Annotated in this window: 50 protein-coding genes; 13 read left to right on the forward strand and 37 right to left on the reverse strand. The window is 70.8% G+C overall.

The annotated features are described in order from the left end of the window. Positions 1 to 625: 625 nt before the first annotated feature. The 9 genes from KGQ19_RS18345 to arc form a co-directional block, all read right to left on the reverse strand. Positions 626 to 1,255 (reverse strand): LysE family transporter, encoded by a 630-nt coding sequence (locus tag KGQ19_RS18345; protein WP_212010408.1) that lies wholly within the window; start codon positions 1,253 to 1,255, stop codon positions 626 to 628. Between the two features lie 184 nt (positions 1,256 to 1,439). After that, the gene (locus KGQ19_RS18350) at positions 1,440 to 1,814 is read right to left on the reverse strand and encodes an FKBP-type peptidyl-prolyl cis-trans isomerase (RefSeq protein ID WP_212010409.1); all 375 of its coding nucleotides are present in this window, start codon (positions 1,812 to 1,814) and stop codon (positions 1,440 to 1,442) included. Positions 1,815 to 1,890: 76 nt separating this feature from the next. Next, positions 1,891 to 2,913: an FKBP-type peptidyl-prolyl cis-trans isomerase gene (locus KGQ19_RS18355; RefSeq protein WP_212010410.1), complete on the reverse strand. Its 1,023-nt coding sequence runs from the start codon at positions 2,911 to 2,913 to the stop codon at positions 1,891 to 1,893. A gap of 186 nt (positions 2,914 to 3,099) precedes the next feature. After that, positions 3,100 to 4,461, reverse strand: a complete 1,362-nt coding sequence (gene pafA, locus KGQ19_RS18360) for a Pup--protein ligase (RefSeq protein ID WP_212010411.1) — start codon at positions 4,459 to 4,461, stop codon at positions 3,100 to 3,102. Between the two features lie 73 nt (positions 4,462 to 4,534). Then, on the reverse strand, positions 4,535 to 5,392 hold the full coding sequence (prcA, locus tag KGQ19_RS18365; protein ID WP_212010412.1) for a proteasome subunit alpha: 858 nt from the start codon (positions 5,390 to 5,392) through the stop codon (positions 4,535 to 4,537). Positions 5,393 to 5,455: 63 nt separating this feature from the next. Further along, positions 5,456 to 6,313 (reverse strand): proteasome subunit beta, encoded by an 858-nt coding sequence (gene prcB, locus KGQ19_RS18370; protein ID WP_212010413.1) that lies wholly within the window; start codon positions 6,311 to 6,313, stop codon positions 5,456 to 5,458. A 76-nt stretch (positions 6,314 to 6,389) separates the two neighbouring features. Continuing rightward, positions 6,390 to 6,599: a ubiquitin-like protein Pup gene (locus KGQ19_RS18375; RefSeq protein ID WP_212010453.1), complete on the reverse strand. Its 210-nt coding sequence runs from the start codon at positions 6,597 to 6,599 to the stop codon at positions 6,390 to 6,392. 172 nt (positions 6,600 to 6,771) lie between these two features. Continuing rightward, positions 6,772 to 8,283, reverse strand: coding sequence for a depupylase/deamidase Dop (dop, locus tag KGQ19_RS18380; RefSeq protein ID WP_230418873.1), 1,512 nt, complete (start codon positions 8,281 to 8,283; stop codon positions 6,772 to 6,774). Between the two features lie 208 nt (positions 8,284 to 8,491). Further along, on the reverse strand, positions 8,492 to 10,276 hold the full coding sequence (gene arc / locus KGQ19_RS18385; RefSeq protein WP_212010414.1) for a proteasome ATPase: 1,785 nt from the start codon (positions 10,274 to 10,276) through the stop codon (positions 8,492 to 8,494). A 329-nt stretch (positions 10,277 to 10,605) separates the two neighbouring features. Here arc and KGQ19_RS18390 point away from each other — a divergent pair, with 329 nt between their 5' ends. Continuing rightward, complete coding sequence (locus tag KGQ19_RS18390) at positions 10,606 to 10,908, forward strand: ferredoxin (protein ID WP_212010415.1); 303 nt, start codon at positions 10,606 to 10,608, stop codon at positions 10,906 to 10,908. A gap of 283 nt (positions 10,909 to 11,191) precedes the next feature. On the opposite strand, the gene KGQ19_RS18395 is transcribed toward KGQ19_RS18390, so the two are convergent. From KGQ19_RS18395 to KGQ19_RS18425, 7 genes are all read right to left on the reverse strand, one after another. After that, on the reverse strand, positions 11,192 to 12,484 hold the full coding sequence (locus tag KGQ19_RS18395) for an MBL fold metallo-hydrolase (RefSeq protein ID WP_212010416.1): 1,293 nt from the start codon (positions 12,482 to 12,484) through the stop codon (positions 11,192 to 11,194). Positions 12,485 to 12,503: 19 nt separating this feature from the next. Then, on the reverse strand, positions 12,504 to 13,241 hold the full coding sequence (locus KGQ19_RS18400; protein ID WP_212010417.1) for an HAD family hydrolase: 738 nt from the start codon (positions 13,239 to 13,241) through the stop codon (positions 12,504 to 12,506). Beyond that, positions 13,234 to 14,106, reverse strand: coding sequence for a carbohydrate ABC transporter permease (locus tag KGQ19_RS18405; RefSeq protein WP_212010418.1), 873 nt, complete (start codon positions 14,104 to 14,106; stop codon positions 13,234 to 13,236). The genes KGQ19_RS18400 and KGQ19_RS18405 overlap by 8 nt, the downstream gene beginning before the upstream one ends. Continuing rightward, a complete protein-coding gene (locus tag KGQ19_RS18410; protein WP_212010419.1) occupies positions 14,103 to 15,443 on the reverse strand; it encodes an extracellular solute-binding protein in 1,341 nt (446 codons plus the stop codon). Before KGQ19_RS18410 ends, KGQ19_RS18405 begins: the two co-directional genes overlap by 4 nt. A gap of 59 nt (positions 15,444 to 15,502) precedes the next feature. Further along, positions 15,503 to 16,459, reverse strand: coding sequence for a carbohydrate ABC transporter permease (locus KGQ19_RS18415; RefSeq protein ID WP_212010420.1), 957 nt, complete (start codon positions 16,457 to 16,459; stop codon positions 15,503 to 15,505). Positions 16,460 to 16,660: 201 nt separating this feature from the next. Next, the gene (locus KGQ19_RS18420; protein ID WP_212010421.1) at positions 16,661 to 17,674 is read right to left on the reverse strand and encodes a tRNA (adenine-N1)-methyltransferase; all 1,014 of its coding nucleotides are present in this window, start codon (positions 17,672 to 17,674) and stop codon (positions 16,661 to 16,663) included. A 30-nt stretch (positions 17,675 to 17,704) separates the two neighbouring features. Next, positions 17,705 to 18,970: a site-2 protease family protein gene (locus tag KGQ19_RS18425; protein WP_212010422.1), complete on the reverse strand. Its 1,266-nt coding sequence runs from the start codon at positions 18,968 to 18,970 to the stop codon at positions 17,705 to 17,707. A 140-nt stretch (positions 18,971 to 19,110) separates the two neighbouring features. On the opposite strand from KGQ19_RS18425, the gene KGQ19_RS18430 reads away from it, so the two are divergent. After that, positions 19,111 to 20,040 (forward strand): RecB family exonuclease, encoded by a 930-nt coding sequence (locus KGQ19_RS18430; protein ID WP_230418878.1) that lies wholly within the window; start codon positions 19,111 to 19,113, stop codon positions 20,038 to 20,040. Between the two features lie 518 nt (positions 20,041 to 20,558). On the opposite strand, the gene KGQ19_RS18435 is transcribed toward KGQ19_RS18430, so the two are convergent. Continuing rightward, the gene (locus KGQ19_RS18435; RefSeq protein ID WP_212010423.1) at positions 20,559 to 21,239 is read right to left on the reverse strand and encodes an HAD family hydrolase; all 681 of its coding nucleotides are present in this window, start codon (positions 21,237 to 21,239) and stop codon (positions 20,559 to 20,561) included. A 259-nt stretch (positions 21,240 to 21,498) separates the two neighbouring features. On the opposite strand from KGQ19_RS18435, the gene KGQ19_RS18440 reads away from it, so the two are divergent. After that, the gene (locus tag KGQ19_RS18440; RefSeq protein WP_212010424.1) at positions 21,499 to 22,002 is read left to right on the forward strand and encodes a cytidine/deoxycytidylate deaminase family protein; all 504 of its coding nucleotides are present in this window, start codon (positions 21,499 to 21,501) and stop codon (positions 22,000 to 22,002) included. 103 nt (positions 22,003 to 22,105) lie between these two features. Here the strand turns inward: KGQ19_RS18440 and KGQ19_RS18445 are convergent, their stop codons facing one another. Next, entirely contained in the window at positions 22,106 to 22,750 is a 645-nt protein-coding gene (locus KGQ19_RS18445; RefSeq protein ID WP_212010425.1) for a TetR/AcrR family transcriptional regulator, read from the reverse strand. Between the two features lie 88 nt (positions 22,751 to 22,838). Between KGQ19_RS18445 and KGQ19_RS18450 the strand changes: the two genes are divergently transcribed. After that, positions 22,839 to 23,204, forward strand: coding sequence for an MmcQ/YjbR family DNA-binding protein (locus tag KGQ19_RS18450; protein WP_212010426.1), 366 nt, complete (start codon positions 22,839 to 22,841; stop codon positions 23,202 to 23,204). Further along, positions 23,197 to 23,628 carry an SRPBCC family protein gene (locus KGQ19_RS18455; RefSeq protein ID WP_212010427.1) on the forward strand — a complete coding sequence of 144 codons (432 nt, stop codon included), beginning with the start codon at positions 23,197 to 23,199 and terminating at the stop codon, positions 23,626 to 23,628. The genes KGQ19_RS18450 and KGQ19_RS18455 overlap by 8 nt, the downstream gene beginning before the upstream one ends. Before the next feature lie 69 nt (positions 23,629 to 23,697). Here KGQ19_RS18455 and KGQ19_RS18460 read toward each other — a convergent pair whose 3' ends face one another. Both KGQ19_RS18460 and KGQ19_RS18465 read right to left on the reverse strand, forming a co-directional pair. Then, on the reverse strand, positions 23,698 to 24,393 hold the full coding sequence (locus KGQ19_RS18460; protein WP_212010428.1) for a response regulator: 696 nt from the start codon (positions 24,391 to 24,393) through the stop codon (positions 23,698 to 23,700). Further along, positions 24,390 to 25,538 (reverse strand): sensor histidine kinase, encoded by a 1,149-nt coding sequence (locus KGQ19_RS18465; protein WP_230418890.1) that lies wholly within the window; start codon positions 25,536 to 25,538, stop codon positions 24,390 to 24,392. Before KGQ19_RS18465 ends, KGQ19_RS18460 begins: the two co-directional genes overlap by 4 nt. A 151-nt stretch (positions 25,539 to 25,689) precedes the next feature. On the opposite strand from KGQ19_RS18465, the gene KGQ19_RS18470 reads away from it, so the two are divergent. Next, on the forward strand, positions 25,690 to 26,904 hold the full coding sequence (locus tag KGQ19_RS18470) for a serine hydrolase domain-containing protein (RefSeq protein WP_212010430.1): 1,215 nt from the start codon (positions 25,690 to 25,692) through the stop codon (positions 26,902 to 26,904). An 88-nt stretch (positions 26,905 to 26,992) separates the two neighbouring features. Here KGQ19_RS18470 and pyrF read toward each other — a convergent pair whose 3' ends face one another. From pyrF to pyrR, 8 genes are all read right to left on the reverse strand, one after another. Beyond that, positions 26,993 to 27,826 (reverse strand): orotidine-5'-phosphate decarboxylase, encoded by an 834-nt coding sequence (pyrF, locus tag KGQ19_RS18475; RefSeq protein WP_212010431.1) that lies wholly within the window; start codon positions 27,824 to 27,826, stop codon positions 26,993 to 26,995. A gap of 37 nt (positions 27,827 to 27,863) precedes the next feature. After that, entirely contained in the window at positions 27,864 to 28,994 is a 1,131-nt protein-coding gene (locus KGQ19_RS18480) for a quinone-dependent dihydroorotate dehydrogenase (RefSeq protein ID WP_212010432.1), read from the reverse strand. Between the two features lie 50 nt (positions 28,995 to 29,044). Beyond that, positions 29,045 to 32,383: a carbamoyl-phosphate synthase large subunit gene (carB, locus tag KGQ19_RS18485; protein ID WP_212010433.1), complete on the reverse strand. Its 3,339-nt coding sequence runs from the start codon at positions 32,381 to 32,383 to the stop codon at positions 29,045 to 29,047. 1 nt (position 32,384) lies between these two features. Continuing rightward, the gene (gene carA, locus KGQ19_RS18490; protein ID WP_212010434.1) at positions 32,385 to 33,533 is read right to left on the reverse strand and encodes a glutamine-hydrolyzing carbamoyl-phosphate synthase small subunit; all 1,149 of its coding nucleotides are present in this window, start codon (positions 33,531 to 33,533) and stop codon (positions 32,385 to 32,387) included. Then, the gene (locus KGQ19_RS18495; protein ID WP_212010435.1) at positions 33,530 to 34,042 is read right to left on the reverse strand and encodes a PH-like domain-containing protein; all 513 of its coding nucleotides are present in this window, start codon (positions 34,040 to 34,042) and stop codon (positions 33,530 to 33,532) included. Before KGQ19_RS18495 ends, carA begins: the two co-directional genes overlap by 4 nt. A gap of 68 nt (positions 34,043 to 34,110) precedes the next feature. Continuing rightward, entirely contained in the window at positions 34,111 to 35,403 is a 1,293-nt protein-coding gene (locus tag KGQ19_RS18500; RefSeq protein ID WP_212010436.1) for a dihydroorotase, read from the reverse strand. Further along, positions 35,400 to 36,392, reverse strand: a complete 993-nt coding sequence (locus tag KGQ19_RS18505) for an aspartate carbamoyltransferase catalytic subunit (RefSeq protein WP_212010437.1) — start codon at positions 36,390 to 36,392, stop codon at positions 35,400 to 35,402. The genes KGQ19_RS18500 and KGQ19_RS18505 overlap by 4 nt, the downstream gene beginning before the upstream one ends. Further along, complete coding sequence (gene pyrR / locus KGQ19_RS18510; protein ID WP_212010438.1) at positions 36,389 to 36,958, reverse strand: bifunctional pyr operon transcriptional regulator/uracil phosphoribosyltransferase PyrR; 570 nt, start codon at positions 36,956 to 36,958, stop codon at positions 36,389 to 36,391. The genes KGQ19_RS18505 and pyrR overlap by 4 nt, the downstream gene beginning before the upstream one ends. Positions 36,959 to 37,290: 332 nt before the next feature. On the opposite strand from pyrR, the gene bldD reads away from it, so the two are divergent. Then, positions 37,291 to 37,848, forward strand: a complete 558-nt coding sequence (bldD, locus tag KGQ19_RS18515; RefSeq protein WP_212010439.1) for a transcriptional regulator BldD — start codon at positions 37,291 to 37,293, stop codon at positions 37,846 to 37,848. Positions 37,849 to 37,935: 87 nt separating this feature from the next. Here bldD and KGQ19_RS18520 read toward each other — a convergent pair whose 3' ends face one another. Further along, the gene (locus KGQ19_RS18520; RefSeq protein WP_212010440.1) at positions 37,936 to 38,811 is read right to left on the reverse strand and encodes an alpha/beta fold hydrolase; all 876 of its coding nucleotides are present in this window, start codon (positions 38,809 to 38,811) and stop codon (positions 37,936 to 37,938) included. A 125-nt stretch (positions 38,812 to 38,936) separates the two neighbouring features. Further along, positions 38,937 to 39,518, reverse strand: coding sequence for a CGNR zinc finger domain-containing protein (locus KGQ19_RS18525; RefSeq protein WP_212010441.1), 582 nt, complete (start codon positions 39,516 to 39,518; stop codon positions 38,937 to 38,939). An 85-nt stretch (positions 39,519 to 39,603) separates the two neighbouring features. Here KGQ19_RS18525 and KGQ19_RS18530 point away from each other — a divergent pair, with 85 nt between their 5' ends. After that, the gene (locus tag KGQ19_RS18530; protein ID WP_212010442.1) at positions 39,604 to 39,993 is read left to right on the forward strand and encodes a carboxymuconolactone decarboxylase family protein; all 390 of its coding nucleotides are present in this window, start codon (positions 39,604 to 39,606) and stop codon (positions 39,991 to 39,993) included. Then, positions 39,990 to 40,913, forward strand: coding sequence for a phosphotriesterase family protein (locus tag KGQ19_RS18535; RefSeq protein WP_212010443.1), 924 nt, complete (start codon positions 39,990 to 39,992; stop codon positions 40,911 to 40,913). The genes KGQ19_RS18530 and KGQ19_RS18535 overlap by 4 nt, the downstream gene beginning before the upstream one ends. Before the next feature lie 115 nt (positions 40,914 to 41,028). Here the strand turns inward: KGQ19_RS18535 and nusB are convergent, their stop codons facing one another. The 7 genes from nusB to aroC are packed head-to-tail and all read right to left on the reverse strand — an operon-like array spanning position 41,029 to position 46,572. Next, complete coding sequence (gene nusB / locus KGQ19_RS18540) at positions 41,029 to 41,466, reverse strand: transcription antitermination factor NusB (RefSeq protein WP_194897162.1); 438 nt, start codon at positions 41,464 to 41,466, stop codon at positions 41,029 to 41,031. Beyond that, complete coding sequence (efp, locus tag KGQ19_RS18545; protein ID WP_212010444.1) at positions 41,466 to 42,029, reverse strand: elongation factor P; 564 nt, start codon at positions 42,027 to 42,029, stop codon at positions 41,466 to 41,468. Before efp ends, nusB begins: the two co-directional genes overlap by 1 nt. Before the next feature lie 57 nt (positions 42,030 to 42,086). After that, positions 42,087 to 43,226, reverse strand: a complete 1,140-nt coding sequence (locus tag KGQ19_RS18550) for an aminopeptidase P family protein (RefSeq protein WP_212010445.1) — start codon at positions 43,224 to 43,226, stop codon at positions 42,087 to 42,089. Positions 43,227 to 43,250: 24 nt separating this feature from the next. Beyond that, positions 43,251 to 43,730 carry a type II 3-dehydroquinate dehydratase gene (gene aroQ / locus KGQ19_RS18555; protein ID WP_212010446.1) on the reverse strand — a complete coding sequence of 160 codons (480 nt, stop codon included), beginning with the start codon at positions 43,728 to 43,730 and terminating at the stop codon, positions 43,251 to 43,253. Further along, positions 43,727 to 44,842, reverse strand: coding sequence for a 3-dehydroquinate synthase (aroB, locus tag KGQ19_RS18560; RefSeq protein WP_212010447.1), 1,116 nt, complete (start codon positions 44,840 to 44,842; stop codon positions 43,727 to 43,729). Before aroB ends, aroQ begins: the two co-directional genes overlap by 4 nt. A 3-nt stretch (positions 44,843 to 44,845) precedes the next feature. Then, on the reverse strand, positions 44,846 to 45,346 hold the full coding sequence (locus KGQ19_RS18565) for a shikimate kinase (protein WP_212010448.1): 501 nt from the start codon (positions 45,344 to 45,346) through the stop codon (positions 44,846 to 44,848). Continuing rightward, positions 45,343 to 46,572, reverse strand: a complete 1,230-nt coding sequence (gene aroC / locus KGQ19_RS18570) for a chorismate synthase (protein WP_212010449.1) — start codon at positions 46,570 to 46,572, stop codon at positions 45,343 to 45,345. Before aroC ends, KGQ19_RS18565 begins: the two co-directional genes overlap by 4 nt. A 176-nt stretch (positions 46,573 to 46,748) precedes the next feature. Here aroC and KGQ19_RS18575 point away from each other — a divergent pair, with 176 nt between their 5' ends. The 4 genes from KGQ19_RS18575 to KGQ19_RS18590 form a co-directional block, all read left to right on the forward strand. Continuing rightward, positions 46,749 to 47,543, forward strand: a complete 795-nt coding sequence (locus tag KGQ19_RS18575) for an ABC transporter permease (RefSeq protein WP_212010450.1) — start codon at positions 46,749 to 46,751, stop codon at positions 47,541 to 47,543. Continuing rightward, complete coding sequence (locus KGQ19_RS18580) at positions 47,536 to 48,390, forward strand: ABC transporter permease (protein WP_212010451.1); 855 nt, start codon at positions 47,536 to 47,538, stop codon at positions 48,388 to 48,390. The genes KGQ19_RS18575 and KGQ19_RS18580 overlap by 8 nt, the downstream gene beginning before the upstream one ends. 8 nt (positions 48,391 to 48,398) lie before the next feature. After that, positions 48,399 to 49,376, forward strand: coding sequence for an ABC transporter ATP-binding protein (locus tag KGQ19_RS18585; RefSeq protein ID WP_212010455.1), 978 nt, complete (start codon positions 48,399 to 48,401; stop codon positions 49,374 to 49,376). 62 nt (positions 49,377 to 49,438) lie between these two features. Further along, positions 49,439 to 51,230, forward strand: a 1,792-nt coding sequence (locus tag KGQ19_RS18590; RefSeq protein ID WP_212010452.1) for a serine/threonine-protein kinase, incomplete at its 3' end; no start/stop codon positions are given.

The following is a 51,230-nucleotide window of genomic DNA, read 5'->3' on the forward strand; positions in this document are numbered from 1 at the left end:
CCGGTGGCCGGGGGTCAAGTTCGCGCCATACGAAACCGCCGCCTACCTGCATGTCCGCCGCGCGCGGACTTTACCCCCGGACACCGGTGCTGTACCCCCCGGGCTGACGACGCGACCGAGGGGAACGAACCGCACCACCCCACAAACCGCCACCGCTGAGACTAGATCAGCCACCCGAGGGAACCGCGCAAGTTTCCCTGAGGTTGCCGAGGCCCGCCGGAGGCCCGGCCCTTCACCACAGCTCTTGACCTTGACCTTGCTTGTGCTGTTGATCTTGATCTTGCTTGTGCCCTTGTCCTGACTTGCTGGAGTTGAAGAGGCCTGAGGTGCGGCGGGGTTGTGAACGCGCGAACCGGCAGCCGACAAACACACCCACCACCCCGAACCCCGAACCGGCACAACTATGACCGAAGGCCGTAAAATGCATTTAATCCCGCAGACCAACAGCGACCCTCCCTGCGACACCAGCCGGCAACGGATCCTCCCCGGCGATCGGCACGTCGCGAACCACGTCGCGAACCACGTCGCAAACTACCGGGCAAAGGTTGCCTGACACGGCACCAGCAACACATAGCGCCAGCAGCACAGCACGAAGCTGTCCCCCAGCTAAGCGCTCCGCCCGCCGCTACTCGGCGAACACCAGGTCCCCGGCCAGCACCGCGAACAGCGTCCCGGTCACGGCGTCGACGACGCGGCGGGCCCGCGCGTAGGCCGCCGCGACGCGCTTGGCGGAGAACAGGCACGCCACGAGCACGTACCAGGCGATGCCGATGGCCGGGATCGCGATGCCGATTGTGGTGCGGTACTCCCAGTCCACGTGCGGGGGTAGGAGCGCGGCGAAGACGCTGGAGAAGAAGACGGCGGCTTTCGGGTTGCCGATGTTGCACAGGAAGCCGGCCCGGAAGGCTGCGATTGCGCCGCGCGGCCGGATTCGTGGTCCGGCGGTCGCCGGGCCGCTGGTGGTGCGGCGCGCTGCTGAGCGCAGGAGCTGGAACGCCAGCCAGAGCAGGTAGGCGGCGCCGGCCAGCCGGACCGCCTCGAACAGCGGCTGGCACTTGACCAGCAGCACGGTCAGGCCGACCAGGCTGGTGGTGGCCCAGACCGCCATCGCGGCGGCCACGCCCAGGCCGACGAAGACCGCGTCGCGGCGGGAGCGCGCGACCGAGGCGTGGGAGACGGCGAGGAAGTCCGGGCCCGGGATCAGCAGCGCCAGGGTCCAGACGGTCAGCAATGCGGCGAGGGACGCGACAGGCATGCCTTTGATGCTGCCACGGGAGCCGGGGCGGTAGGCAGGTCGTCGCGGCGGTTCCGGGCCACTGGTCGCGGATTGGACCGCACGGACTCGGGGCCCGGGGTCCCGCTGGCGCGTCAGGCGCCGGACGCGCCGATGGCCGCCCCCGTTTCCCGGGGCGGCCATCGAAGGCGGAGCGCTCGGTGCGTCAGCGCACGCCGAGCAGGTCGACCACGAAGATCAGCGTCTCGCCCGGCTTGATCAGCGGGCTCGGGCTGCGGTCCCCGTAGGCCAGGTGCGGCGGGATGACCAGCTTGCGCCGGCCGCCGACCTTCATGCCGGCCACGCCGCGGTCCCAGCCGGCGATGACCCGGCCGCCGCCCAGCGGGAAGGCGAAGGGCTGGCCGCGGTTCCAGGAGGCGTCGAACTCCTCGCCGGTGGAGAAGGACACGCCGGCGTAGTGCACGGTGACCTCTTGGCCGGCCTTGGCCTCTTCGCCGGTGCCGACGGTGATGTCCTCGATCACGAGGTCGGCCGGGACCGGGAAGTCGGGGAAGTCGATCTCAGGCTTTTCAAGACTCATGAGCTTGCTGTTCCCAATCCTGTCGGGGATGGACTGCTCGTTACGCTATCAGGGCGTCTGCGACGCCCCCGGTCGCCTACCGGGCGTCCAGGATGTCCACGACGAACACCATGGTGTCGGTGCCCTGGATCCCGGCGCTGGGCTGGCCCGACGGCCCGTAGCCCTGGGCCGGCGGCACCACCAGCAGCACCCGGGAGCCGACGGTCTGCCCGATCAGCCCGTCGTCCCAGCCCTGCACGACCGAGCCGACCCCGATCTGGGTGGCGAACAGCGACTTGCCCTTGCTGAACGAGGAGTCGAAGATCTGGCCGGTGCGCCAGACCATGCCCTCGTACTGCACGACCACCGTCTGCCCCTTCTTGACCTGCGGGCCCTTGCCGACGATCACCGGCTTGTAGACGGCACCGGCCGGCGGCTGCTTGCCGGCCGGGATGGTGATCTTCGGGTCGGCGGCGCCCACCGCGGTGCCCACCGTCGGCAGCGACGGGTCGTTCAGGACGCTGGGACCGGTCGCGATGTCGGCCTGCGGCGAGGGGTAGACCCCGACGATGTCCAGGTCGAAGACGAGGGTGTCGGTGCCGGTGATGGTGATCTTGCCGTCGGTGCTGCCCTTGGCGCCGAAGCCGAGCGCGGGCGGCACGGTCACCTCCACCCGGCTGCCCGCGGCCTGGCCCTTCAGGCCCTGCTCCCAGCCCGGCAGGATCTGGCCCTGGCCCTCGACCGCGGTCACCGGGTGCTGGCCCTGGTCGTAGCTGCTGCCCAGGTCCGAACCGTCGCGCCAGAGCTTGGCGGTGAAGTTCAGGACCACCACGCTGCCGTCGGTGACCTTGGCGCCGTCGCCGGGGATCTTCACCTTCACCCCGAGCTTGCCGTCCGGCTGCCCGGCGGGAATCTGGATGTTCGGCTTGACCCCGAAGGCGTCGGCGACCGGTGCCCCGGAGGACGAGGCCCCCGAGGAGGCCGTGGAGCCGGTCGAGGAGGTTGAGGACCCGCTCGGTGTGGACTTGCTCGACGAGCAGCCGGCGGCCACCAGCAGCAGGCCGGCGGCGAGCCCGGCGAGGGCGGTCTGGGTCCGGCGGGTGGCCACTGGACGGCGCACGGAATACCTCGAATCGGCGCGGAGCCGGACGCCGACGGCCCCCGGCTGGAAGTCGAGACGTGATGGTGGGACAACCACATGTCTCAGGGACCGCACCACACTAGCGTGGCCCGCGCTCGGCCGGAGCCGAGAGCGGGCCACGAAAGGGCAAAGGCCTCACATGAGCCGGTACACCGGCACAGGGGGCTACATCGAGGAGATCAGCTTCTCGACCCGCTCGTCCACCGAGCGGAACGGGTCCTTGCACAGCACCGTGCGCTGCGCCTGGTCGTTGAGCTTCAGGTGCACCCAGTCGACGGTGAAGTCCCGCCGCTGCTCCTGCGCCCGCTTGATGAACTCCCCGCGCAGCCGGGCCCGGGTGGTCTGCGGCGGCACCGACTTGGCCTGGAAGATCTCCAGGTCGGTGGCGGTGCGCTCGACCATGCCGCGCTTCTCCAGCAGGTAGTACAGGCCGCGGTTGCGGGAGATGTCGTGGTAGGCCAGGTCCAGCTGGGCCACCCGCGGGGCGGACATCGCCAGGTTGTTCTTGGCCCGGTAGCGCTCGATCAGCTGGTACTTGATCACCCAGTCGATCTCCCGGGAGATCAGGTCCAGGTCGCCGGTGGACACCGCGGTCAGCGTGCGCTCCCACAGGTCCAGGATCTTGTCCACGGCGCCGGTGCGCAGACCGCGCTTCTCGGCGAAGTCGCGCGCCTTGGTGAAGTACTCCTCCTGTATCTCCAGGGCGCTCATCTCCCGGCCGTTGGCCAGCCGCACCTTCTTCTGGCCGGTTATGTCGTGGCTGACCTCGCGGATCGCCCGGATCGGGTTCTCCAGGGTCATGTCCCGCAGCGTGGTGCCGGCCTCGATCATCCGCAGCACCAGGTCGGTGGCCCCGACCTTGAGCATCATGGTGGTCTCGGACATGTTGGAGTCGCCGACGATCACGTGCAGCCGCCGGTACTTCTCGGCGTCGGCGTGCGGCTCGTCGCGGGTGTTGATGATCGGCCGGGACCGGGTGGTGGCCGAGGAGACGCCCTCCCAGATGTGCTCGGCGCGCTGCGAGACGCAGTACACCGCGCCGCGCGGGGTGGCCAGCACCTTGCCGGCCCCGCAGATCAGCTGCCGGGTGACCAGGAACGGGATCAGCACGTCGGCCAGCCGGGAGAACTCGCCGTGCCGGCCCACCAGGTAGTTCTCGTGGCAGCCGTAGGAGTTGCCGGCCGAGTCGGTGTTGTTCTTGAACAGGTAGACGTCCCCGGCGATGCCCTCCTCGTGCAGCCGCCGCTCGGCGTCGGCCAGCAGGCCCTCCAGGATCCGCTCGCCGGCCTTGTCGTGCACGATCAGCTCGCGCACCGAGTCGCACTCGGGAGTGGCGTACTCCGGGTGCGAACCGACGTCCAGGTACAGGCGCGCGCCGTTGCGCAGGAAGACGTTGCTGGAGCGTCCCCAGGACACGACGCGGCGGAACAGGTAGCGGGCCACCTCGTCCGGGGACAGGCGGCGCTGTCCGCGGAACGTGCAGGTGACGCCGTATTCGTTTTCGAGCCCGAAGATCCGCCGGTCCATGATGACCACCTTATGCCGCGTTAGACTTTAATCCGCGTCAGGCCTCTGCGTCGTTGTTCGGCTGCCGCGTGTGTCAGGACTCCGAGGAGTCCCCCTCGTCCAGGAGGTCGTCGACGGCGCCGAGGACGTCGCCGTCGCCCAGCTCCGCCTCGGCCGGCGCGTCCTGCTTCGCCGCGCCGTCGCCGTCCTCACCGTCCTTGCCGCCCTTGCCCTTGCCGTTGCCGTCACCGTCGGCGTCGACGCCGAGCAGGCCGGCCAGCGCCGGGCCGGTGATCCGCCGGAACTTGCGGACCCGGCTCCGGGTCCGGTCCAGGACCGCGACCTCGAGCTGGTTCGGCGTCAGGGTCCGGGGCTCGGTGCCGTCCCGGCCCAGGGCGTCGACCGCGGCGTTCAGGACCGTCTCCAGCGCGGCGTTCTCCTCGAAGGAGGATTCCAGCACCTGGGTCACCGCGTCCGCGGCGCCGCCGAGGACCTGGAAGCCGCGGATGTCGGTGACCTGGCCGTCGAAGGTGACCCGGTAGCCCTGGTCGTCGGCGGCCTTCTCGCCGACCTCGGCCACGGCCAGCTCCACCTCGTACGGCTTGCCCGCGCCCTCGCTGAACATCGTGCCCAGCGCCTGGGCGTAGGTGTTGGCCAGGGCCCGGCCGGTGACGTCGCGGCGGTCGTAGACGTAGCCGCGCATGTCGGCGTGCCGCACGCCGGCGATGCGCAGCTGCTCGTACTCGTTGTAGCGGCCGGCCGCGGCGAAGGCGATGCGGTCGTAGATCTCGGAGATCTTGTGCAGGGCCCGCGACGGGTTCTCCCCGACGAACAGGATGCCCTTGTCATAGAAGATGACTGCCACGGACCGGCCACGCGAGATGCCCTTGCGGGCATACTCGGCCCGGTCCTTCATGATCTGTTCGGGCGAGACGTAGAACGGCGTCGTCACGACGGGTCACTCCTGACTGGGACCGAGGTCTGCAAGATTGTTGGTTCTGCTGCGATCTGCAAGTTATCGCAGCGGGGAGCGGGGACCGTCGGGAACCTCGCGGCGGGCATCCATCACGCCGGCTACGAGCGTGGACAGTTCCTCGTCCGGCAGCCGCCGGTAGCCGTCGGCGGTGACCACCGCGACGACGGGGTAGATCTTGCGGAACAGGTCGGGGCCGCCGGTGGCCGAGTCGTCGTCGGCGGCGTCGTAGAGCGCCTGCACGGCCGCGATCGCGGCGTCCTCGGCGGTGAAGTCCGGGCGGAACAGCTTCTTGAGCGAGCCGCGGGCGAACACCGAGCCCGAGCCCACCGAGTAGTGGTCGTGCTCCTCGTACAGGCCGCCGGTGACGTCGTAGCTGAAGATCCGGCCCTGGCCGGTCTCCTCGTCGTAGCCGGCGAACAGCGGGACCACGGCCAGGCCCTGCATGGCCATCCCGAGGTTGCCGCGGATCATGGTGGCCAGGCGGTTGGCCTTGCCGTCGGTGGAGAGCGTGACGCCCTCGATCTTCTCGTAGTGCTCCAGCTCCAGCTGGAACAACCGGACCGTCTCCACGGCCAGCCCGGCGGTGCCGGCGATGCCGACCGCGGAGAACTCGTCGGCCGGGAACACCTTCTCGATGTCGCGCTGGGCGATCATCGAGCCCATGGTCGCCCGGCGGTCGCCGGCCAGCAGCACGCCGCCGGGGAAGGTGATGGAGACGATGGTGGTGCCGTGCGGCGCGATGTCTTTGGCCGATGCCGCGCCGGCCGGCAGGGTGCGCCCGCCGGGCAGGTAGTCGGGGGCGAAGTCCTTCAAGAACTCGCTGAAAGAGGAGATGCCCGGCGTGAGGAACGCCTGCGGCAGACCGCCCCGAGAGCCCCAGTCCGCGTTGGATTCCACTTCAGCAATCCCCTTCTATAAAGGTTCGGTACGAAATCGGACCTTGATGTGGTGCGACCCTAGTTGATCGCGAACCTCACTGGCCACCCTTCTGAACGAAGCCCCGGACGAAGTCCTCGGAGTTGGCCTCCAGCACCTCGTCGATCTCGTCCAGCATGGAGTCGACGTCCTCGGAGAGCTTCTCCTGTCGCTCCTGCAGGTCGCCGCTCGCCTCCGGGGCGGTTTCCTCGACCTCTTGCTTGTCGCGGTTGGCATGCTGCTGGCCGCCGCGTTCGTCCGCTGCCATCTCAGCCCTCTCCCACTCCTCGGCAAGGTTGCCGATCTTCCTCACTCTAGCTTCAACTTCCCCCGAACGGAGGTATTCCACTCGCGATGGGGGTGACTAGATAATTACAACCGGTGAAAGTTCTGGGACCAGCACCGGAAGGCGCTGGTCCCAGAATGTGGAAAGCTCGGTCTCAGCCCTCGGTCAGTGCGCGTACCAGATCCTCGGCGGTGCGGCTTCGATCGATCAACGCTTGGACGTGCTGTTTGGTTCCGCGGGTCGGTTCCAGCGTCGGCACCCGTTGCAACGACTCCCGGCCGGGCACGTCGAAGATCACGGAGTCCCAGGACGCGGCGGCCACGGAGTCCGCGTACTTGTCCAGACACCGGCCCCGGAAATAGGCCCTGGTGTCCTCCGGCGGGTGGTCCACGGCCTGCCGGATCCGCTCGTCGGTGGTGATGCGCTCGAACCGCCCGCGGGCCGCCAGCCGCTGGTACAGGCCCTTCTCCGGGCGCACGTCGGAATACTGCAGGTCCACCAGCTCCAGGCGCGAGGAGTCCCAGTCCAGGCCGTCGCGCTTGCGGTAGCCCTGCAGGATCTCGTACTTGGCGACCCAGTCCAGCTCCTTGGACAGCGTCATCGGGTCGGACTCCAGCCGGGTGAGCACCGACTCCCAGCGCTCCAGCACGTCCTTGGTGACGTCGTCCACGTCGGAGCCGTAGCGGTCCTCCACGAACTTGCGGGCCTGCTCGCAGTACTCCATCTGCAGCTGCACCGCGGTGAGCTTGCGGCCGCTGCGCAGCGTCACCAGCTGCCGCAGCGTCGGGTCGTGGCTGACCTGGTGCAGGGTGCGCACCGGAGCCTCCACCGACAGGTCGGTGGACATGAAGCGCTCCTCGATCATCGCCAGGACCAGCGAGGTGGTGCCCATCTTGAGGTAGATGGAGATCTCGGCCAGGTTGGCATCGCCGATGATGACGTGCAGCCGGCGGTAGCGCTCGGGATCGGCGTGCGGCTCGTCGCGGGTGTTGATGATCGGACGCTTGAGGGTGGTCTCCAGGCCCACCTCGACCTCGAAGAAGTCGGCGCGCTGGGAGATCTGGAAGCCGTGCGCGCGGCCGTCCTGGCCGATGCCGACCCGCCCGGCGCCGGTGACGACCTGCCGGGAGACGAAGAACGGGGTCAGGTTGCGCACGATGTCGGCGAAGGGAGTGGTCCGCTGCATGAGGTAGTTCTCATGCGAGCCGTAGGAGGCGCCCTTGTTGTCGGTGTTGTTCTTGTACAGGTTGATCGGCGCGGTGCCGGGGATCTCGGCGGCCCGGCGCGAGGCCTCGGCCATGATCCACTCCCCGGCCTTGTCCCAGATCACCGCGTCGCGCGGGTTGGTGACCTCCGGGGAGGAGTACTCGGGGTGCGCGTGGTCGACATATAGGCGCGCGCCGTTGGTGAGGATCACGTTGGCCAGGCCCGCGTCCTCGTCGGTGAGCTGGCTGGCATCGGCGATATCGCGGGCCAGGTCGAACCCCCGGGCATCACGCAGCGGGTTCTCTTCCTCGAAGTCCCAGCGCGCGCGGCGGGCCCGGTGCATGGCCGCGGCGTAGGAGTTGACGATCTGGGACGAGATCAGCATCGCGTTGGCGCCGGGGTTCCCTGGTACAGAAATGCCGTACTCGGTCTCGGTGCCCATGATTCGCCACACGCTCATACCGGCCACCTTATTCCGCGGGGGTGACGTGTGGCAGTGCCTTGTGCACGGTTTTTGCTGGGGTGATGGGTTGCCACTCGGTGTGTGTACCCGGGGGGTGATCAATGAATCGTGGGCGGATGGCGGGTTGCCGACCGGGAAAAACACACACGCCGCCCGCGCGCTGTCGGTGACAGCGTGCGGGCGGCGCTTCGGCCTCGGCCGGGTACTACAGGTACTGACCGGTGCTGGCGATCGTGTCGATCGAGCGGCCGGTGTCACCCCCGCGCTTTCCGGTGACCAGCGTGCGGATGAACACGATCCGCTCGCCCTTCTTGCCGGAGATGCGGGCCCAGTCGTCGGGGTTGGTGGTGTTCGGCAGGTCCTCGTTCTCCTTGAACTCATCGACGCAGGCGCCGAGCAGGTGGGAGACGCGCAGACCCTTCTGCTTGTGGTCCAGGAAGTCCTTGATCGCGGTCTTCTTGGCGCGGTCGACGATGTTCTGGATCATCGCACCGCTGTTGAAGTCCCGGAAGTACATGACTTCCTTGTCCCCGTTGGCGTAGGTGACCTCCAGGAACCGGTTCTCGTCGATCTCGCTGTACATCCGCTCGACCGTGGCCTGGATCATCGCCGAGACCGTCTCCTGCCGGTCCCCGCTGTGCTCGGCGAGGTCGTCGGCGTGCAACGGGAGTTCGGTGGTGACGTACTTGCCGAAGATGTCCTTGGCCGCCTCGGCGTCCGGACGCTCGATCTTGATCTTCACGTCCAGCCGGCCCGGGCGCAGGATCGCCGGGTCGATCATGTCCTCGCGGTTGGAGGCGCCGATGACGATGACGTTCTCCAGGCCCTCGACGCCGTCGATCTCCGAGAGCAGCTGCGGGACGATGGTGTTCTCCACGTCCGAGCTGATGCCGCTGCCGCGGGTGCGGAACAGCGAGTCCATCTCGTCGAAGAACACGATGACCGGGGCACCCTCGCTGGCCTTCTCACGAGCCCGCTGGAAGACCAGGCGGATGTGCCGCTCGGTCTCGCCGACGTACTTGTTGAGCAGCTCCGGGCCCTTGATGTTGAGGAAGTAGCTCTTCACGTTGTCCGAGCCGGTCACTTCGGCGACCTTCTTGGCCAGCGAGTTCGCCACCGCCTTGGCGATCAGGGTCTTGCCACAGCCGGGAGGCCCGTACAGCAGCACGCCCTTGGGCGGCCGGAGCTTGTGCTCCTTGAACAGGTCAGGGTGCAGATAAGGGAGCTCGACGGCGTCGCGGATCAGCTCGATCTGGCCGTCCAGGCCGCCGATCTCCAGGTAGGAGATGTCCGGCACCTCCTCCAGCACGAGGTCTTCGACCTCGGACTTGGGGATGACCTCGTAGACGTAGCCGCTGCGCGGCTCCATCAGCAAGGCGTCACCGGGGCGCAGCTTGACGCCGGACTCCAGCAGCGGCTCGGCCAGGCGCACCACGTGCTCCTCGTCGGTACGCCCGGTGACCAGGGCGCGGCTGCCGTCCTCCAGGATCTCCTTGAGGTTGACGATCTCCCCGACACTCTCGAAGCCGAACGCGGCGACCACGTTCAGGGCCTCGTTCAGCATCACCTCCTGGCCGGGGCGCAGAACTCCGGGCTCGATGGAGGGACTCACCGACACCCGCATCTTGCGGCCGCCGGTGAAGATGTCGGCGTTGCCTTCGCCGGCGTCCTCCAGGAACACCCCGAAACCGCTCGGCGGCTGCGCGAGGCGGTCGATCTCCTCCTTCAACGCCACGATCTGGTCGCGCGCCTCACGAAGAGTCGCCACCAGCCGTTCGTTCTGGCTCGTGAGCCCGGCCACAGTGGCCTGCAACTCGTTGATCCGCTCCTCCACGGCCCGGCCGCCCCGTGGGGCGTCCGCGGTGTCGCGGAGTCTGCGCCGCAGGACGGCGATCTCCTGCTCCAGGTACGTGACCTGGGCAGCGAGGTCGTCCGATCCTCGGCTCGCGCGGCCGGCGCCCTCGCGGATGTCGTCGTCGTGTGCTGGCACGGTCCTCACCTCCCGCCGGAAGCTGCGATGCTCAAGAACTTCCTTGCTGCTGTCCTGCCTAGCGGAGGCGTTCTTGAAACCGCTGAATGTTGTGCAGTTGCCACCGAGACCGGGAGCGGCATCCCCCGCGGGTCCGGAACTCGGGTGCTCTTCGTAGGAACAACAAGGCCTGTCGTCATCACGATTCCCCCTCACTCGGCTGGTTATGTTGCGCCGGTACGGAGTTGTGATCCGATCCTTGCCCACTGGTGGTTCTTTGTCGAGCAGCATTGGATCAACGACCGGGACCGGCGCTTGGTTCTGGGCTCGGCCTTGATAGCGTCTCGAATATGACGGCCACTACTGACACGGATGCGCTAGAGGTCTGGATCGACCACGATCTGTGTACGGGCGACGGTATCTGCGCACAGTACGCGCCGGATGTGTTCGAACTCGACATCGACGGCGTGGCCTACGTGAAGGACGGTCCGGACGCCGAACTGCGCACCGGCGCCGAGGCCCGCGTGCCGGTCCCGGCCGATCTGGTGCTGGCGGTCATCGACTCGGCGAAGGAGTGTCCCGGCGACTGCATCCACGTTCGGCGGGCCGCCGACGGGGTGACGGTCGCGGGACCGGACGCCGAGGACGCGTAGTCCCCGGCCCGGCGGTGGCCATACACATCACATAGTCATGCATGTCACATATACGTCCATACGTCATATATAAGGACAAACGGCGGCCCAGGCGGGCGTTGGACGGCGGGAGAACCAGTTCCGCCCCAGCTCGGCACCGATCCGTTCCGCCGTCACCCCCGCCCGCCGCCCGATGGCGAGCGCGCCGCCTCTTGAGCCGGCCCGCCCCCGCTCTCGCACAACCGGCCCTCGCACAACCGGCCCTCGGACAACCAGACGCTTCATCCCCGTCCGAGGTTGCAGATCAAGCCCAGGTTCGCTCGATCGGGTGACCCCCCAGGTCATACGACCGCGCCAGGATCGGCAGCAGCCGGGTCGGTCCGGCCACCGGGTGCAGCCGCTCGGGGGCGTCGGTGTGGATCGGCACCACGGTCCGCGGTGCCACCCGGTGCACCAGGGTGTGCAGGTCGTCGGCGGTGGCGTGGCCGAACGAGCCGATCCGGCGCAGCGGGATGCCCAGGACGTCCAGCCACTCCATGAACAGCGCCCAGCGCGACTCGAACGGGCCCAGCGGCTCCCCGTTGGCGTGCAGCCACACGGTCCGGTCGCCGACCGGCAGGTCCGCCAGGTCCGGGATGCCGCGCAGGTCGCGCAGGTCCGGCTGGTACACCCAGTCCCCCGGAGCGGCCTGGATCGCCTCCAGGCCGACCTCGGAGTACGCCACCACACCCTGGACGTCCAGGGCCCGCAGGAAGGCCGCCACGGCCTCGCCCCAGACGATCTGCCGCCCGGCCGCCCCGGCCACCTCGATGAACTCCGCGACCCGCTCCAGATCGCGCGGATACATCGCCAGCAGCACCAGGTCCCCGCGCGCGTCCGCCAGCGCCGCGGCGAAGTCCCGGACCACGTCGTCCTCGGTGCGCACCGGCCCCGGGAACACCGGCAGCCCCAAAGCGGTGCCCTCTGTGACGAACATCTCACAGCCCGCGGCGCGCTCGGCCAGCCGCCAGGCCCGCTCCGGCGCGCGGCCGTGGAACCGGATGTCGCCGGTGAAGGCCACTACTCCGTCAGAGGTGGTGACCAGGTAGCCGCTGGCCCCGGGCACGTCGTGGTCGACGGTGATCCGCTCCACGGTCATCGGGCCGAAGCGCACCGGCGTGGAGTCGGCCAGCGCCTGCCAGTCCGGGTCGCCGCCGGGCAGGCCGTCCCCGGCCGCGGCCAGCGCCCGCATCACCGCGATGGTCTCCGGCGCGGCGTGCACCTCGATGCCCGGCCGCAGGGTCCCGACCAGTCCGCAGTGGTCGATGTGGGCGTGGCTGACGAACACCGCCGTGGGCGGCCCCTCCTCCGCCAGCGTGTCTCCGGGTTCGATCATCGCCGGGTCGTAGACCCCCGGCACCCGCGGCGCCGCGCCGACCCGCAGCCGGTCGGCGAGGTAGCGGTGCTGCCGGGGCACGACCGGCGGCCGGAACAGGTCGGTGCCTCGGGGGATGTCGAGCCCGAAGTCGAGCAGGACCCGGTGGTCCCCCTCGGTGATCAGGACCTTGCTGGAGCCGATGACGCCGACCCCGCCCCAGAACTCGACGGTTGCTGCCATGGAGATATCCGTGTTCTTCCTATGAATTGTGCGCGCCGGCCCAGGAGAAGATCCCGGGCAGGATGTCCTCGACCACAGCGGCGGAGACCGTCGCGGGGCCGTCGGCGCGGCCGAACCGGTCGATGTAGCCGGCGCACGCGCCGACCGCCATCGCGGGTTCGATCTCGTTGAAGTAGTGGTCGCCGAGCGAGAACAGCTCGGCGGCCGGCCGGTCGGCCAGCTCCGCGGCGATCCACCGCCGCAGTCCCTGAGGTTTGTTGGCGCCGGAGACGACCTCCTCGAACAGGGCGGTGACCCCGAGCCGGTCCAGCAGCGGCGCCAAGCCGCCGGCCGGGCTGTTGGTGGCCAGCACGATCCGCACCCGGCCGCGCAGTTCGGCGAGCGCCTCGACCAGCGCCGGGACCGCCGTGACCCGGCAGGCCGCGGTCAACATGTACTGCCGGCTGGCCAGGAACGCCTCCTCGGTGGCGGCCGGGTCGACCCCGGACAGCGCGGCGAGCCCGATCGCGGCGCCCCAGGCGTCGACCGAGCTGCGCAGCACCGCGGCCGCGGCCTCGTCGGCCACGCCGTCCGCCGCCGCCACCCCGCGTTCGAGGTAGGCCTGGAACAGGTCCAGGAACCGGCCGCGCAACTCCGTCGGCAGGCCGTCGGCGGCGTGCTCGGCGTAGAACCGGACCGGGGCGTCGTCGCGGTAGACGGTGCCGTCGAAGTCGACGACCAGGATCGGCCGGCGGTCTGTCGTTTCCGCCTCAGCCACGCACGCCTCCGGCCGCCGACAGCGCGCCGCGGATGAACTGCCGCTGCAACAGCAGGAAGAACACCATGACCGGCAGTGTGGTGAAGGTGACGGCCGCGGCCAGGCCCGGGAAGTCGGTGCCCTCGGCGTTGGCGAAGGTGGACAGCCCGACCTCGACCGGCTGCACCGTGCTCGAGGACTCCATGCTGGAGTTCGTCATGATCACCGGCCACAGGAACGAGTTCCAGGAGCCCAGGAACACGTTGATGGCCACGATGATCAGCGCCGGGCGCACCATCGGGATCCCGATCGAGCGCAGGAAGCGCAGCCGCGAGGCGCCGTCCAGCGCCGCGGCGTCCAGGATCTCGGCCGGCATGGTCAGGAAGAACTGCCGGACCAGGAAGATCCCGAAGACGCTGGCGCCCCACGGGATGATCTGGATCCAGTAGGTGTTCAGCAGGTGCAGGTCGTTGGCCAGCACGTAGTCCGGGATGATCAGCACCGTGCCGGGCATCATCAGCACCGAGAGCACGACCAGCGTCAGCACCTTGCGGCCGGGGAAGCGCAGCACGCCGAAGGCGAAGCCGGCCAGCAGCGAGGTGACCAGGCACAGGACCACCGTGCACGAGGCGATCAGGATGGTGTTCCCGAACAACCGCAGCCACGGCGCCGAGTGCCAGGCCCGGGACCAGTTCGACCAGTCCCAGTGCGGCACCAGCACCGGCGGGAAGTCGCTGAACTCGCCGGGATGCCCGAGGGAGATCACCACCGTCCAGTAGAACGGGAAGACGAACGCGATCGCGATGGCGACGGCGAACACGCGCCGGGCCCAACGCCCGGCGCGGCTCGCCCCCGCCATGCCGCGGGAGGCTGAGTTCTTACTCACCCCTGCGCCTTAGCGGCGGTGCACGCGCCCTGCGCGGTGTTCAGCGCGTCAGAGGGCTGCTTGCCGTTCTCCAGCACCTCCTGGATCGCGGTGGACTCATAGCCCTGGCACTTGAAGATCCAGTCGAACCCGGGCAGCACGAAGGCGGTGTCCAGTTCGGAGACCGCGGCGGTGACGTACGGGTTCTTGGCCACGAAGTCCTGCATCACCGGGTCGGACAGGGCCTGGCTGGTCACCGGCAGGTAGCCGGAGGTGGCCGACCACTGGGCCTGCTCGGCCGGGCTGTCGATGAACTTCATGAAGGCCCAGGCCGCGGCCTTCTGCTCGGCGGTGGCCGAGGAGAACATCACGATGTTGGTGCCGGTCAGCTCGTTGACCGCGCCGGCCGGGCCGGAGGGCAGCGCGCCGATGCCCAGCTTGAACTTGCCGCCGACGGTCTTGTTCTCGAAGCCGTAGCCGGCCGCCGAGGAGATGTCGAAGGCGCCCTTCTGGGCGCCCAGCGCCGTCTCGCCGGGGTAGTTCTTGCCGGTGGCCAGCGCGCCGGCGTCCTTCAGGTCCTTGAGGTACTGCAGGGCCTTGACCGCACCGGGGTCGGTCAGGTGCGGGGTGCCGTCCGCGTCATACAGCTTCGCGCCGTTGGCCTCGGCCAGGATCTCGAACCACTGGGTGCCGTAGGTCGCGCCGGTGGCCGAGCCGGGGTCGATGGTGGTGCCGGTGACGCCGTTGGTGGAGACCGCCTTGAGCACCGAGGCGTAGTCGTCCCAGGTCTTGGGCGTGCTCTGGCCGTCCTTGGCCACCATGTCGGCGTTGGAGAACAGGATCAGCACGCTCTTGTTGAACGGCCACATCCAGGTCTTGCCGTCCGGCAGCTTCATGTCGGCCTGCACGCCCTTGTAGAACGTGGACATCTCGGCCGGGGTGTCGGTGCCGGCCAGGTCGCTGATCGGGACCAGCTTGCCGGCGGACTGGAAGTAGTCGGCCCAGCTCTCGTAGGCCTGGCCGATGGTCGGAGCGTTCCCGGCCTGCACCTCGGCCTTCTCCTTGGTGTACATCGTGCCGTAGTCCGGGTCGCCCTGGAGCTTGACGGTGATGTTCGGGTACTTCGCCTGGAAGTCGGAGACGAGCTTGTCCATCGCCGGCTTCAGCGTCCCGATCGTCATCGCCTCCTCGAAGGTGATGGTGACCGGCCCGGTGGGCACCGCGAGCTCGGTGCCCGAGCCGCTGCTCTTGGCCCCGGTGTTGTCGGACTTCGGCGTGGAGGTGCCGCCGCCGGCACACGCCGTGGCGGTGAGGGCGATAGCGGCCAGCCCGGCGGCCGCGGTGATGCGCTTACCCATGATGGTTCAGGTCTCCCGAAGTGAGGGGTTTTGGTGGCACTGCGATTCGGTGTGGCGGATCAGACCAGGGCGTGCGACTCGCCGCCGGCCGCGGTGCGGCGCCGGACGAGGGTGAAGAAGACGGTGATGGCGAACAGGACCACGGCCAGCGCCGCGCCGTATCCGGTGTCGCTGAAGATGAAGGCCTCCTGGTAGACCAGGTAGCTCAGGGTGGTCGTGGAGTAGGCGGGGCCGCCGCTGGAGAGCTGGTAGAACTGCGTGAAGGCCTGCAGCGAGGTGATCGCGGTGATGGCGACCACGAACACGGTCACCGGCCGCAACTGGTGCCAGGTGACGTGCCAGAACTCCTGCCAGGCCGAGCAGCCGTCGACCCGCGCGGCCTCGGAGAGCTCGTTGGACAGCGTGGCCAGCCCGCCGAGGAACACCACGGTGGTGAAGCCGACCTCGTGCCACAGGCTGTAGATGATGACCGCGGGCATCGACGAGGACGAGGACTGGAGCCACTGCGAAGTCGGCAGGTGCAGGCTGTGCAGGAACCAGTCGGCCAGCCCGAACTTGGGGTTGAAGATCCAGACCCAGATCATCGACGTGGCGATCATCGGCGTGGCGTGCGGCAGGAACACCGCCACCCGCGTGGAGTTCAGCAGCAGGCCCCCGCGCTGCAACAGCAGAGCCAGCGCCAGCGAGATCGCCGTCCCGCCGACCACCATCGCCCCGGTGAAGTACAGCGAGTGCCACAGGCTGCTCAAGAACGTCGGCTGCGTGGCGTTGAACAGCCGCGAGTAGTTCCCCAGGCCCTTGAACTTCGACAGCGCCGGATTCAGCGCGTTCCACTTCCACAGCGAGACGTAGAAGGTGTAGCCGGTGGGAATGATCACGAAGGCCAGGAACACCAGCACGGCCGGCGCCGAGTAGGCCCACCCCCAGCGGGTCGCGCGGAAGTCCCGGGCACGGTTCCGGCGCCCCGGGCCGGGCGGTGCGGCGAGGGCCTTGGCGGCCTCGGTCGTTGCGGTCACGGCACGAAACTGTCGCGGGTCAGTGTGTCGATCCCGCGACGTTTCGATGAACAGTCGACTACAAGGCTTCTTATATTCGCGATCTTGTGGTGTCCTGGTACGTTGGCCACCTTCCGACCACCGGGACGAACCGCCGGACACCGGCCCCGGCCAGGGGAAACCGGCACCCCGGCCAGGCCGGGCGGGCACCCGGCAGTACAGCTAGGGCAACACGCGGCGGGCCACGGAGGAGGTCACAGTGCCGTCCTCATTGAACTCCGGGTCGGCGGCGCTTCCGGCCGCGGGCGTGGCCCCCTCGGCGACGTAGTCCGCGGCATACGCACCCTTGGAAGGCCGACGGCGGCGAACCGGCGGAGTAACGCCGTCAGCCAACCGGCGCGAGGTGACCAGGAACCCGGTGTGCCCGATCATCCGGTGGTCCGGCCGCACCGCCAGGCCCTCGACGTGCCAGCCGCGCACCATCGACTCCCAGGGCTGGGGCTCGGTGAAGGCGCCATGGGAGCGCAGGGTCTCCACGGTGCGGGACAGCTGGGTCGTGGTGGCGACGTAGCAGACGATCACGCCGCCGGGGACCAGGGCCTTGGCGACGGCGTCCACGCAGTCCCAGGGGGCCAGCATGTCCAGGACGACGCGGTCGACCTCCTCGTCGGCCAGCTTCTCCGCGAGGTCGCCGATGGTCAGCTCCCAGGCCGGGTGCTCGGCGCCGAAGAAGGAGCGCACGTTCTTGGCCGCGATCTCGGCGAACTCCTCGCGGCGCTCGTAGGAGTGCACGCTGCCGGAGTCGCCGACGGCCCGCAGCAGGGAGCAGGTCAGCGCGCCGGAGCCGACGCCGGCCTCGACCACCCGGGCGCCGGGGAAGATGTCGGCCATCTGCACGATCTGGCCGGCGTCCTTGGGGTAGACGACGGCGGCGCCGCGCGGCATCGACAGCACGAAGTCGGACAGCAGCGGGCGCAGCGCCAGGTACTCGTTGCCGCCGGAGGTCTTCACGACCACGCCCTCGGGGGAGCCGATCAGCTCGTCGTGCTCGAAGGAGCCCTTGTGCGTGTGGTACTGCTTGCCCGTCTGCAAGGTGATCGTGCTCATCCGGCCCTTGGCGTCGGTGAGTTGCACCTGGTCACCGGCCTTCAAGGGGCCGCGACGGTGGTCGGCGCCGGTCGGGACGATCGGTTCGCCGGTCGCGACGGTCGGCTCGGGGGAGGGCGTGCTGTCCATCCCTTCAGCCTACCGGCGGTGGTGGAGCGGCTAGACCGGCATCTTCCGCGGCGTGGGCGGCGGGCCGGGGGGCTTGCCCAGGAAGGCGGCCTGCACGTCGGAGGCCGCCAGTACGCCGACGATCTCCCCGCTGGTCTCTATCACCAGGTACTCCGGCGCGGGGTTGGCCCGCAGCACGTCCAGCAGCTCCTCGCCCATGAGGTCCGCCTTCACGATCAGGCCGGGGTCCAGCGGGTGCGCCACGTCACCGGCCTCGACCCAGGGCCGGCGCTGCTCCGGGGTGGCGATCACCTGGGCCTCGTTCACCAGGCCGGTCGGCCGCTCGTTGCCGTCCACCAGGACGATGCCGCGGGCGTTCACCTCGTGCGCCCGCCGCAGCGCCTCGGCCAGCGGGATCCGGGCGTCGACGCTGATCGCGCGGCGGGTCATCTTGCGGGCCGACAGACCCGGGATGCGCTCCCGCAGCTTGGCCACCACCAGGGCCTGGGTGGCGCCGTACCAGATGAACATCGCCATGAACACGGCCAGGCCCAGGCCGAAGGGCTGGATGGTGCCGTCGTGGACGTAGATCAGGTTCATCACGATGAACACCGCGATCGCCAGCACCCGGCCGGCCCACGCGGCGGCGACCGTGCCGGCCATCGGCCGGCCGGTGGCCTTCCAGACCGCGGCGCGCAGCAGCTGGCCGCCGTCCAGCGGCAGGCCCGGCAGCATGTTGAAGATGGCGACCAGCAGGTTGGACGCCCAGAACCCGAAGATCAGGGTGGCGGCGACCTTCTGGCCCAGGCTGACCGAGTCGTCGTGCGGGATGACCTGGTACACGGCGAAGCCGATACCGGCCAGGGCGGCCGAGGTCAGCGGGCCGACGAAGGCGATCCAGAACGCCTTGCCGGGGCTGTCGGACTCCTTCTCGATCTCCGACACGCCGCCGAGGAAGTGGATGACGATGCGCCGCACCGGCAGCCCCAGGCGCTTGGCCAGGGCGGAGTGCGCGAGCTCGTGGACGACGACGGATCCGTAGAGGAACACGGCGTATGCCAGGGACAGCACATAGCGCCAGCCGCCGAGTTCGTTACCGAAGTCGTTGGACGGGTCGGTCGCGTCCCCGGACTGCGGGGCCAGCAGGACCGTGATGAAGGCGGCGACGACGAACCAGGACGGCGAGACGTAGAGCGGGATGCCGAACGGCCGGCCCAGACGCAGCCCAGGGCCGCGGACAACCCGAGAGGCGCCGCCTTTGCCGGGCTCGTTCTCGCCCGACTCGCCGGTGCTCTGCCCGCCCTCGTCTTCCGCCACGTCTTCGACTCTATGCGCAGCCGAACTTGCAAGACCACTCACCGCGCGGGCGATCTCATCACAGGGGCGTCACGGTGGCGCGTTGAGGCAGGGGGCGGGGTGCGCCGCGATGTCGGTACCGCCGAGTAGGGTCGAGGCCCATGGACGCTTTGGACGCACCCGCCACTGAAGCCACGGAGCCCTCGGCCACAGCGGTGACCACCATCCCGCTCCCGATGGCACTGTCCCCCTCCCGGGCGTCCGACTTCATGACCTGCCCACTGCTGTTCCGCTTCCGCGTCATCGACAAGCTCCCGGAACGCAAGAGCGCGGCGGCGACCCGCGGCACCCTGGTCCACGCGGTCCTGGAGCACCTCTTCGACCTGCCGACCGGCGAGCGCACCCCGACCTCGGCCTCCAGCCTGCTCCCCCCGGAGTGGGAACGCATGGTCCAGGCCGACCCGGAACTGAAGGCGCTCGCCGAGGAGGCCGGCGGCGACGAGGCCTGGCTGGCCGGCGCCGTGGACCTGCTGGAACGCTACTTCCGCCTGGAGGACCCCAACCGCCTGGAACCGGCCGAGCGCGAACTGTTCGTCCACGCCCGCGTCGCCGACGGCCTCCTGCTACGCGGCTTCGTCGACCGCCTCGACGTGGCCCCCAACGGCGCGATCCGAGTCGTGGACTACAAAACCGGCCGCGCCCCGGGCCCGGCCTACGAAGGCAAAGCCCTGTTCCAGATGAAGTTCTACGCACTGGTCCTCTGGAAGACCCGCGGCGTGGTCCCCCGCCGCCTGCAACTGATGTATCTCGGCGGCGAAAGCCAGATCGTCACCTACGACCCCGACGAAGGCGACCTGCGCGCCACCGAACGCAAAGTCGCCGCCCTCTGGAGCGCCATCCGCGCCGCCGCCGAACGCGGCGAATGGCGCGCGAACCCCTCGCGCCTGTGCGACTGGTGCGACCACAAGGCGCTGTGCCCGGAGTTCGGCGGAACGCCGCCGACACTGCCGCCGGTCGAGGTGGTCGAGGCTTCGGAGGCGGTGCCGGGGCAGCGCGGGCGGGCTGTGGCGGTGGAGGGTAAGGGCGAGTAGGGGCTGGTGGTTAGAGGCTGGTTAGAGGCTGGTAGACGAACCAGGTCCCTGATTCGCGGCGCCGATTCCGCGCACGGCACCGCCGCCGCTTGCCGAGAAAGACGGCTTGCCCGGCACGCCGAACAGCGCTTTCGCATCCGCGCCTCAACATGGCGCTCACCGCTACCGACTTCGTACACGACACCGCCCTCGCATGCCGAGGAAGACGGCTCGCCTGACGCGCCGCACACGCACTTTCGCATCCGCGCCTCAACATGGCGCTCACCGCTACCGATTCCGCGCACGGCACCGCCCCCGCGTGCCGAGCAGTACGGCTTGCCCGGCGCGCCGCACAGCGCTTCCGCATCCGCGCCTCGACGTGGCGCTCACCGCTACCGACTTCGGCTGAGTGCCCGGATTCGCTCGGCAGGCATCATGCCCAGCTCGATGCCCGCCGGTGAGCATCACCCGCCGAGGGTTCTGTGCGTCCTGGCACCCTGGGTTCTGCCGGTGCGGACTGTCGCTGCTGGTCGGGCCAGTTATCTGTTGTCCGACGTCCGCTCGTCGAACAACCCGTGCAGGAAGGCCAGGTTCACCCGCCGCAGCGAATCCACGATCGTCACCCGCTCCCGGGCGGGTACCTCCGCGGCGTGCGGGACGGCGATCACGCGGCAGCCCGCGGCGTGGCCGGCGGCGGCGCCGGTCGGGGAGTCCTCCAGGACCACGCAGTGCGCCGGGTCGACGTCCAGGTGCCGGGCCGCGAGGAGGTAGGGGTCCGGGTTCGGCTTGCCGAGTTCCACGTCGTCGCCGGAGACGGTGACCCGGAAGTGGTCGGGGCCGATCAGCGGCAGGCAGGCGTCGACGATGCGGCGGGAGGAGGCCGAGACCAGGGCCAGCGGCAGGCCGGCGGCCTCGAGCTCCACCAGGAGGTCCTTGGCGCCGGGCATCATCGGGACGCCGTCGCGCAGGCGCTCGACCATGGCGGTCTCGATGCCGGCGGCGAACTCGGCGGCGCCGACCGGGTGGCCGGTGAGCTCCAGGAGGTAGGCCGTCGATACCTCTATCGGCTTGCCCAGGACGTGCGGGTAGTGCTCCGGGCCCAGGGTGATCCCGTAGGCGGCGAGCAGGTCCTGCTCGGCTTGGAACCAGGTGGGCTCGGAGTCGATGAGCAGACCGTCCATGTCGAACAGGACGGCCGCCGGCGGTATGGGGTGGAGCATGCCGATCAAGATACCAATCCGCGGCGCGGCGCTTCGCCCGATCGAACGGCGGCTTGGCGCCGAACCCGAGAAACGGCGCCGCGCCGCGACTACTGTTGGGACTTGTGACCACAGACAGTGCCGTCTCCGTCAGCCACCACGGCCCGGTCACCCCCTACCGTCCCGCGTCCCGCGCCTCCTCCACTCCGGCCGCACGGCCGTGCCCGCCCTGGGCCGGCACCCACCCACCGGACCCGATCAGAACCGAGGGCTTTGGAAAGTGACCACCACCGACGCCGCCTCCGCTCATCCGTCCTTCTCGGCCCGCACCCACGGCGAGGACCGGGAATGGCTCAGTACCGCCGTCGACCTCGCCTGGCGCTGCCCACCGGCGCCGCGCGCGTTCAACGTCGGTGCGCTGATCATCGACGCCGACGACCGCGAGCTGGCCCGCGGCTGGTCCCGCGACACCGACGAGCACGTCCACGCCGAGGAGTCGGCCCTGGCCCGGGTGGCGCCGGGCCATCCGCGGCTGCCCGGCGCGACCATCTACTCCTCGCTGGAGCCCTGCTCGGTCCGCAAGTCGCGGCCGGTCAGCTGCACCCAGCTGATCATCGACTCCGGCATCCGCCGCGTGGTGTTCGCCTGGCGCGAGCCCTCGCTGCTGGTCGAGGACTGCCAGGGCGCGGAGCTGTTGCGCGCCGCCGGGATCGAGGTCGTGGAGTTCCCGGAGTTCGCGCCGATGGTCCAGGCCGCGAACGCGCAGCTGCTCGGCGGGAGCTGAGGCTCCGTTCCGATCCGCCGGGGCGGCTCCGCTTCCGCGCCGCCGCCCTCCACGCGCACCGACAGTCCCACGCACGCCGACTGCCCCGGTCCGGCCGACCGCCCTACGCGCGCACCGACCGCCGTACCGCGGTCCGCACCGCGCGCCGCGCCGCCACCCGCGCGGCCGGCCCCAAGTCGTCCAGGTACTCCAGCAGGGCACCGAGCTGATCCAGGGCCCGGAACGCCGCCTGGTCCCCCTCCGGATCGACCGCGGCCAGCAGCTCCATCCCGATGAACGACGCGGCCACGGCGCGCGCCAGCCCCGGCACGTCGGCCACCTCCCCCAGCGGCGAGTCCGCCAGCACCCGGGTCAGTACCTGCTCGATCTCCACGTTCCACAGCGCCAGCGCGTCGCGGGTCGCGGCGGCGTACGCCGGGTTGGTCTGGGCCCCGGCCAGCATCTGTCCCAGTACCGTGACGTTGCCGTTCGCGCTCTCCCGCAGGTGCAGCTCCCGGCCGACCCGTTGCAGCTCCCGCAGGCTCTGGACTCGCCCGAACCGCTCCCGATACGCGGCCACCTGCTGCTCGGTCGACCAGACGGACGCCGCGGCCAACAGCTCGTCGACGCTGCCGAAGTGGTAGAACACCAGCGCCTGGTTCACTCCGGCGGCCGCCGCGATGGTGCGGGCCGACACCCCGGCGATGCCCTGGGTCCGCAGCGCCTCGATCGTGCCGTGCAGCAGGCGGTCCCGGGTGTCGGTGCTCATGCCGCGACGCTACCGGATCGCACGAGGGCTCGTTGAGCGGCCGCTCAACGCACTCGACGGCATCGGCGCGAACCGTGAGGATGGGGTCATGACGCCCGAAGAAACGGCCGTCCTCGAACGGCTCCGCGCCATCTGCCTGGCGCTCCCCGAAGTCGAGGAGCGCGAGAGCCACGGCGAACCGACCTGGTTCATCCGCGGCAAGCGCACGCTGGTGATGTTCTGCGACCACCACCACGGCCTGCGCCTGGGCTTCTGGTGCCCGGCCGCCGAAGGCGTACAGGAGCTGCGGATCGAGCAGGACCCGGACACGTTCTACCGGCCGCCGTATGTGGGCGTCCGGGGCTGGCTCGGCGTCAATCTCGACGACGACCCGGACTGGGACGACGTCGAGGACATGGTCCGGGACGCCTACCGCGAGGTCGCGCCGAAGACGCTGGTGGCCCGCCTTGGCTGAGCTGCGGGTGGCACAGGACATCGCGGTCCCGGCCGAGCGGGCCTGGGAGGCGATCGCGGACTGGGAGTCGCAGGGCACATGGATGGTCGCGACGAAGGTGCGCGGGACGGCGAGCGCGGTCGGCGGCCGGCTGGAGGGCTGGACCGGGATCGGGCCCCTCGGGTTCCTGGACACGATGACGATCACCGAGTGGGAGCCGCCATGCCGCTGCGTGGTGGAGCACACCGGGCACGTGGTGCGCGGGACCGGCGGGTTCGAGGTGGCGCGGCTGGGGACCGGCGGGTGCCGGGTGACCTGGTGGGAGCGGGTGGAGCTGCCGCTGGGGGTACTGGGGAAGATCGGGTGGCTGGCCATCGGGCCGACGACCAGGCTCTTCTTCAAGGTCTCGCTCGGCCGGCTCAAGCGCGTTCTGGAGACCGGCTGATCGCCCGCCGACCGCCGCGCACCGCACGGCGGACCAGCCGGGCCGGGCGGTGCTCACACGCTCGCGTACTCACGTCCAGGGGCTCATCAGCCCGCCCTGGTAGGCGATGACGACGGCCTGCGCGCGGTCCCGGGCTCCGATCTTGGCCAGGATCCGCTTCACGTGGGTCTTCGCGGTGGACTCCGCGATCACGAGCAGGTCGGCGATCTCGGCGTTGGCGTGGCCCTCGGCGACCAGCCGGAGGACCTGCGTCTCCCGCTCGGTCAGGCGGTCCAGTCCGCGCCGCCGCCACTGGGCCGACGCCCGGGCCGGCGCCGTCTGCCGGGCCGACCCGGCCGCGCTCAGCTCGACGAACCGTCGGACGAGGTCCCGGGTCACCGCGGGGTCCAGCAGCGCGTCGCCGGCCGCGACCGTGTGGACGGCGTCGATCAGCCGCTCGGGCGGGGAGCGCTTGAGCAGGAAGCCGCTGGCGCCGGCCTGGAGCGCGCCCCACACGTACTCGTCGTGGTGGAACGTGGTGAGCACGAGGATCCGCGTGGGCAGCCCGGCCCCGACGATGCGGGCGGTGGCCTCGATGCCGTCGACGCCGGGCATCCGCACGTCCATCAGGACGACGTCCGGCTCCAGGGACCGGCACAGCTCGACGGCCCGCAGCCCGTCCGCCGCCTCGCCGACCACCTCGACGTCGTCCGCGGTGCCCAGGACGACGGTGACGCCGGCCCGCAGCAGGGCGTCGTCATCGGCCACCAGGACCCGGACGGTCATGGCACCGGGAGCACGGCCCGCAGCCGGAACCCGCCCCGGTCACCGCCGTGCTCGATGCTGCCGTGCTCGACGCCGCCCCCGAACGCCGCGACCCGCTCGGCGATGCCCAGCAGCCCGCGCCCGGGAAGGTAGCCGGCCGGACTGCCGCGGCCGTCGTCGCAGACCTCGATGTCCAGGGCCCGCCCGTCGTGGCGGACGGTGACGCTCGCCGACTTGGCGCCGCCGTGCTTCAGCGCGTTGGTCAGCGCCTCCTGGACGATCCGGTAGGCCGACATGTCCACGCTCGGGATCACGTCGGACACGGATGGATCCATCCGGACCGTCACCCGGACTCCGGCCTGCGCCATGCGCTCGACCAGCCGGGGCAGCTCGGCGATACCGGGCTCGGTGACGAGCAGGTTGCCGAGCCCGGCCGGCTCGTGCCGCCGCAACAGGCCGAGCACCCGGTCCAGTTCGGTGAGCGCGTCCCGGCCGATGTGCTCCATCCCGGTCAGGAGCTCCCGGGTCTTCGCCGGGTCCCGGTCCAGGACCCGGCGGCCCGCGCCGGCCTGCACCACCATCACGTTGACCGTGTGCCCGATCAGGTCGTGCAATTCGCGCGCCAGCCGCAGCCGCTCGTCGGCCACCGCCGCCCGCCGTACCGCCTGGCGGGCCGCCTGCTGTTCCTCGTGCCGCCGGGCCGCGCCGTATCCGACGGCCCACGCGAGCCACCAGGTGAACAGGACACCGGCGGGCATGGTGAACGTGGCGGACGGGAACTTCGCGAAGTAGGCGACGACGCCGGGGATCAGGATCAGCGGACCCCAGCGGGCCCGGCTCCGTGTCGCGTACAGGCCGAGGGAGTACAGGCAGACCAAATTCGCGTAGGGCGAGATCGGGCTGGGGGCGATCCACAGTGCCTCCGCGATCAGCGCCGTCGAGCCGACGATGTAGCCCGTGTACGGCACTCGGCGGCGGAATGCCACACCGCCGGCCATGACCACGCTCAAAGCGATCGCGGCCGACAACCGCTCCCCCGACATCATCCGGGCCCGTTCGACGACCATCGCGGCCAGGAACGCGGCGGCGAGCGCCGCGTCGGCGACGTCCTCGGGGACCCTGCGCAGCGCACGCGTCGCGGCACCCGTCACGTCCACCGTCTGCATCAGCACTCTCCAGACCCTAGACACCCGCGCTGCCAGAGCCGTCCCCCCACGGGGGTATGGACGGTGACCCCGGTGGGGGGACGGTCGGTGTCCCCGATCTCACTAGCGTCCCTGTCAGCGATACGCCGACGACCAGAAAGCGAGATCGACCATGCGCTGGAAGACACTGAATCACACCGTCCCCGCGATCCTCCTCACGGCGGCTGTCGGGCTGGCGGTGGCCGCACCTGCCAGCGCCGACGCCGGCAACAGCAACAGCAACAGCAACAGCACCGGCACCGGCACCGGCACGGCCCAAGGAAACTCGCGGCCCGCCAGCCGGCTGCAACAGGAAACGGACGCGATCCGCGCCGCCGGGGCACCCGGTGTGCTGGTCACGGTGACCACGCCGAACGGGCGGCAGACCGTGCGGGCCGGCGTGGCCGACACCGCCACCGGAGCGCCGGTGCCGCTGGATGCCCGGTTCCGGATCGGCAGCGCCACCAAGAGTTTCGTCGCCACAGTCGTGCTCCAACTCGTCGGCGAGGGGCGGCTGTCGTTGTCGGACCCGGTCGACCGCTGGCTGCCGGGGGTGGTGGCGGGCAACGGCAACGACGGCAGCCGGATCACCGTCGGGGAACTGCTCCAGCACACCTCAGGCATCTACGACTTCGCCCACGACCTGCCCGAGATAGCCACCGCCGCCGGCTACCAGGCCGGCCGTTTCGACGTCTACACGCCGGCCCAGTTGGTGGCGATGGCGACGAAACACCAGCCGACCTTCCCGCCGGGCACCGGCATCTCGTACTCGAACACCAACTACGTGCTGCTCGGCATGATCATCAACCGGGTCACCGGCCAGAGCTGGGCCCACGAGGTCCAGGCCCGGATCATCCGGCCGCTGGGACTGAGCCACACCGTGATTCCGGGCATGGTTCCCTACATCCGCGGCCCGCACGCCGAGGGCTACTCGACCTTCGGCGGCACCGACCCGGTGGACGTCACCGTGCTCAACCCGAGCATGATCGACGCGGCCGGATCGATCATCAGCACCACCGGCGACCTGGGCCGCTTCTACGCGGCCCTGACTAGCGGTCGCCTGTTGGCCCCGGCCCAACTCGCGGCCATGGAGACCACCGTCCCGGCGCCCCAGCTGAGCGTCTTCTGGCCGGGCGCACGCTACGGCCTGGGCCTGGCCTGGTTCCCGCTCTCCTGCGGCGGCGGCTTCTTCGGCCACCCCGGCGGCGTCCCCGGCTACCAGACCTGGGACGCCGTCGCGCCCGACACCGGCCGCAGCGTCGTCGTCTCCAGCACCGGCGACGGCACCGAGGACATCCAGCTGGCCACCAACGCCCTGGTGGACCGGGAGCTGTGCAGCGCGAAGTAGTTCCGGACCGGGAAACCAGCCCGGGGCCAGTCCTGCCGATCGACGATCAGCAGCCCTGATCCGGCTCGGATGATCGGCAGGACGAGCCCTAATCCAGAATCCCCTGCAGTTCCTCCACCGTCCGAGCAGCCGCGTCCCGCAGCCCGGCCGCCGAAGGCCCGCTCCGCAGGATCTCGCGGCTGCTCGCCGGCACCACGTTCCGGGCACCGGACCCGAAGATCCGCTTCACGTCCGCGGCCGTCGCCCCCTGCGCGCCGATCCCGGGGACCAGGTAGGCGCCGTTCAGGCGCGACAGGTCGAAGCTCGGCGTCTCGACCGTGCCGCCGACCACCACGCCGATCGGCCCCATCGGCGAGGCGTCGCCGTTGCGCGCGGCGGCGGCCGCGATGATCTCCTCGGCGACCGTGCGGCCCGAGGCGCCGACCGCGCCCTGCACCTGCGCGCCCTCAGGGTTCGAGGTCAGCCCGAGCACGAACACGCCCGCGTTGTTCTTCTCGGCCAGCGTGTACAGCGGCTCCAGGGAACCGAAGCCCAGGTAGGGGCTGGCGGTCAGGGCGTCCGAGAACAGCGGCGAGGTCGGGTCCAGATAGGCGTCCGCGTAGGCCGCCACCGTCGAGCCGATGTCCCCGCGCTTGGCATCCATGATCACCACGGCGCCGGCCGAGCGCGCGTCGGCGACGGTCCGCTCCAGCACCGCGATCCCCCGGCTGCCGAAGCGCTCGAAGAACGCCGACTGCGGCTTGAGCGCCGCGACCCGGTCGGCGAGGGCTTCGACCACCGTGAAGGAGAACCTCTCCAGCCCCGCGACGTCGTCGGTCAGGTCCCACTGCGCCAAGAGCGAGCTGTGCGGGTCGATGCCCGCGCACAGCGGCCCCCGAGTGTCCAGAGCCGTCCGCAGACGGGCGCCGAACGTTGATCCCATGACGACTCTCCTTGTTGGATACGTACTTGGATACGTGTTACGAGACCCGGGCCGCCTCGACGGCGTCGCGCAGGTTCGTATAGCCGCCGGCCCGCACCTTCTCGGCGATCCCGCGGTTGATCCGCGAGGCCCAGCCCGGCCCCTCGTAGATGAAGCCGGTGTAGCCCTGCACCAGGTCGGCACCGGCGACCAGGCGCTGCCAGGCGTCCCCGACGGTCTCGACGCCGCCGACCGAGATCAGCACCAGCCGGCCCGCGGTCCGCGCCCGCAGCCGCTTCAGGACCTCCAGCGAGCGCTCCTTCAGCGGCGCGCCCGACAGACCCCCGCCACCGGCCGTCTCGACCTTCTCAGCGGCCGACTTCAGTCCTTCGCGGCCGATCGTCGTGTTGGTCGCGATGACGCCGTCCAGGCGCAGCTCCAGCGCCAGGTCCGCGACCGCGTCGATGTCGGCGTCGGCCAGGTCCGGGGCGATCTTCACCAGCAGCGGGACCCGCCGGCCCGGGACCACCTCGTCGGCCGCCGCGCGCACCGCCTTGAGCAGCGGCCGCAGCACCTCGACGGCCTGCAGACCGCGCAGGCCCGGGGTGTTCGGCGAGGAGACGTTGACGACCAGGTAGTCGGCGTACGGCGCCAGCAGCTTGGTGGACACCACGTAGTCGGTGGCCGCCTCGGCCTCCGGCACGATCTTCGTCTTGCCGATGTTGACCCCGACCACCGGCGGCACCTTGTCCCAGCGCTCGGGCTTGGCCACCCGCCGCTTGAGCCGGCGCGCGACCTCCTCGGCGCCGCCGTTGTTGAAGCCCATCCGGTTCACCACCGCGCGGTCGGCGATCAGCCGGGCCAGCCGGGGCTGCTCGTTGCCGGGCTGGCCCTGGCCGGTGACGGTGCCGATCTCCACCGAGCCGAAGCCGAGCGCGGCCAGCGCGTCGATGCCCTCGGCGTTCTTGTCGAAGCCGGCGGCCAGGCCGAAGGGGGCCGGGAACCCGACGCCGAACACGGTCTGCTTCAGGACCGGGTCGTGCGCCGGGAACAGCCGCTCCAGCAGTGCCAGGCCGCTGCCGGCGGGCAGCGCGCCGACCGCCCGGATCGCGCCGAACCCGAGGCGGTGCGCCTGCTCGGCATCCATCCGACGGAACACCAGGTTGAACAGTTTCGGATAGATCCTCACCTCAGGCACCTCTCTCAGTTCGACGCGACCACGGACCCCCGCTGAAGACCTCAGCCGGCGGCGCGCGCCGGGTCCGAGGCCGCCGCGCGGGAGGCGTTGATCTTGTCCGCGTACTCCTGCAGCGACCCGATCCCGATCTCGCCGCGCTGCAACGCCTCGATCCCGTGCACGGCCGCCGCGAAGCCCTGGACCGTGGTGATGCACGGCTTGCCGGCCTGCACCGCCGCGGTCCGGATCTCGTAGCCGTCCAGCCGCGAGCCCACCCCGAACGGGGTGTTCACGATCAGGTCGATCCCGCCGTCCACGATCATCTGCACGATCGTCGGCTCGCCGTCCGGGCCGGTCCCCTGCGACAGCTTGCGCACCGTGGTCGCCGGGATCCCGTTGCGGCGCAGCACGTCGGCGGTGCCGTCGGTGGCCAGGATCTCGAAGCCCAGGTCGTGCAGCGCCTTGACCGGGAACACCATCGAGCGCTTGTCGCGGTTGGCCACCGAGACGAACGCCTTGCCCTTCAGCGGCAGCGAGCCGTAGGCCCCGGCCTGGGACTTGGCGAAGGCCTTGCCGAAGTCCGCGTCGATGCCCATCACCTCGCCGGTGGAGCGCATCTCCGGGCCGAGGATGACGTCCACGCCCTGGCCGTCCGGGGTCCGGAACCGGGACCACGGCATGACCGCTTCCTTGACCGAGATCGGCGAGTCCGAGGGCAGCGTGCCGCCGTCGCCCTCGCGCGGCAGCAGGCCCTCGGCCCGCAGCTCGGCCACGGTGGCGCCCATCCCGATCCGGGCCGCGGCCTTGGCCAGCGGCACCGCGGTGGCCTTGGCCACGAACGGCACCGTGCGGGAGGCACGCGGGTTGGCCTCCAGCACGTAGAGGATGTCGCCGGCCAGCGCGTACTGGATGTTGATCAGGCCCCGCACCCCCACCCCGCGGGCGATCGCCTCGGTGGAGACCCGCAGCCGCTTGATGTCGTGCCCGCCCAGGGTGATCGGCGGCAGCGCGCAGGCCGAGTCGCCGGAGTGGATCCCGGCCTCCTCGATGTGCTCCATCACGCCGCCGAGGTAGAGCTCCTCGCCGTCGAACAGCGCGTCCACGTCGATCTCGATCGCGTCGTCCAGGAACCGGTCGACCAGCACCGGGTGCTCCGGCGAGATCTGGGTGGCGCGCTCGATGTAGTCGTGGAGCATGTCCTCGTCATAGACGATCTCCATACCCCGCCCGCCGAGCACATAGGACGGCCGGACCAGCACCGGGTAGCCGATCTCGTCGGCGATCGCCTTGGCCTCGGCGAAGGAGAACGCGGTGCCGTGCTTGGGGGCCGGCAGCCCGGCCTCGGCCAGCACCCGCCCGAAGGCGCCGCGGTCCTCGGCCAGGTGGATGGCCTCCGGCGAGGTGCCGACCACCGGCACCCCGGCGTCCTTCAGCGACTGCGCCAGGCCCAGCGGGGTCTGGCCGCCGAGCTGCACGATGACCCCGGCCACGGGCCCGGCGGCCCGCTCGGCGTCCACGATCTCCAGCACGTCCTCCAGCGTCAGCGGCTCGAAGTAGAGCCGGTCGGAGGTGTCGTAGTCGGTGGAGACGGTCTCCGGGTTGCAGTTGACCATCACGGTCTCGTAGCCGGCGTCCCGCAGCGCGAAGGAGGCGTGCACGCAGGAGTAGTCGAACTCGATGCCCTGCCCGATCCGGTTGGGCCCGGAGCCCAGGATGATCACCGCCGGCTTGCCGCGCGGCTCGACCTCGGTCTCCTCGTCGTAGGACGAGTAGTGGTACGGGGTCTTCGCGGCGAACTCCGCGGCGCAGGTGTCGACGGTCTTGTAGACCGGCCGCACGCCGAGCGAGTGCCGCAGCTCGCGGACCACCGACTCGGTCAGGTTCCGGATGTCGGCGACCTGCTTGTCGGAGAAGCCGGTCCGCTTGACCCGGTGCAGCAGCGCGGGCGAGAGCCGCTCGGCGTCGCGCAGCTCGCAGGCGGTCTCGTGGATCAGCAGCACCTGGTCCAGGAACCAGGGGTCGATCTTGGTGGACTCGTGCAGCTCGGAGATGGAGGCGCCGGCCCGGTAGGCCTCGACGAGCAGGTTGACCCGGCCGTCGGTGGGCCGCGCGGCCTCGGCCAGGACGGTCGCCTTGTCCCGGACCGGACCGACCCAGGTGAACTCCGAGCCCTTCTTCTCCAGCGAGCGCAGCGCCTTCTGCAGCGCCTCGGGGAAGGAGCGGCCGATGGCCATGGCCTCGCCGACCGACTTCATGGTGGTGGTCAGGGTGCTGTCGGCGGCCGGGAACTTCTCGAAGGCGAAGCGCGGCACCTTCACCACGACGTAGTCCAACGCCGGCTCGAAGGAGGCCGGGGTCTCCTGGGTGATGTCGTTCGGGATCTCGTCCAGGGTGTAGCCGACGGCCAGCCGGGCGGCGATCTTGGCGATCGGGAACCCGGTGGCCTTGGAGGCCAGGGCCGAGGAGCGGGACACCCGCGGGTTCATCTCGATGACGATGATCCGGCCGTCCTCGGGGTTCACCGCGAACTGGATGTTGCAGCCGCCGGTGTCGACCCCGACCGCGCGGATCACCGCGATGCCGACGTCGCGCAGCTCCTGGTACTCCCGGTCGGTCAGGGTCATGGCCGGGGCCACGGTGATCGAGTCGCCGGTGTGCACGCCCATCGGGTCGAAGTTCTCGATGGAGCAGACCACGACGACGTTGTCGTGCTTGTCGCGCATCAGCTCCAGCTCGTACTCCTTCCAGCCCATGATGGACTCTTCCAGGAGCACCTCGGTGGTCGGTGAGAGCGCCAGGCCGGTGCCGGCGATGCGGCGCAGCTCGGCCTCGTCGTGGGCGAAGCCGGAGCCGGCGCCGCCCATGGTGAAGGAGGGCCGGACCACGACCGGGTAGCCGCCGAGCTCGTCCACGCCGGCCAGGCAGTCCTCCATCGAGTGGCAGATGACCGAGCGCGCGCTGTGCGCGTTCAGCCCGGTCTCGCCGATGGCCTCGACGATCCGCTTGAACTTCTCGCGGTCCTCGCCGGACTGGATCGCGGCGATGTCGGCGCCGATCAGCTCGACGTTGTACCTGTCCAGGACACCGTTCTCGGCCAGCGCGACCGCGGTGTTCAGCGCGGTCTGCCCGCCCAGGGTGGGCAGCAGCGCGTCCGGACGCTCCTTGGCGATGATCTTCTCGACGAACTCCGGGGTGATCGGCTCGACGTAGGTGGCGTCGGCGACCTCCGGGTCGGTCATGATCGTCGCCGGGTTCGAGTTGACCAGGATCACCCGCAGGCCCTCGGCGCGCAGCACGCGGCAGGCCTGGGTGCCGGAGTAGTCGAACTCGGCGGCCTGGCCGATGACGATCGGGCCGGAGCCGATGACGAGGACGGACTTCAGATCTTCACGCTTCGGCATCTCAGCCCTCGCCCTTCTCGTCGTTCTTGGCGGTGGCCATGAGATCCGCGAATCGGTCGAACAGGTACGCGGCGTCGTGCGGACCGGCCGCCGCCTCCGGGTGGTACTGCACGCTGAAGGCCGGGACGTCCAGCGCCTTCAGACCCTCCACGACGTCATCGTTCAGGCAGACGTGGCTGACCTCGACCCGGCCGTACTCGGTGTCGCTGACCTTGTCCAGCGGCGCGTCCACGGCGAACCCGTGGTTGTGCGCGGTGACCTCCACCTTGCCGGTGGCGCGGTCCTGCACCGGCTGGTTGATGCCGCGGTGGCCGTACTTCAGCTTGTAGGTGCCGAAGCCCAGGGCCCGGCCGAGGATCTGGTTGCCGAAGCAGATCCCGAAGACCGGGATCCGCCGGTCCAGGACGGCGCGCACGATCGGGACCATCGACTCCTCGGTGGTCTCCGGGTCGCCGGGGCCGTTGCTCAGGAAGAAGCCGTCCGGCTCCAGGGCCAGGACGTCCTCCAGGGTCGCCGAGGCGGACAGCACGTGCACCCGGGCACCGCGCTCGGCCATCCGGTGCGGTGTCATGGACTTGATACCGAGGTCGTAGGCGGCCACGGTGAACTTGTGCTCGCCGATCGGCTCGACCACGTAGCCCTGCTCGGTGGTGACGTCGCCGACCAGGTCCGCACCGGCCATCGCCGGGCTCGCCGCGACCTTCTCGACCAGCGTCTTCGGGTCCTGCTCGGCCAGCTCGCCGGAGAACACGCCGCAGCGCATGGCGCCGCGCTCGCGCAGGTGCCGGGTGACGGCCCGGGTGTCGACGCCGGAGATCCCGACGATGCCCTGCGCCGTCAGTTCCTCGTCCAGCGTGCGCTGCGAGCGCCAGTTGGAGGCGACGCGGCTGGGGTCGCGGACCACGTAGCCGGCCACCCAGATCTGCCGGGACTCCGGGTCCTCGTCGTTGACGCCGGTGTTGCCGATGTGCGGGGCCGTCATCACGACGACCTGCCGGTGGTAGGAGGGGTCGGTCAGGGTCTCCTGGTAGCCGGTCATGCCGGTGGTGAAGACGGCCTCGCCGTAGGTCTCGCCGAGCGCGCCGTAGGCGTCGCCGCGGAAGGTCCGTCCGTCCTCCAGGACCAGGATCGCCGGGGGTCGATTGCTCATGCGGACGGCCTTTCTGTTGCGCTCACTGCGAAGTGGGCCTCCAGTGCCCGCATCAGTTCATCAGTCCCGTGGCGGGGGTCGACGCCGGTGTCCAGCGTGCGGTCGCCGTGCTGCCAGGTGATGACGACCAGGCCCTCGTCGCGGAGGTACTTGCCGGCCATGCCGGAGGCCAGCCGGATGCCGCGGATCGCGGCGGCCGGGATGAAGACGGCGGTGGGTTCGCGGTCGATCAGCACGCCGGCGGCGGCCACGTGGACCCGCGCGTTGCTGCGCTCGCCGAGACCGTGGACGGCGATGCGGTCGAGCCAGTCGCCCTCGGAGGTGGTCGAGACGTAGACGGTCTCGAAGCCCTCGCCGGAGAAGACTCCCTCGGGGATCTCGTTCAGCGGCTGCAGATCGGCCTGGCGGGCCTGCCGCTTCTTCCAGCCGCGCCACATCAGCAGGTAGATGCCGCCCATCGCGACCAGCGTCACGATGGTCCACAGGATCCGCTGGCCGATGTGCGTCACCGGCGCGGAGTGCTCGCCCGCGGCGAGGCTGTGTTGAATGCTGTGTTGAATGAGAATCGGCGGGTTGTTCATGCGAGCTTCCCGTCCAGAACCGTGGCGGTGCCGCGCAGGAACGTCGCCACCACCGCGCCGGGCAGCTCCATCCCCTGATACGGGGTGTTCTGCGACAGCGAGGCCAGGGCCGTGCGGTCCACGGTGCGTTTCGCCTTCGGGTCCACCAGGACCACGTTCGCCGGCTCGCCGATCGCGAGCGGGCGGCCGTGCCGGTCGTCGACCTGGCCGATGGCGGCCGGCCGCACCGACATCCGGTCCGCGACGTCGGCCCAGCCCATCAGGCCGCTGTCGACCATGGTCTGCTGCACCACGGACAGCGCGGTCTCCAGGCCGAGCATGCCCATGGCCGCCGCGGCCCACTCGCAGTCCTTGTCCTCCTGCGGGTGCGGGGCGTGGTCGGTGGCCACGGCGTCGATGGTGCCGTCGGCCAGCCCTTCGCGCAGCGCCTGGACGTCGGCGGCGGACCGCAGCGGCGGGTTCACCTTGTAGATCGGGTCGTAGCTCTTCGCCAGGTCCTCGGTGAGGATCAGGTGGTGCGGGGTGACCTCGGCGGTCACCGGGTGGCCCTTGGACTTGGCCCAGCGGATCAGCTCGACCGAGCCGGCCGTGGAGACGTGGCAGACGTGCAGCCGGGACTTGGTGTGCGCGGCCAGCAGGATGTCGCGGGCGATGATCGCCTCCTCGGCCACCGCCGGCCAGCCGGCCAGGCCCAGGAGCCCGGACAGCTCGCCCTCGTTCATCTGCGCGCCCTCGGTGAGGCGGGGCTCCTGCGCGTGCTGGGCGACCACGCCGTCGAAGGCCTTCACGTACTCCAGCGCGCGGCGCATCAGGTTGGCGTCGGAGACGCACTTGCCGTCGTCGGAGAAGACCCGGACCCGGGCCGCGGAGTCGGCCATCGCGCCGAGTTCGGCCAGCCGCTCGCCCTTCAGGCCCACGGTGACCGCGCCGACCGGGAAGACGTCGCAGTGCCCGGCCTCCCGGCCCAGGCGCCAGACCTGCTCGACCACGCCGGCGGTGTCGGCGACCGGGTCGGTGTTGGCCATCGCGTGCACCGCGGTGAAGCCGCCGAGCGCCGCGGCCCGGGTGCCGGTGTCGACGGTCTCGGCGTCCTCGCGGCCCGGCTCGCGCAGGTGGGTGTGCAGGTCGACCAGGCCGGGCAGGGCGATCAAACCGCCGGCGTCGATCACCACGGTGCCGGGCACCGGGCCCAGGGACCCGGCGTCGGCGATGATGCCGTCGCGCAGGAGCAGATCCTGCGGGTCACCGCCCAGGACGCTCGCGTTCTTGATCAGGTAGGTGGTGCTCACGCGGCGGCGCCCTTCGGTTCGGTGTTCTGGTGCTGGTTCTGAGCCTGGCCCTCGTCGCTGCCGATCGCCGACTCGCTCCCGCTCAACAGCAGATACAGCACGGCCATCCGGACGCTGACGCCGTTGGCGACCTGTTCGACGATCACCGACCGGTCGGAGTCGGCGACCGCTGCGGAGATCTCCATCCCGCGGACCATCGGGCCCGGGTGCATGACGATCGCCTTGTCCGGCAGCTTGGCCATGCGCTGCGCGTCCAGGCCGTAGCGGCGGCTGTACTCGCGCTGGGTGGGGAAGAAGCCGCCGTTCATCCGCTCGCGCTGCACCCGCAGCATCATGATCGCATCGCTGCCCGGGATCGCCGCGTCCAGGTCGTAGGAGACGTCGCAGGGCCAGCTCTCGACCCCGACCGGGAGCAGGGTGGGCGGTGCGGCCAGGGTCACCCGGGCGCCGAGGGTGGCCAGCAGGTGCACGTTGGACCGGGCCACCCGGGAGTGCAGGACGTCGCCGACCACCGTGACCCGGCGCTCCTCGAAGCCGCCGAGGTGGCGGCGCATGGTGAAGGCGTCCAGCAGGGCCTGGGTCGGGTGCTCGTGGGTGCCGTCGCCGGCGTTCACCACGTGGCTGGAGCTCCAGCCGGCGGTGGCCAGCCGGTAGGCGGCGCCGGAGGCGCTGTGCCGGACCACGACCGCGTCGGCGCCCATCGCCTCCAGGGTCAGCGCGGTGTCCTTCAACGACTCGCCCTTGGAGACGCTGGAGCCCTTGGCCGAGAAGTTGATCACATCGGCGCTCAAACGCTTGGCCGCGACCTCGAAGGAGGTCCGGGTGCGGGTGGAGTCCTCGAAGAAGAGGTTCACGACGGTGCGGCCGCGCAGCGTCGGCAGCTTCTTGATCGGCCGGGCGGCCAGCCGGGCGATCTCCTCGGCGGTGTCCAGGATCAGCACCGCGTCGTCGCGGGAGAGGTCGGCGGTGGACAACAGGTGGCGCTTCATATGGCCGTCTCGCTCTCGATCCCCAGGTAAACGGCATCATGCTGCACACCGTCGTGCTCGCGCAGCCGGACCAACACGGTCTCGCGCTGCGAGGTCGGCAGGTTCTTGCCGACGTAGTCGGCGCGGATCGGCAGCTCGCGGTGGCCGCGGTCGACCAGGACCGCGAGCTGCACGGCGCGCGGGCGGCCGAGGTCGTTCAGGGCGTCCAGGGCGGCGCGGATGGTGCGGCCGGAGTACAGGACGTCGTCCACCAGGACGATCAGCCGGCCGTCGACCCCCTCGTCCGGGATCTCGGTGCGCTCCAGCGCGCGGGCGGGCTTCAGACGCAGGTCGTCGCGGTACATGGTGACGTCCAGCGAGCCGACCGGGACGGTCGTGCCCTCGACGTCGGCGATGCGGGCGGCCAGGCGGTCGGCGAGGAAGGTGCCGCGCGTGGGGATCCCCAGGAGCATCACGTCCTCGGCGCCCTTGGCGCGCTCAAGGATCTCGTGCGCTATCCGGGTCAAGGCCCGAGAAATATCCGCCTCATCCAAGACGGGGCGCGCACCTTGTGGTATCGCGGGCATACGAAAAGGACCCCCTTCTCTGCCTCACGGGACAGATCGTTAAAGGACTCGGTCGGCAACGACTCTACCAGGACGATCACGCGTGATCGGCACGGGCGCTCCGCCATCCGAGTGCGGAGCACTGCTCTGCGTGACATAAGCTGATTGGACCAGACCACCGGCAGTCATCGGTTGTCTTGACAACGACGGGACTTGCGCAGAATCTCTGCTGCGCGTACCGTCACGCTAAGTCACCAACGGGTCATACGAGAAAACTGCCGATCCGCTGAACTGGGCCAAGCCGTGTGGCGAGGGGAACACGCAAGGCTGCAGTTGTGTCAATGGGGAGCTACATGTCCACCGAGTACGCGAAAGCGCTGGGCGTCCGACTGCGCGCCATCCGGTCCCAGCAGGGCCTGTCCCTGCACGGCGTCGAGCAGAAGTCGCAAGGGCGCTGGAAGGCCGTCGTCGTCGGCTCGTACGAGCGCGGCGACCGCGCTGTCACCGTGCAGCGCCTGTCCGAGCTCGCCGAGTTCTACGGCGTGCCGGTCCACGAACTGCTGCCCGGCACCGGCGCCCCGGCGTCGGCGCACGAGCCCGGCGGCAAGCTGGTGCTCGACCTGGAGCGGCTGAAGGCCCTTCCGGTCGACCAGGCCGGCCCGCTGCTGCGCTATGTCGGCAGCATCCAGAGCCAGCGCGGCGACTGGAACGGCCGGGTCATGACGATCCGCGGCGAAGACCTGCGGACCCTCGGCGTCATCTACGAGATGGCCCCGTCCGAGCTGGTGAAGATGCTCACCGACTGGGACGTCCTGAACCCGGCCGCGGCCCGCCCGTACCCGGACGAGGAAGGCGACGGCGAGTCCGGCGGCTTCCCGGGCGGCTTCGCCGAGGACGACGACGAGGCATAAGGCACTTGTGCGACGGCTCAAAGCCCGCCCGCGCTGACGCGCGCGGCGGGCTTTAGGCTGTTCGGACTAAGGCGCGGAAGCCGAGATTCAGGCGGCCCGCGGGGCCGATCCGGCCCGCTCCCCCGCGCCCGCCGGCCGTGCCGCTTCGGTCGCCGCCGCCGCTTCAGTCGCCGCTTGCGCGGCCGAGCGCAGCGAGCCCAGCGGGAACAGCCGCGCCGGCGGCTTGTCCTCGAAGAAGTCCAGCAGGAGCAGGTTCACCAGCTCGGGCTTCTCGATCGGCGAGACGTGCGAGGTGCCCGGGACCACCGCCAGGCGGCCGTCCGGCGCCGTTCCGGCCACGGCCGCGGCGTGCGCGATCTCGACACAGTCGTCGTCCCCCTGCAGAAGCAGCAGCGGCATGGGCAGCGCCGCGATCTGGTCCGCCGTGACCGGGGTCGCCTCGCGCCACATGCGGTTCAGCTTCTCCTCGACCACCGGGAAGTGCTCGGGCCCGTCCGGCGACAGGGCCTCGTAGATCGGCCGCCACGTCTCGGCCAGCCAGGACCGGCCCGGTTCCACCGACAGCGCTCTGGCCTCGGCGGTCTGACCGCCTAGGTCCAGGACGCCGCCGCTGAGCAGCACCACCCGGCTGACCAGGTCCGGCCGGCGCACCGCGAGCCGCAGGGCCACGCTCGCGCCGTTGCTCCAGCCGACCAGCCGCACCGGTCCCAGCTCCAGGGCCTCGATGAAGCCGGCGATGTCGTCGGCGAAGTTCTCGTAGGTGAAGGGACCCTCGGCGTCCGCGGTCCGGCCGTGGCCCCGGCAGTCCAGCATGTACACCCGGTACCACTCGGGCAGCAGTTCCCGTTGCGCGTACCAGCTCTCGACGGTCCCGCCGGTGCCGTGGACCAGCACCACCGGCTCACCCTCGCCGATCACTTCGTAGTACATGCTCAAGCCGTCGACGTCGACGTAGGCGCCCATGGCAGCTCCCCTCGCTCCGTTCGCCGGGACGGGTCTCCGTCCCACGGCCCAGGATTGCCCCGGGGGCTGGCAGACGGCTGACGAGTCGCTGACAGCGGGCAATCAGCGGGGCATCAGCGCGCTGCTCACGGGGTGGGTGCGGCCGTCGCCTTGCGGGCCCGGTGCGCCCGCACCCGGCCGCGGCTGGCGCAGGTCGGGGACGGGCACCAGCGGCGCCGGCCCTCCGGATCGGCGAAGACCCCGCGGCAGTCGGACTCGGGGCAGGACTTCAACGCGTGCCGCTCGGGGCCGGTGAGCTGTTCGGCGGCCTGCCGGGCGATCCGGCCGAGCGCGGCGGCGGCGCCCGCCGGGGCCGGCCGGGCCAGGCCGGGCGACTCGGCGGCCCCGGCCAGCCGCAGCGGCTCGTCGTGCGCCGCCAGGAACGCGATCAGCTCCGCGGCGGCGTCCGGGGCATCCGGGGACGGCTCCTCACCGGTGGCGGCGGACAGGGCCAGGGGACGGAGCGTTTCGCGTAGGTGCCGGGCCAGCTCCAGATCCGCGGCGGTGACCGGGCCCGCCGGCGTCAGCTCCACGGCCGCCAGCCAGTCCGCGAAGCGCTCCGGGGTCGGGATGCGCTCCTCCGGATGGCGGCCGAACGCGCTGCCGCGGGTGGCGAGCAGGTTCAGCCACGTCGCCCCGGTGTCGAGGCGGAAGGGGATCGGTTCCATGGAAAAGAGTGTAACGGTTTCCCCGTTACATCTGCTACGGTTCTCAAGTAACGCTTGAGGCGTTACATCTACCAGGGGAGGACCCATGGAATCCGAGAAGGCGACCTTCGACCGCGAGGCCGGCTACGCGCTGCTGGACGTGCTGCAGGACGAGGCGACCCGGAGCGCGGGCGTGCAGGCCGTGGACAAGCTGGCGCCGGGCTTCACGGACTGGATCGTGACGGCCCTGTTCGGCGGCACGTACCAGCGGCCCGCGCTGACGCTGCGGGACCGGCAGATCGCGAACCTGGCGGCGCTGACCGCGCTGGGCGGCGTAGAGCCGCAGCTGATCGGGCACATCAAGACCAGCGAGCGGATCGGGATGAGCCGCGAGGAGATCGTGGAAGTGATCGTGCACCTGGCGCCGTACGTCGGCGTGCCGAAGGCGCTGGCCGGACTGCGGAGCGTGGCGGCGGCGTTCGAGGCCGCGCAATGATCCGCACCGTTCTGGGCGACATCGCCCCGGCGGCCCTGGGCGTCACCGACTCGCACGACCACCTGTTCTTCGCCTCGGCCAAGCTGCCCGGACAGGAACTCGACGACCCGGCGGCGGCCGAAGCCGAGCTGCGCGCGTTCGCGGCGGCCGGCGGACAGGGCCTGGCGCAGTGGACGCCGATGGGGCTGGGACGGCGCGCCGGGCACCTGGCCGCCCTGTCGGAAGCGGCCGGGGTGCACCTCATCGCGGCGACGGGGCTGCACCAGGCCGGACACTATCCGCCCGAGACGCTTACCCCCCTGCTCAACGGCTTGGCCGAGCGGTTCATCGCAGAACTCACCGAAGGGCTGCGGCAGGACGGGGACCCTGACGGCGCACCGCTGTCAGCGCGTGCCGGACTCGTCAAAGTGGCCGGCGACTTCCACCAAGTGGACCGGCACGCCTCCATGACCTTCGAGGCGGCGGCCGCGGCGCACCATGCCACCGGCGTGACCATCGCAGTGCACTTGGAAGGCGGCACCCACCCGCTCGGAGTGCTGAAGGCGCTGGACGGCGTCCCCGCGTCCTCGGTCATCCTCGGCCACCTGAACCGCTTCCCCGACCTCGGACCGCACCGTGAGGCGGCTGAGGCGGGAGCCTTTCTCGGCTTCGACGGCCCCTCGCGCGCCAACCACGCGACCGACTGGCGCCTGTTCGACTGCCTGGCCGCGCTGATCGAGTCCGGCCACACCGACCAGATCCTGCTCGGCGGCGACACCACCAGCGCGGCGGGCAGGGCCGCCAGCGGCGGCGGACCGGGGATTCCCTATCTGCTCACCGACATCAGGGCCCGGGTACTGCGCGACTTCGGCCCGGACGTCGCCGACGCCTTCTTCCTGCACAACCCGGCGCGCGCCTTCGACACCGACTGGCAGGCCTGAAGACACAAAACTGAAGACACAGGCTGAAGACATAGAACTGAAGACACATCCGGAGACACAGAAAGGGCCCGGCTCGCGAAACTTCGCGAGCCGGGCCCTTTCCCCAGCATCCCGGCTACCGGGTCAAGCGTTCCTTGACCTCGGCTATCCGCGCCAGCAGCCCGTTGACGAACTGCGGCGACTCCTCGGTCGACATCAGCCGGGCCAGCGAGACCGCCTCGTCCAGGACCACCGCGTCCGGCACGTCGGCCTGCCACAGCAGCTCGTACACGCCGATCCGCAGGACGTTGCGGTCCACGGTCGGCATGCGGTCCAGAGCCCAGCCCTCGCTGTGCTCGTCGAGCAGGTCGTCGATCTTGTCCACGTGCTCCAGCACGCCCTCGACCAGGGTCGCCGCGTACGGCTGCACGGCCGGGATGGTTCCCTCCGGCCCCTGGGCGCGGACCCTCGCCTGGGTGTCGGCCAGGACCGTGCGCGGGTCGACGCCCCGCAGATCCGCCTCGAACAGGATCTCCAGGGCCCGTTGGCGGGCCTTGCTGCGCGGTGAGGCCATCAGCTGCTGACGCGACCGAGGTAGGAACCGTCGCGGGTGTCGACCTTGACCTTCTCGCCGGTGGTCAGGAACAGCGGGACCTGGATCTCGTGGTCGGTCTCCAGGGTGGCCGGCTTGGTGCCGCCGGTGGAGCGGTCGCCCTGCAAACCGGGCTCGGTGTACTTGATCACCAGCTCGACGGCGGCCGGGAGCTCGACGTACAGCGGGGTGCCGTCGTGCGTGGCGACCAGCGCGTCGGTGCCCTCGAGCATGTAGTTCGCCGCGTTGCCGACCGTCTCGGTGGAGACGTAGAGCTGGTCGTACGTGTCCTTGTCCATGAACACGAAGTCCTTGCCCTCTTGGTACAGGTACTGCATGTCGCGCCGGTCGACGTTGGCCGTCTCGACCTTGATCCCGGCGTTGAAGGTCTTGTCGACCACCTTGCCCGAGAGCACGGCCTTGAGCTTCGTGCGCACGAACGCGGGGCCCTTGCCGGGCTTGACATGCTGGAACTCCACGACGGACCAGAGTTGGCCGTCGATGTTGAGCACCATGCCGTTCTTCAGTTCGTTTGTGGACGCCACGTCGGTGAGTACTCCTGCTTCCGACTGCCGGCCCTGGCGAGTCAGGCCGTCGGCGGCCTACAGCACCAGCAGTTCCTTGGTGGTAATGGTGAGCAGCTCCGGACCGCCCTCGGCCTTCGGCCTGACCACCAGGGTGTCCTCGATACGGACACCGCCGCGGCCCGGCAGATAGACCCCGGGTTCGACGGTGACCGGAGTGCGATCATCCAGTGTACCCGGCAGACCGGCGCCCAGCCTCGGGTCCTCATGGATCTCCAGGCCGACGCCGTGTCCGAGCCCGTGCCCGAAGTACTCGCCGTAGCCGGCGGCCTCGATCACTCCGCGCGCCGCGGCGTCCACGTCCGCGCAGCGCACCCCCGGGGCCAGCGCCTGCCGTCCGGCCTTCTGCGCGGCGAACACCAGGTCGTAGACCTCGACCTGCCAGTCCGCCGGGGCGCGGCCGACCACGAAGGTGCGGGTCATGTCGGCGTGGTAGCCCTGGTAGAGCGCGCCGAAATCGATCTTCAGGAACTCGCCCTCGCCGACCCGCCGCTCGCCGGGCCGGTGGTGCGGCACCGCCGAATTCGGGCCGCAGGCCACGATGGTGTCGAAGGCCCGGCCGTCGGCGCCGTGGTCGGTCATCCGGCGCTCCAGCTCCTGGGCGATGTGCCGCTCGGTGCGCCCGATCAGGATGGACTCGGTGAGCTCGGCCAGCGCCCGGTCGGAGATCGCGCAGGCCTCGCGGATCAGCGCGATCTCGCTCTCGTCCTTGACCCGGCGCAACTCCTCGACCGCGTGCCCGAGCCCGACCAGCCGCGCGCTGGGCGCCGCCGCGGTCAGCTCGGCGGCCAGCTGCCGGTGCTCCTCGACGGTGATCTCGTGCTCCTCCACCGCGATCGCCCGCAGCCCGTCCTTGGCCGCCCGCTCGACCAGGGCCGGGGCACAGTGCCGGACGATGATCCGCTCCACGTCCGGCACCTCGGAGGCGGCCTGGGTGTCGTACCGGAAGTCGGTGCAGAACACCGCGCCGCCCCGGGTGACCAGCACCGCGCCGTTGGAGCCGGTGAACCCGGTGAGGTAGCGGACGTTCACCAGCTTGGTGACCAGCGCGGCGTCCGCGTCCACCGCCTCCAGCCGGGCCCGCAGGCGCTCGCGGCGGGCGGCGTAGGCCTCGGGGGCGATGGCGGCGGGTCCGGTTGCGCTGCGGTCTGCGGTCATGCCCCCCAGACTACGAAGCTCCGTTCACTCCGGCAGCTCAGACAGGGCCCTTAGCGCAAGAAGATAGGAGCCGATCCCGAACCCGGCGATGGTCCCGCTGGCCACCGGCGCGATGACGCTCTTGTGCCGGAACGCCTCGCGCGCGTACGGGTTCGAGATGTGCACCTCGACCAGCGGCGCCGTGCGCTGCGCGGCGGCATCGCGCATGGCGTAGGAGTAGTGGGTGAAGGCGCCGGGGTTGATCACCACCGGCAGCTTCCCGTCAGCGGCCTCGTGCAGCCAGCGCACGATCTCGCCCTCGTCGTTGGTCTCGCGCACGTCGACCTCGAAGCCGAGCTCGGCGCCGAGCTCCTGGCAGGCCTTGACCAGGGCGGCGTAGGAGGTCGAGCCGTAGACGTCGGGCTCGCGGCTGCCGAGCCGGCCGAGGTTGGGGCCGTTGAGGACCAGGACTGTGCGGGGCTCGCCGCCTGAGCGGGGCTCGGTGCGGGGGTCGTTCTCGCTCACAGGTCCACCACTCCTGCGGCACCCTGCTCCTCGGCCACCTCGCCGTAGGCCGCGATCAGCAGCGCCGGATCCGGCCCCTCCAGCACCGTCGGCTTGGCCAGCCCGTCCAGCACGATGAACCGCAGCGTGTTCGCCCGGGACTTCTTGTCCACGCGCATCGTCTCCAGCAGCTTGGGCCAGGCGTGCACGTCGTAGCCGGTGGGCAGGCCGAGCGCGGTGAGGATGGCGCGGTGCCGGTCGGCGGTCGCGTCGTCCAGGCGGCCGGCGACCCGGCCGAGTTCGGCGGCGAAGACCATGCCGACGCTGATCGCCGCGCCGTGCCGCCAGCGGTAGCGCTCGTTGCGCTCGATGGCGTGGCCGAGGGTGTGGCCGTAGTTCAGGATCTCCCGGCGCCCGGCCTCCTTCAGGTCGGAGGAGACCACGTCGGCCTTGACCGCGACGGCGCGCTCGATCAGCTCGCGGGTGTGCGGGCCGTCGAACCGCCTGGCGCCCTCGATGTCCGCCTCGACCAGCCGCAGGATCTCCGGGTCGGCGATGAAGCCGCACTTGACGACCTCGGCCATCCCGGCGACGAAGTCGTTCGCGGGGAGCGTCTGCAGGGTGTCCAGGTCGCACAGCACGCCGGCCGGCGGGTGGAACGCGCCGACCAGGTTCTTGCCCTCGGCGGTGTTGATCCCGGTCTTGCCGCCGACCGCCGCGTCCACCATGCCCAGCAGCGTGGTCGGGATCTGCACCACCCGCACGCCGCGCAGCCAGGTCGCGGCGGCGAAGCCGGCCAGGTCGGTGGTGGCGCCGCCGCCGAGCCCGACCACCGCGTCGGTGCGGGTGAAGTCGGACTTGCCCAGCACCTCCCAGATGTAGGCCAGGACCTCGGCCGACTTCGCTTCCTCGGCGTCCGGGACCTCGATGGTCAGGGCCTGGTAGCCGCTGTGCTCGATCAGATCGTCGCGCACGGCCTCGGCCGTGGCGGTCAACGCACGCGGGTGCACGATCGCCACCCGCGCGGCCTTGGCGCCGATCATCCCGGGCAGCTCGCCCAGCAGCCCGTGGCCGACCACGACCTCGTAGGGCTCTTCGCCGCCGACCTTGATACGGGTTTCCGTCGTCGTCACTGCTTACTTCCCCAGGCTTTCGACGATCTCGGCCGCGACCTCTTCGGGCTCGCGGTCGGTGCGGACGGTCAGGACGGCGACCTCCTCATAGAGGGGACGCCGCTCATCCATGAGCTTGAGCAGGGTGCCGCGCACGTTGCCCAGCAGCAGCGGACGGTCGCGGTTGAGGCCGACCCGGGACGCGGCGTCGGCCAGCGTGACCTCCAGGAAGGCGACGCGGTGCTCCTTGAGCAGGATCCTGGTGTCGGCGTCCAGGATGGCGCCGCCGCCGAGGGCGAGGACGCCGTCATGGGCGGCGAGCGCCTCCTTGACCGCGGCCTTCTCCAGCGCGCGGAAGTGCGGCTCGCCGTGCTCGACGAAGATCTCGGAGATCTGCTGCCCGGCCGCGGCCTCGATGTCCGCGTCCGAGTCCCGGAAGAGGACACCCAACGTGTCGGCCACCAGGCGGCCGACCGTGGACTTGCCGGAGCCCGGGGCCCCGACCAGCACGACGACCGGGCTCATGCCTGCGCCCCCACAGTGTGCTCGGGCCCTGCGATCCGCACCGGCAGGCTCGCGAGGTAGGACTCGTAGTTGCGGCGGGTCTCCTTCACCGAGTCGCCGCCGAACTTCTCCAGCACCGCGTCGGCCAGCACCAGCGCGACCATCGCCTCGGTCACGACGCCGGCGGCCGGGACCGCGCAGACGTCCGAGCGCTGGTGGTGCGCCACGGCGTCCTCGCCGGTGGCGGTGTCCACGGTGCCCAGCGCGCGCGGGACGGTCGCGATCGGCTTCATGGCGGCGCGCACCCGGAGCAGTTCGCCGGTGGACATGCCGCCCTCGGTGCCGCCGCTGTGGCCGGTGCGGCGCCGCACCGCCAAGGGGTCGTTCGCGGCGACTTCCATCTCATCGTGCGCCTGCGACCCGGGGATCCGCGCCAGCAGGAAGCCGTCGCCGATCTCCACGCCCTTGATGGCCTGGATGCCCATGACCGCCCCGGCCAGCCTGGCGTCCAGCCGGCGGTCGGACTGCACGTGCGAGCCCAGGCCCGGCGGCAGGCCGTAGACGACCACCTCGACGACCCCGCCGAGGGTGTCGCCGTCCTTGTGCGCCTGGTCGATCTCGGCGATCATCGCCGCCTCGGCCTCCGGGTCCAGGCAGCGGACCGGGGAGGCGTCGAGCTTGTCCAGGTCCGAGGGCAGCGGCAGGACCGCCTCCCGCGGCGACTCGGCGGCGCCGATGCCGACCACGTGCGAGACGATCTCGGCGCCGATCGCCTGGCGCAGGAACTCCCGGGCCACCTCGCCCAGCGCCACCCGGGCCGCGGTCTCCCGGGCCGAGGCCCGCTCCAGCACCGGCCGGGCGTCGTCGAAGCCGTACTTCTGCATGCCGGCCAGGTCCGCGTGGCCGGGCCGGGGCCGGGTCAGCGGGGCGTTGCGGGCCTGCGCGTCCAGCAGCTCGGGGTCCACCGGGTCGGCGGCCATCACCGTCTCCCACTTGGGCCACTCGGTGTTGCCGATCTGGATCGCCACCGGACCGCCCTGGGTGAGGCCGTGCCGCACACCGCCGAGGATGCTCACCTGGTCCTGCTCGAACTTCATGCGCGCGCCGCGGCCATAGCCGAGGCGGCGCCGGGCGAGGGCGTCGGTGAGGGCCTTGGTGGACGTCTCGACCCCGGCCGGCAGCCCTTCGAGGACCGCGGTGAGGGCCGGACCGTGGGATTCCCCTGCGGTGAGCCAGCGTAGCGACATGGGGCGATTCTTCCACGTCTCAGTCGGCGGGCCGCACAGCGTTCGGGGATCGGACGGCGCGCGGGGCGCCGCGCGGGCACCGCCGGCGGACCGCCGGCGCGCCGTCCGCAAAATCCGTTGCAGCGCGTTCCCGGCCGCTGGCAGAGTGCCAAGTTCGCCCCCGGAAGGACAAGACCTTGGTCGTCTATGCCCTCATCTCCCGACAAGCTTTCCGGCGCTATCTCACCTACCGCGGCGCGATGGTCGGCGGAGTGCTCGCCAACACCGTCTTCGGCATCATCAAGGCCTTCATCATGATGGCCGTGTGGCGCCAGCGCCCGAGCATCGGCGGCTACGACGTCGCCGACGCCGTCACCTACGTCTTCCTCGCCCAGGCGATGATCGGGCCGATGTCGACGCTCAACAACGGCCTGGACATCCCGGCCCGGATCCGCTCCGGCGACATCGGGACCGACCTGTTCCGGCCGTGCGACTTCCAGGCCTACTGGCTCGCCAACGATCTGGGCCGCGCGGCCTTCAGCGTCCTGGGCCGCAGTGTGGTGCCCTTCGTCATCGGCGCGCTGCTCTTCCACCTGCACCTGCCCACCGATCCGCGGGTGTGGGCCGCGTTCGTGGTGGCCCTGTTCCTCGGCACCGTCGTCAGCTTCGCCCTGCGGTACCTGGCGGCGATGTCCACCTTCTGGCTGCTGGACGAGAAGGGCGTGGTCGGCATGGCCACCGTCGTGACCTCGTTCTTCAGCGGCATGATCGTGCCGCTGGTGCTGTTCCCCGGCTGGCTGGGGCAGCTGGCGCGGCTGCTGCCGTTCGCCGCGCTGGTCCAGCTGCCGGCCGATGTCTTCCTCGGCAAGCGCAGCGGCGGCGCGGTCGGCACCGGGTACCTGTTCGAGATCGGCTGGGCCGTGGCCCTGCTGCTGGCCGGGCGGCTGGTCACCCGGCGGGCCCGGCACCGGGTGGTGGTGCAGGGTGGCTGAGCAGCCCGTCGAGCCATCCTTCGAGCGGCGCTTCGAGCAGCGGACGCCGGGCGCCGTGGCCACCTATCTGTTCACCGCGCGGATGTGGGGGCGCTCGGCGATGCAGTATCGGGCGTCCCTGGTGCTGGTGATGGTGAACAGCCTGTTCATGGCCAGCCTGGAACTGCTCGGCATCCTGGTGGTGTTCGGGAACGTCTCGACGCTCGGCGGCTTCTCGCTGCCGGAGGCGCTCTACCTCTACGGGACCGCGCAAGCCGCGTTCTTCACCAGCGACCTGCTGTTCACCGGCACCGAGTACCTGGCCGTGCGGATCCGCATGGGCACCTTCGACAGCCTGCTGATCCGGCCGGTCGGGATGCTGCCGCAGGTGTTCGCCGACCAGTTCACACCGCGCCGGCTGACGCCGATGATCCCGGCGTTCGCCGCGCTGATCGTCGGACTGGCCAAGGCGCCGGTGCACTGGACCCTGCTGCGCGCCGCGATGGTGCCCTACACGCTGCTGGTCGGGGTGGTCGTGTTCGGGGCGGTCTGGGTCCTGGTCGGCGCCTTCCAGATCGTCGCGGCGGACGCCTCCGAGGTGATGAACAGCGTCACCTACGGCGGCCAGTTCATGACCTCCTATCCGCTGGCCCTGTACGGCCGGAACCTGATGCTGTTCCTGACCTTCGGCCTGCCGCTGGCGTATGTGAACTGGCAGCCGACGCTCTACGTCCTGGACCACGCCGACCCGCTCGGCACCCCCTCCTTCCTCCGCTTCGCCGGGCCGCTGTTCGCCGCCGCCCTGTGGGGCGTGGCCCTGCTCGCCTGGCGCGCGGCCCTGCGCCACCACCGATCCACCGGGAGCTGACCGCCGTGATCCGTCCTTCCCAGCCGACCGCCGTATCCCGACCGATCATCGAAGCCGAGCACTTGTCGAAGACCTACACGCTGCACAAGAAGACCGGCCGCCTGAAACGGGAGCGGACCACCGTCGAGGCGGTCCGCGACCTGAACCTGGCCGTGGCCGAGGGCGAGCTGCTGGGCTACATCGGGCCGAACGGCGCGGGCAAGTCCACCTCGATCAAGATGTTCACCGGCATCCTGTCGCCCTCGGCCGGGCGGCTGCGGGTGGCCGGGCTGGAGCCGATCCGGGACCGCAAGCAGCTGGCCCGGCGGATCGGCGTCGTTTTCGGCCAGCGCACCACGCTGTGGTGGGACCTGCCGCTGCGCGACTCCTTCGCGCTGCTGCACCGGATGTACGCGGTCCCGGACGCGCGGTTCGCGGCGAACCTCAAGCGCTTGGTGGCTCTGCTTGAGCTGGAGCCGCTGCTGGACACCCCGGTCCGTCAGCTCAGCCTGGGCCAGCGGATGCGCGGGGATCTGGCCGCGGCGCTGCTGCACGACCCGGCCGTGCTCTACCTGGACGAGCCGACCATCGGCCTGGACGTCACCAGCAAGGCCGTGGTCCGCGAGTTCCTGGCCGAATTGAACCGGGAGCAGGGCACGACGATCGTGCTGACCACCCACGACCTGGACGACATCGAGCGGCTGTGCCGCCGGGTGGTGGTCGTGGACCACGGGACCGTCGCCTACGACGGCGAGCTCAACGCCCTGCGGGCCCGGGTGGCCGCGGACCGGACCCTGGTCGTGGACCTGGCCGAACCGGTCCCGGCGATCGCCGTGCCGGGCGCGGCGGTGACCCGGATCGACGGCCCGCGCCAGTGGCTGGCGTTCCCGGCCGAGGCGAACGCGGCGGCGCTGGTGGCCGATATCGCCGAACGCTATGAACTGCTGGACGTCTCGATCAGGGACGCAGACATCGAGGAAGTTATTCGCAACCTGTACACAGGCTGATACGGTAACCGCGCAATCTCGGGCGTGGCTGCTGAACTGCGACGACTTATCTGGGAGGCGCGTTGGCCGGCTGGACTGTTGCCGGGTACACCGCGACGGGGGTCTCCTCCCCCGGCGCCGGAGACGACGGCCGGGTGGTAGAGGCCGTCCACGACGCGACCGGGACGCGGGTGCTGATCACGTATCCGGACCCGCGGCTGGGCTCGGACGAGGCGTTCCGCGAGCGGTTCCGCACCGAAGCGGAGCTGCTGCGGGACGTGGACCACCCGAACGTGGTGCGGGTCCGCGAGCTGGTGGCGACCGAGGCCGGCTTGGCGCTGATCACGGATGCCGTCGAGGGCGCGACGCTGCGGAGGGTGCTCGCGACTTCGGGTCCGCTGTCCCCGGAGGCGGCGCTCGCGGTGATGCGCGGATCGCTGTCGGGGTTGGGTGCGGCGCAGGACGCCGGGGTCGTGCACCGGGACTATCAGCCTTCGAACGTGCGGGTCGGCACGGAGGGGGTCTGCGAGGTCACGGGCTTCGGACTCGCCGTGCGCACCGAGGCGATGATGCCGGCAGCGGGTACGCCTTCTTATATGGCGCCCGAATTGTGGGAGGGCGCTTCGCCGCGGTCGGTGACCGACCTGTACGCGGTCACGGCGACCTTCTACGAGTGCCTGACCGGGCGGGTGCCGTACACCGCGGACTCGGTGTTCGAGCTCCAGACGCTGCACCGGGCCGCGCCGATACCCGTGGCCGACGTACCGTCGGCACTGGCGCCGCTGCTGGCGCTGGGGCTGGCCAAGGCGCCGGTGGAGCGGCCGGCCGACGCGGCGGGGTTCCTCGCCGAGCTGGAGGCGGCCGCGGCGGTGGAGTACGGGTTGGAGTGGGAGGAGCGGGGGCGGCGGGAGTTGGCCGCGCTGGTCGCGCGGGTCGGTTCTGAAGACGGGGCGGCGACGAGTGTGTTGCCGGCGGTGGGCGCGGGTGCTGGTGAGGCGCGCTCCATCTGGTCTGACGACGGTGCCCCGGAGTCCTTGGGCGACGACGGCGCGGGGATGGGCCGCGGGACCAAGATCGGGATATCGGTGGCCGCCGTCGCGGTCGTCGGAGCGGTGTTGGCGGCCGTGGCCTTCTCGCCCGGCAAGCACTCGACCGCGACCGCCGGGCCGTCCGGCGAGATCGTGTCGGCGTCCGACACCTCGTCGGTCATCGACGGCTCTTCTCCGGGGCTGGCGGCCGGGGCCGGTCCCACGCCGGGTTCGCGGGGTTCGGACAGCGGCACTTCGCCTACGCAGGCCACTTCAGGCAGCTCATCCACTTCGCCGGCCACCGCGAAGGTGCCCCCGACCTCCGGCGCGGGGGCGACGCCGATCGGCGTGCCGCTGCCGAGCTCCAGCTCGATGGGGTCGCTGCCGAGCTATCCGTCCGCGCCGCCGCCGTCGAGCGGGTCGCCCACCACGGCGGTCGGGAGCAGCACGCCGCCGACGACGCCGAGCGTGACGGTGACGGTCTCGGCGAGCGCGACCATGACGAACAGCTCCTACAGCGGGCCGTGTCCACCCACCGACCCGCCGACCGGGACGGTCACGTTCAACGTCGCCGGGCTGCCCGCGGGGAGTTCGGAGGCGATCTCCTACCACTGGCGAGTAGCGGGCGGCGGCACGGGCGGCGGCTGGAGCTCGGTCAACGCCCAGGACGGGAGCACCACCGAGCGGTTCACCATCTCGGACGACCCGCACTCGCAGAAGGGCATGTCCGGGACAGTCGAGGTGGACTGGAGCGCGCCGGGCACGTCGGGCGGTGCGGCGACGGCCGGGTCCGTGGACATCAAGTGCACCGGCGGCGGGACTGGTGGGGGTCCGGGCGGGACTGGTG

The sequence above is a fragment of the Catenulispora pinistramenti genome (genome assembly GCF_018274385.1).
Classification (GTDB): Bacteria; Actinomycetota; Actinomycetes; order Streptomycetales; family Catenulisporaceae; genus Catenulispora; species Catenulispora pinistramenti.

Bases quoted from the DNA above. Each gene is read 5' to 3' on its own strand.
- KGQ19_RS18465 (WP_230418890.1), bottom strand. From the start codon at position 25,538: ATGCAGACGGTGGACGTGACGGGTGCCGCGACGCGTGCGCTGCGCAGG.
- KGQ19_RS18565 (WP_212010448.1), bottom strand. From the start codon at position 45,346: ATGAGCCCGGTCGTCGTGCTGGTCGGGGCCCCGGGCTCCGGCAAGTCC.
- KGQ19_RS18450 (WP_212010426.1), top strand. From the start codon at position 22,839: ATGACGCCCGAAGAAACGGCCGTCCTCGAACGGCTCCGCGCCATCTGC.
- KGQ19_RS18535 (WP_212010443.1), top strand. From the start codon at position 39,990: ATGATCCGCACCGTTCTGGGCGACATCGCCCCGGCGGCCCTGGGCGTC.
- dop (WP_230418873.1), bottom strand. From the start codon at position 8,283: ATGAGCGTGTGGCGAATCATGGGCACCGAGACCGAGTACGGCATTTCT.
- pafA (WP_212010411.1), bottom strand. From the start codon at position 4,461: ATGGACCGGCGGATCTTCGGGCTCGAAAACGAATACGGCGTCACCTGC.
- KGQ19_RS18435 (WP_212010423.1), bottom strand. From the start codon at position 21,239: ATGCTCCACCCCATACCGCCGGCGGCCGTCCTGTTCGACATGGACGGT.
- aroC (WP_212010449.1), bottom strand. From the start codon at position 46,572: ATGTCGCTACGCTGGCTCACCGCAGGGGAATCCCACGGTCCGGCCCTC.
- nusB (WP_194897162.1), bottom strand. From the start codon at position 41,466: ATGGCCTCACCGCGCAGCAAGGCCCGCCAACGGGCCCTGGAGATCCTG.
- pyrR (WP_212010438.1), bottom strand. From the start codon at position 36,958: ATGCCCGCGATACCACAAGGTGCGCGCCCCGTCTTGGATGAGGCGGAT.
- KGQ19_RS18520 (WP_212010440.1), bottom strand. From the start codon at position 38,811: ATGGGCGCCTACGTCGACGTCGACGGCTTGAGCATGTACTACGAAGTG.
- carA (WP_212010434.1), bottom strand. From the start codon at position 33,533: ATGAGCAATCGACCCCCGGCGATCCTGGTCCTGGAGGACGGACGGACC.
- pyrF (WP_212010431.1), bottom strand. From the start codon at position 27,826: ATGGGATCAACGTTCGGCGCCCGTCTGCGGACGGCTCTGGACACTCGG.
- KGQ19_RS18460 (WP_212010428.1), bottom strand. From the start codon at position 24,393: ATGACCGTCCGGGTCCTGGTGGCCGATGACGACGCCCTGCTGCGGGCC.
- KGQ19_RS18470 (WP_212010430.1), top strand. From the start codon at position 25,690: ATGCGCTGGAAGACACTGAATCACACCGTCCCCGCGATCCTCCTCACG.
- KGQ19_RS18375 (WP_212010453.1), bottom strand. From the start codon at position 6,599: ATGGCAGCGGACGAACGCGGCGGCCAGCAGCATGCCAACCGCGACAAG.
- carB (WP_212010433.1), bottom strand. From the start codon at position 32,383: ATGCCGAAGCGTGAAGATCTGAAGTCCGTCCTCGTCATCGGCTCCGGC.
- KGQ19_RS18420 (WP_212010421.1), bottom strand. From the start codon at position 17,674: ATGGACAGCACGCCCTCCCCCGAGCCGACCGTCGCGACCGGCGAACCG.
- KGQ19_RS18550 (WP_212010445.1), bottom strand. From the start codon at position 43,226: ATGACCGCAGACCGCAGCGCAACCGGACCCGCCGCCATCGCCCCCGAG.
- KGQ19_RS18350 (WP_212010409.1), bottom strand. From the start codon at position 1,814: ATGAGTCTTGAAAAGCCTGAGATCGACTTCCCCGACTTCCCGGTCCCG.
- KGQ19_RS18505 (WP_212010437.1), bottom strand. From the start codon at position 36,392: ATGAAGCGCCACCTGTTGTCCACCGCCGACCTCTCCCGCGACGACGCG.
- KGQ19_RS18410 (WP_212010419.1), bottom strand. From the start codon at position 15,443: ATGGGTAAGCGCATCACCGCGGCCGCCGGGCTGGCCGCTATCGCCCTC.
- KGQ19_RS18345 (WP_212010408.1), bottom strand. From the start codon at position 1,255: ATGCCTGTCGCGTCCCTCGCCGCATTGCTGACCGTCTGGACCCTGGCG.
- KGQ19_RS18390 (WP_212010415.1), top strand. From the start codon at position 10,606: ATGACGGCCACTACTGACACGGATGCGCTAGAGGTCTGGATCGACCAC.
- KGQ19_RS18430 (WP_230418878.1), top strand. From the start codon at position 19,111: ATGGACGCTTTGGACGCACCCGCCACTGAAGCCACGGAGCCCTCGGCC.
- bldD (WP_212010439.1), top strand. From the start codon at position 37,291: ATGTCCACCGAGTACGCGAAAGCGCTGGGCGTCCGACTGCGCGCCATC.
- KGQ19_RS18530 (WP_212010442.1), top strand. From the start codon at position 39,604: ATGGAATCCGAGAAGGCGACCTTCGACCGCGAGGCCGGCTACGCGCTG.
- KGQ19_RS18525 (WP_212010441.1), bottom strand. From the start codon at position 39,518: ATGGAACCGATCCCCTTCCGCCTCGACACCGGGGCGACGTGGCTGAAC.
- KGQ19_RS18395 (WP_212010416.1), bottom strand. From the start codon at position 12,484: ATGGCAGCAACCGTCGAGTTCTGGGGCGGGGTCGGCGTCATCGGCTCC.
- KGQ19_RS18445 (WP_212010425.1), bottom strand. From the start codon at position 22,750: ATGAGCACCGACACCCGGGACCGCCTGCTGCACGGCACGATCGAGGCG.